This is a genomic window from Isoalcanivorax indicus (assembly GCF_003259185.1).
Taxonomy (GTDB): Bacteria; Pseudomonadota; Gammaproteobacteria; order Pseudomonadales; family Alcanivoracaceae; genus Isoalcanivorax; species Isoalcanivorax indicus.
Map to the genome: position 1 here is coordinate 1,360,935 of NZ_QGMP01000001.1, position 57,671 is coordinate 1,418,605.

The 57,671-nt window shown below is 62.8% G+C and carries 40 protein-coding genes and 3 tRNA genes (2 of these 43 cut by a window edge); 31 read left to right on the top strand and 12 right to left on the bottom strand.

The genetic code is table 11. From position 1 onward, the window contains the following. Nucleotides 1-934: the 5' portion of an agmatine deiminase family protein gene (locus tag DKW65_RS06285; protein ID WP_111656448.1), read on the bottom strand. The gene continues 89 nt to the left of window position 1, outside the view; the window shows 934 of its 1,023 coding nt (coding positions 1-934); its start codon is at nucleotides 932-934; its stop codon lies off the left edge, out of view. A 63-nt stretch (nucleotides 935-997) separates the two neighbouring features. Beyond that, nucleotides 998-1,717: a hypothetical protein gene (locus tag DKW65_RS06290; protein ID WP_111656449.1), complete on the bottom strand. Its 720-nt coding sequence runs from the start codon at nucleotides 1,715-1,717 to the stop codon at nucleotides 998-1,000. Nucleotides 1,718-1,930: 213 nt separating this feature from the next. Between DKW65_RS06290 and DKW65_RS06295 the strand changes: the two genes are divergently transcribed. Next, on the top strand, nucleotides 1,931-3,166 hold the full coding sequence (locus DKW65_RS06295) for a lipoprotein-releasing ABC transporter permease subunit (protein ID WP_111657551.1): 1,236 nt from the start codon (nucleotides 1,931-1,933) through the stop codon (nucleotides 3,164-3,166). Further along, the gene (gene lolD / locus DKW65_RS06300) at nucleotides 3,159-3,851 is read left to right on the top strand and encodes a lipoprotein-releasing ABC transporter ATP-binding protein LolD (RefSeq protein ID WP_111656450.1); all 693 of its coding nucleotides are present in this window, start codon (nucleotides 3,159-3,161) and stop codon (nucleotides 3,849-3,851) included. The genes DKW65_RS06295 and lolD overlap by 8 nt, the downstream gene beginning before the upstream one ends. Here lolD and DKW65_RS06305 read toward each other — a convergent pair. Continuing rightward, a complete protein-coding gene (locus DKW65_RS06305) occupies nucleotides 3,848-4,369 on the bottom strand; it encodes a DUF2062 domain-containing protein (protein ID WP_111656451.1) in 522 nt (173 codons plus the stop codon). The genes lolD and DKW65_RS06305 overlap by 4 nt on opposite strands. 126 nt (nucleotides 4,370-4,495) lie before the next feature. Between DKW65_RS06305 and DKW65_RS06310 the strand changes: the two genes are divergently transcribed. Genes DKW65_RS06310 through murB form a run of 8 tightly spaced genes read left to right on the top strand, consistent with a single transcriptional unit; the run spans nucleotide 4,496 to nucleotide 13,002 of the window. Next, nucleotides 4,496-6,778, top strand: a complete 2,283-nt coding sequence (locus DKW65_RS06310; RefSeq protein WP_111656452.1) for a DNA internalization-related competence protein ComEC/Rec2 — start codon at nucleotides 4,496-4,498, stop codon at nucleotides 6,776-6,778. A gap of 44 nt (nucleotides 6,779-6,822) precedes the next feature. After that, nucleotides 6,823-7,509 (top strand): MotA/TolQ/ExbB proton channel family protein, encoded by a 687-nt coding sequence (locus tag DKW65_RS06315; RefSeq protein ID WP_111657552.1) that lies wholly within the window; start codon nucleotides 6,823-6,825, stop codon nucleotides 7,507-7,509. Continuing rightward, on the top strand, nucleotides 7,506-7,931 hold the full coding sequence (locus DKW65_RS06320; protein ID WP_111656453.1) for an ExbD/TolR family protein: 426 nt from the start codon (nucleotides 7,506-7,508) through the stop codon (nucleotides 7,929-7,931). The genes DKW65_RS06315 and DKW65_RS06320 overlap by 4 nt, the downstream gene beginning before the upstream one ends. Further along, complete coding sequence (gene msbA / locus DKW65_RS06325; protein ID WP_111656454.1) at nucleotides 7,928-9,700, top strand: lipid A export permease/ATP-binding protein MsbA; 1,773 nt, start codon at nucleotides 7,928-7,930, stop codon at nucleotides 9,698-9,700. The genes DKW65_RS06320 and msbA overlap by 4 nt, the downstream gene beginning before the upstream one ends. A gap of 5 nt (nucleotides 9,701-9,705) precedes the next feature. Further along, nucleotides 9,706-10,698 carry a tetraacyldisaccharide 4'-kinase gene (gene lpxK / locus DKW65_RS06330; protein ID WP_111656455.1) on the top strand — a complete coding sequence of 331 codons (993 nt, stop codon included), beginning with the start codon at nucleotides 9,706-9,708 and terminating at the stop codon, nucleotides 10,696-10,698. Beyond that, nucleotides 10,695-11,468: a 3-deoxy-manno-octulosonate cytidylyltransferase gene (gene kdsB / locus DKW65_RS06335; RefSeq protein WP_111656456.1), complete on the top strand. Its 774-nt coding sequence runs from the start codon at nucleotides 10,695-10,697 to the stop codon at nucleotides 11,466-11,468. The genes lpxK and kdsB overlap by 4 nt, the downstream gene beginning before the upstream one ends. Beyond that, complete coding sequence (locus DKW65_RS06340; protein WP_111656457.1) at nucleotides 11,465-11,935, top strand: low molecular weight protein-tyrosine-phosphatase; 471 nt, start codon at nucleotides 11,465-11,467, stop codon at nucleotides 11,933-11,935. Before kdsB ends, DKW65_RS06340 begins: the two co-directional genes overlap by 4 nt. Beyond that, a complete protein-coding gene (gene murB, locus DKW65_RS06345) occupies nucleotides 11,935-13,002 on the top strand; it encodes a UDP-N-acetylmuramate dehydrogenase (protein ID WP_111656458.1) in 1,068 nt (355 codons plus the stop codon). Before DKW65_RS06340 ends, murB begins: the two co-directional genes overlap by 1 nt. On the opposite strand, the gene DKW65_RS06350 is transcribed toward murB, so the two are convergent. Then, the gene (locus DKW65_RS06350; protein ID WP_111656459.1) at nucleotides 12,985-13,578 is read right to left on the bottom strand and encodes an outer membrane beta-barrel protein; all 594 of its coding nucleotides are present in this window, start codon (nucleotides 13,576-13,578) and stop codon (nucleotides 12,985-12,987) included. The genes murB and DKW65_RS06350 overlap by 18 nt on opposite strands. 74 nt (nucleotides 13,579-13,652) lie before the next feature. Next, complete coding sequence (locus tag DKW65_RS06355; protein WP_111656460.1) at nucleotides 13,653-14,585, bottom strand: DMT family transporter; 933 nt, start codon at nucleotides 14,583-14,585, stop codon at nucleotides 13,653-13,655. A gap of 166 nt (nucleotides 14,586-14,751) precedes the next feature. Here DKW65_RS06355 and DKW65_RS06360 point away from each other — a divergent pair, with 166 nt between their 5' ends. After that, complete coding sequence (locus DKW65_RS06360; RefSeq protein ID WP_111656461.1) at nucleotides 14,752-15,954, top strand: FAD-dependent oxidoreductase; 1,203 nt, start codon at nucleotides 14,752-14,754, stop codon at nucleotides 15,952-15,954. Nucleotides 15,955-16,043: 89 nt separating this feature from the next. Then, the gene (locus tag DKW65_RS06365; RefSeq protein WP_111656462.1) at nucleotides 16,044-17,519 is read left to right on the top strand and encodes a hypothetical protein; all 1,476 of its coding nucleotides are present in this window, start codon (nucleotides 16,044-16,046) and stop codon (nucleotides 17,517-17,519) included. A gap of 19 nt (nucleotides 17,520-17,538) precedes the next feature. Here the strand turns inward: DKW65_RS06365 and DKW65_RS06370 are convergent, their stop codons facing one another. Then, nucleotides 17,539-18,069, bottom strand: a complete 531-nt coding sequence (locus tag DKW65_RS06370) for an isochorismatase family protein (protein ID WP_111656463.1) — start codon at nucleotides 18,067-18,069, stop codon at nucleotides 17,539-17,541. Between the two features lie 203 nt (nucleotides 18,070-18,272). Here DKW65_RS06370 and DKW65_RS06375 point away from each other — a divergent pair, with 203 nt between their 5' ends. Both DKW65_RS06375 and DKW65_RS06380 read left to right on the top strand, forming a co-directional pair. Then, nucleotides 18,273-18,614: a toxin-antitoxin system TumE family protein gene (locus DKW65_RS06375; protein ID WP_245932409.1), complete on the top strand. Its 342-nt coding sequence runs from the start codon at nucleotides 18,273-18,275 to the stop codon at nucleotides 18,612-18,614. A gap of 2 nt (nucleotides 18,615-18,616) precedes the next feature. Then, nucleotides 18,617-18,967, top strand: a complete 351-nt coding sequence (locus DKW65_RS06380; RefSeq protein ID WP_111656465.1) for an HVO_A0114 family putative DNA-binding protein — start codon at nucleotides 18,617-18,619, stop codon at nucleotides 18,965-18,967. Between the two features lie 56 nt (nucleotides 18,968-19,023). On the opposite strand, the gene acnB is transcribed toward DKW65_RS06380, so the two are convergent. After that, a complete protein-coding gene (gene acnB / locus DKW65_RS06385) occupies nucleotides 19,024-21,630 on the bottom strand; it encodes a bifunctional aconitate hydratase 2/2-methylisocitrate dehydratase (protein WP_111656466.1) in 2,607 nt (868 codons plus the stop codon). Between the two features lie 125 nt (nucleotides 21,631-21,755). Then, nucleotides 21,756-22,655, bottom strand: a complete 900-nt coding sequence (locus DKW65_RS06390; protein WP_111656467.1) for a lysophospholipid acyltransferase family protein — start codon at nucleotides 22,653-22,655, stop codon at nucleotides 21,756-21,758. 79 nt (nucleotides 22,656-22,734) lie between these two features. Here DKW65_RS06390 and DKW65_RS06395 point away from each other — a divergent pair, with 79 nt between their 5' ends. Beyond that, nucleotides 22,735-23,352: a MiaE family protein gene (locus tag DKW65_RS06395; RefSeq protein WP_111657553.1), complete on the top strand. Its 618-nt coding sequence runs from the start codon at nucleotides 22,735-22,737 to the stop codon at nucleotides 23,350-23,352. A 188-nt stretch (nucleotides 23,353-23,540) separates the two neighbouring features. Next, on the top strand, nucleotides 23,541-26,069 hold the full coding sequence (locus DKW65_RS06400) for a hypothetical protein (RefSeq protein ID WP_111656468.1): 2,529 nt from the start codon (nucleotides 23,541-23,543) through the stop codon (nucleotides 26,067-26,069). A 57-nt stretch (nucleotides 26,070-26,126) separates the two neighbouring features. Here DKW65_RS06400 and DKW65_RS06405 read toward each other — a convergent pair whose 3' ends face one another. Genes DKW65_RS06405 through DKW65_RS06415 form a run of 3 tightly spaced genes read right to left on the bottom strand, consistent with a single transcriptional unit; the run spans nucleotide 26,127 to nucleotide 28,027 of the window. Then, nucleotides 26,127-26,864, bottom strand: a complete 738-nt coding sequence (locus DKW65_RS06405) for a UDP-2,3-diacylglucosamine diphosphatase (RefSeq protein WP_111656469.1) — start codon at nucleotides 26,862-26,864, stop codon at nucleotides 26,127-26,129. Then, nucleotides 26,861-27,505: a peptidylprolyl isomerase gene (locus DKW65_RS06410; RefSeq protein ID WP_111656470.1), complete on the bottom strand. Its 645-nt coding sequence runs from the start codon at nucleotides 27,503-27,505 to the stop codon at nucleotides 26,861-26,863. Before DKW65_RS06410 ends, DKW65_RS06405 begins: the two co-directional genes overlap by 4 nt. Before the next feature lie 24 nt (nucleotides 27,506-27,529). Then, the gene (locus tag DKW65_RS06415) at nucleotides 27,530-28,027 is read right to left on the bottom strand and encodes a peptidylprolyl isomerase (RefSeq protein ID WP_111656471.1); all 498 of its coding nucleotides are present in this window, start codon (nucleotides 28,025-28,027) and stop codon (nucleotides 27,530-27,532) included. 98 nt (nucleotides 28,028-28,125) lie between these two features. Between DKW65_RS06415 and DKW65_RS06420 the strand changes: the two genes are divergently transcribed. After that, nucleotides 28,126-29,805: a glutamine--tRNA ligase/YqeY domain fusion protein gene (locus DKW65_RS06420; RefSeq protein WP_111656472.1), complete on the top strand. Its 1,680-nt coding sequence runs from the start codon at nucleotides 28,126-28,128 to the stop codon at nucleotides 29,803-29,805. A 56-nt stretch (nucleotides 29,806-29,861) separates the two neighbouring features. Here DKW65_RS06420 and folD read toward each other — a convergent pair whose 3' ends face one another. Beyond that, nucleotides 29,862-30,707, bottom strand: coding sequence for a bifunctional methylenetetrahydrofolate dehydrogenase/methenyltetrahydrofolate cyclohydrolase FolD (gene folD / locus DKW65_RS06425; protein ID WP_111656473.1), 846 nt, complete (start codon nucleotides 30,705-30,707; stop codon nucleotides 29,862-29,864). Between the two features lie 226 nt (nucleotides 30,708-30,933). On the opposite strand from folD, the gene DKW65_RS06430 reads away from it, so the two are divergent. From DKW65_RS06430 to DKW65_RS06495, 14 genes are all read left to right on the top strand, one after another. Next, nucleotides 30,934-31,010: transfer RNA gene (locus DKW65_RS06430), tRNA-Pro, on the top strand. Between the two features lie 6 nt (nucleotides 31,011-31,016). Next, a tRNA-Arg gene (locus DKW65_RS06435) sits at nucleotides 31,017-31,093 on the top strand. 68 nt (nucleotides 31,094-31,161) lie between these two features. Next, a tRNA-His gene (locus DKW65_RS06440) sits at nucleotides 31,162-31,237 on the top strand. 227 nt (nucleotides 31,238-31,464) lie between these two features. Then, nucleotides 31,465-31,980: a hypothetical protein gene (locus DKW65_RS06445; RefSeq protein WP_111656474.1), complete on the top strand. Its 516-nt coding sequence runs from the start codon at nucleotides 31,465-31,467 to the stop codon at nucleotides 31,978-31,980. A 3-nt stretch (nucleotides 31,981-31,983) separates the two neighbouring features. After that, nucleotides 31,984-33,891, top strand: coding sequence for a tetratricopeptide repeat protein (locus tag DKW65_RS06450; RefSeq protein WP_111656475.1), 1,908 nt, complete (start codon nucleotides 31,984-31,986; stop codon nucleotides 33,889-33,891). After that, nucleotides 33,888-37,025: a tetratricopeptide repeat protein gene (locus tag DKW65_RS06455; protein WP_111656476.1), complete on the top strand. Its 3,138-nt coding sequence runs from the start codon at nucleotides 33,888-33,890 to the stop codon at nucleotides 37,023-37,025. The genes DKW65_RS06450 and DKW65_RS06455 overlap by 4 nt, the downstream gene beginning before the upstream one ends. Further along, complete coding sequence (locus tag DKW65_RS06460; protein ID WP_111656477.1) at nucleotides 37,022-37,606, top strand: tetratricopeptide repeat protein; 585 nt, start codon at nucleotides 37,022-37,024, stop codon at nucleotides 37,604-37,606. Before DKW65_RS06455 ends, DKW65_RS06460 begins: the two co-directional genes overlap by 4 nt. Next, nucleotides 37,603-37,890: a hypothetical protein gene (locus tag DKW65_RS06465; protein ID WP_111656478.1), complete on the top strand. Its 288-nt coding sequence runs from the start codon at nucleotides 37,603-37,605 to the stop codon at nucleotides 37,888-37,890. The genes DKW65_RS06460 and DKW65_RS06465 overlap by 4 nt, the downstream gene beginning before the upstream one ends. 3 nt (nucleotides 37,891-37,893) lie before the next feature. Continuing rightward, nucleotides 37,894-38,637, top strand: a complete 744-nt coding sequence (locus DKW65_RS06470; RefSeq protein ID WP_111656479.1) for a MotA/TolQ/ExbB proton channel family protein — start codon at nucleotides 37,894-37,896, stop codon at nucleotides 38,635-38,637. A gap of 10 nt (nucleotides 38,638-38,647) precedes the next feature. Beyond that, a complete protein-coding gene (locus tag DKW65_RS06475) occupies nucleotides 38,648-39,151 on the top strand; it encodes an ExbD/TolR family protein (RefSeq protein ID WP_111656480.1) in 504 nt (167 codons plus the stop codon). Then, the gene (locus tag DKW65_RS06480; RefSeq protein ID WP_111656481.1) at nucleotides 39,148-39,630 is read left to right on the top strand and encodes an ExbD/TolR family protein; all 483 of its coding nucleotides are present in this window, start codon (nucleotides 39,148-39,150) and stop codon (nucleotides 39,628-39,630) included. Before DKW65_RS06475 ends, DKW65_RS06480 begins: the two co-directional genes overlap by 4 nt. Next, nucleotides 39,627-41,030, top strand: a complete 1,404-nt coding sequence (locus DKW65_RS06485; protein WP_111656482.1) for an AgmX/PglI C-terminal domain-containing protein — start codon at nucleotides 39,627-39,629, stop codon at nucleotides 41,028-41,030. The genes DKW65_RS06480 and DKW65_RS06485 overlap by 4 nt, the downstream gene beginning before the upstream one ends. A gap of 149 nt (nucleotides 41,031-41,179) precedes the next feature. Beyond that, nucleotides 41,180-54,628 (top strand): DUF7927 domain-containing protein, encoded by a 13,449-nt coding sequence (locus tag DKW65_RS06490; protein WP_162925740.1) that lies wholly within the window; start codon nucleotides 41,180-41,182, stop codon nucleotides 54,626-54,628. Next, on the top strand, nucleotides 54,625-57,671 hold the 5' portion of the coding sequence (locus DKW65_RS06495) for an OmpA family protein (protein WP_111656484.1). 2,056 nt of this gene lie beyond the right edge of the window; the window shows 3,047 of its 5,103 coding nt (coding positions 1-3,047); the start codon lies at nucleotides 54,625-54,627; its stop codon lies beyond the right edge, outside the window. Before DKW65_RS06490 ends, DKW65_RS06495 begins: the two co-directional genes overlap by 4 nt.

A 57,671-nucleotide genomic window follows, 5' to 3' on the forward strand; every position in this document is an offset into this window, starting at 1 on the left:
AATCAATGCCGATGACTTCGTGGGCCGGGAAGGCGCCTTGCAGGCGTTCCAGGGCCTCGGCATCGGTCTCGCAGGCGTAGGTCGGCATCAGCACGGCGCCGTTGATGATCAGGAAGTTGGCATAGGTGGCGGGCAGTCGCTCGCCATCTTCATATTGCGCCGTGGCCATGGGTAATGGCACCAGGGTCAGGCCGTGGCGCTCGGCCAGGGTTTCCAGTTCAGCCTGCATCGCCTGGAGGGCCGGGTAATGGCTGTCCTCGCTGTCAGTGCATTGCACGTAGGCGATGGTCCGGGGATTGCAGAAACGGGCGAGGGTGTCGACATGGGCGTCGGTGTCGTCGCCTTCCAGGTGCCCTTCGCTGAGCCACCAGATGTCCTGCACGCCCAGCGCTTCCTTCAGGCGGGCGCTGAGGGTGGCGTCGTCCAGGCTCGGGTTGCGATTGGGGTTGAGCAGGCAGTGGCGGGTGGTCAGCAGTACGCCGTTGCCGTCGGTGTCGATGGAGCCGCCCTCCAGCACCAGATCCACAGCCTCGCGCGGCACTGACCAGTCCAGACGCCGGTTGACGGCGTCATCGTCGGCGGCGGCGAACTTGCCGCCCCAGCCGTTGAAGGTGAAATCGAGCAGGCGGGTGCTGCCGTCGCGGGTGACGGCAATGGGCCCGAAATCCCGGGCCCAGGTGTCGTTGTAGGGCAGGGCGCGCAGATGCAGACGTGTCAGGTCGGCGCCGGCCTCGCTGAGGCGCTGGCGGATCTGTTCGCCATGGGCATCGTCGTGGCACAGCACCAGCACGTGCTCGCGGGCCAGGATGGCCCGGGCGATCTCGGTATAGGTGGATTCAGCGGCTGTCAGCAGCCTGGCCCAGTCCGTGCTCGGGTGGGGCCAGGCCAGCATTACACCCCATTGGGGGTGCCATTCGGGAAGCAGGTGTGTCATGCGAGTCTCGCGCCGGGGTCAGGTCAATCGTCCGGCGCAAGGATAAAGCAAGGGCCGCCCCGTCTACCACTGAATGAAGAAGCCGCCGCCGTCACCGGCGCCCTGGTCATCGCGCTCGGCGGGTTCGGGTGCGTCTTGCGCTGCGGGTGGCTCAGGCTCGGGTTCGGGCTGCGGCGCGGGTTGCTGCGGCGCGGGCTCCGGTGCGGTCTGCGGTTGTGCCTGAGGCGTTGCCGCAGGGTCGTCCACGACGATGCGGCCGGTGTTCGGGTCGAAGCGGAATCGCGGCTCGTCGTCCTGCGGCGCTGCCGTGTCAGGTTCGGGAGCGGCCGGGGCGGGTTCGGTAGTCGCGGGTTCGGGCGCGCTCGCAGGGGCTTCCGCTGCGGGCGGGGGGCTGGCAGGTTCCTGCTTCACCTGGCCGTCGCCATCAAGCTCGCGCATCTGACCGGTGGCGGGATCAAACTGGAACTTCGGGCGCGCGGACGGAGTCTGCTGATCACGATCGATTTCTTCGATAGGGGGCAGTTCATCCACGGTCTGCGGGCCTGAGACCACCGCCGGCACGCGCGGGGCGTGATGCGAGACGGCATGCAGGGTGTAGTTGTTCTCGAAATACACCGTGAAATCGTCGTACACCCAGCGACTGATGGGGGGCTGGCCGACAGCGGGCCGGCGAGTGTTGGGCGGCCCGAAGGCGCGCTCCACCTGTGTCTGGGTCATGCCACGCTCGGGCATGGCCTGGGCCAGCGCGCTGCCCCAGGGCAGGCACAGAAGAAGTGCTGCCACGATACTGCCTGTTGTTGTTCGCATCCCGGTTCCCCCGTCGGAGGTGCAAAAGCCTGTTATATTGGAATTGCTGTGATATTGGAATTGAAAGTCTTGTGATATTAGAAAGTTAGATGTGCTTATTCAACCACTTTGGCGGAAGCACTCGCGTGCCGCCGTTCACAAAGCGGCAAACCCGTGACTCACCAGGGCAATGATGCTTAAATGCGCGCCATGTTCAAACCCGTATCCCTGTTCGTAGGCCTGCGTTATACCGGTGCCCGGGCCCGCAACAGCTTCATCTCCGTGATCACCCTGATCTCCGCGCTGGGCCTGATGCTTGGCGTGGCGGTGCTGATTACCGTGCTGTCCGTCATGAACGGCTTCGAGCGCGAGCTGCAGACCCGCATTCTGGGGATGGTCACCCATGTGTCCCTCTATGGCCGTGAGCCGGTCCAGGATTGGCAAGCGCTGGCTGCCGAGGTCGAACGCCATCCCCTGGTGGAGGCCGCAGCGCCCTTCGTCGAGTTGCAGGGCATGCTCAGCCATGGTGGTCAGGTGGCCGGGCTGATGGTCAATGGCATCGAGCCGGAGCCGGAGCGCAAGGTCTCCATCGTCGGCGAGCATATCTGGGCCGGTGATCTGGACAGCCTGGAAGCGGGCAGCTTCAACATGGTGCTTGGCTATGGGCTGGCGCGCAAACTGGGCGTCGATATCGGCGATCGGGTGGTGCTGGTATTGCCCGAGGCCAGTCTTTCGCCGGCGGGTGTGACGCCGCGTTTCCGGCGCTTCGAGGTCACCGGCATCTTCCGGGTGCGGGCGGAAGTGGATTCCCTGCTGGCCTATGTCCACGTGGACGATGCGGCGCGTCTGGCGCGCCAGGGCGGCACGGTGGAGGGCGTCCGGCTGCGGATCAGGGACCTGTTTGCGGCCCAGCGTGTCGCCTGGGAACTGCAGCAAGGCATGGGCCGGGCCTACTACACCAGCGACTGGACGCGCAGCCACGGCAACCTGTTCCAGGCGATCCGCATGGAAAAGACCATGATGACGCTGCTGCTGTCCTTCATCGTCGCGGTGGCGGCTTTCAATATTGTCTCCAGTCAGGTGATGCTGGTGACCGAGAAACGCGCCAATATCGCCGTGCTGCGCACGCTCGGTGCCTCGCCTGGCACCATCATGCGCATCTTCATGGTCCAGGGTACGCTGATCGGTTTTGCCGGGACCGCCGCCGGGGTGGGGCTGGGAGTGCTGATGTCCACCTATGTGCCGGATGTCGGCGCCTGGATAGAGCGCACCTTCAATGCCACCATGTTCGACGCCTATTTCGTCAATTATCTGCCCTCTGAGCTGCAATGGGGGGATGTGGGTGTGATTGCGTCCATCGCCATGCTGATCAGCTTCTCGGCGACGCTTTATCCTTCCTGGCGCGCCAGCCGCGTCGAACCGGCGGAGGCCCTGCGTTATGAGTAATCCCGCCGATATCGTGTTGGACGCCCAGGGTCTGGTGAAGCGCTACGTTGAGGGGCCGGTGACGCTGGAAGTGCTCAGCGGCATCAACTTGCGCATGCATGCCGGGGAAACGCTCGCGGTGGTCGGTTCGTCCGGTTGCGGCAAGTCGACGCTGCTGAACCTGCTGGGTGGGCTCGACTCACCCAGTGAAGGCGAGGTCAGTGTGGCGGGCCAGCCGCTGGCCTCCATGACGGAAAAACAGCGCGGGCTGCTGCGCAACCGGCATATGGGTTTTATCTACCAGTTCCATCATTTGCTGCCAGAATTCACCGCGCTGGAAAACGTGGCCATGCCGCTGCTGATCAGTGACGCTTCCGCCGCACAGGCGCAGACGCGCGCGCAGGAAATGCTTGAGGCGGTGGGGCTGGGGGAGCGGCTGACGCACAAACCATCGATGCTGAGCGGCGGTGAACGCCAACGGGTTGCCATTGCCCGGGCGCTGGTGACCCGGCCGAGCATTGTGTTTGCAGACGAGCCGACCGGCAATCTGGACGAACGCACGGCAACCCAGGTGCAAGACCTGATGCTGGATCTGAACCGGCGTTATGGCGTTGCCCTGTTGATCGTGACCCATGATCCGGCGTTCGCCATACGCTGCGCGCAGCGCCGTGAACTCCACGACGGGCAGCTTGCCGCCCCCGCCTAATGGTCCCCGTTTGCGTCCTGGGTCTTGGCCTGGCCGCGTCGCCGCCAGCTGCGCAGCACGGCCAGGCGCCACAACAGCCGTACCACGGCAAAGGCGATCGCGCCGAACACCAGACCGCAGAGTAACGACCCCAGCCACAGTGGAATCAGCTGCTCCACGAACCAGGCCACGGTGACCTGTTCCGGCATGGTGCGCGGCATCCCCAGCATCCAGGCACCCACCCGGTAGGTGAAATAGAACATCGGCACATAGGTCAGCGGATTGCTGATCCAGACGAGCACGATGGACATGGGCAGGTTGCATTTGAAGCGCAGCGCGAGGATCGCTGCCATCACCATCTGCAGCGGAATCGGCATGAAGGCGCAAAAGATGCCGATAAATGCCGCCCCCGACAGTGAACGACGGTTCAGATGCCACAGGTTCGGGTCGGCGAACAGGTGCCCCATGCCACCCAGCGAGCGGATTTCACGCAGGCGTTCGGCGGTGGGCAGATATTTGCGAAACAGCTTTCTCGGCATTGCACTCGCGCAGTTGGCGGCTCGGGCGCGCGTATTATGCCCGCTGTAATCCCTGACTGACAGTCATCTCCGCGATCACCCGTTACACTGGGCTCTCCTGTTAACCGATTGCATGGATGCAGCCGGATGAATGCCTTTGTACTGGCCGCGTTTTTCGCGCTGTTTACGGGCTGGGGCCCGGGATGGGGCGCTGGGCCGAGCCTGTTCCTGCTTGGGCTGGCATGCTGTGCCGGGCGCTTTGCCCGGCCCCGGTTGAGCCTGCTGTGCGGCCTGCTGGCCGGACTCGGGTGGGGCGCCGCGGCCGTCGACAGTGGCCTGTCGGGCTGGCTGCCACCAGCGCTCGCCGGGATGCCTCTGCAGGTCAGTGGTGTGGTGGCGGATCTGCCCGAACATGACGGATACGGCTATGCCGGGCAGGGGCGTGTCCGGTTTCGTCTCAGCGAGGTGCGGCTGCTGGATGAGCAGGTCGAGCACTGGCCTGATCCCGGCGACCTGTTACTGACGTGGCATGCCCCCGGTGCGCTCATGGCGGGCGATCGCCTGTGGCTGACCGTGCGCCTGCGGCCACCACGGGGGCAAGTGAATCAGGGCAGCCTGGATCGGGCGCGGCTGGACCTGGCCCGGGGCATCGGTGCGCGCGGCAGTGTGCAGGCGGTACATGCCCGGGTGTATCGACCACAGTCGCTGGCGGCCCGGCGAGCCCGTCTGAGCGCGCGTCTGGCCGAGCGGTTGCAGAACTGGCCTCAGGCGCAGCGGCTGTTGCCAGCACTGGTGACGGCAGACCGGCGCGCCATGACGGCGGATGACTGGGGGCTGTTGCAGCGCACGGGCACGGCTCATCTGATGGCGATTTCCGGGCTGCATATCACCCTGGTGGCCTGGCTGGTATGGCGTCTGTCGCGCTGGCTGCTGACCCCGCTGTTGCTGAGGTCCGGGTCGGCGGCCACGGGGGCCAGCCCGGCGCGCTGGGCGGTATGGCCCGCGATGCTGGCGGCGCTGGCCTACGCGCTGCTGGCAGGCCTGGGGCTGCCTGCGCAACGGGCGCTGCTGATGAGCCTGGTGCTGTTGCTGGCCATGACGGCGCGGCAGCAACCCGGCGCCGGGCAGGCGCTGCGGCTGGCGTTACTGGTCTTGTTGCTGGGGGCGCCGCTGACGGTGCTGGATAACGGCTTCTGGCTCTCCTTTGGTGCCGTGGCCCTGTTGATCTACGGCCTGCCGGGTGCCCGGCGTATGGGGCGCTGGCTGCTGCTGGTGCGGGCCCAGCTGCTGTTGTCCCTGGGGCTGGGCGCCTTTGCCGGTTGGTTGTTCGGTGTCTGGGGCCTGGCGTCGCCCTGGGCCAATCTGCTGCTGGTGCCCCTGTTTTCCCTGGTGATCATTCCGCTGCTGCTGGCCGGTGCCCTGGTGCCCGGCGCGCAGGGCCTGCTGACGCCCGCCGCCTGGCTGCTGGAGCGAAGCTGGCTGGGGCTGCAGTGGCTGGACCGGCTCAACCCGTCGTTGCCGCTGCCGGGCGGTCTGTTGCCGGTGTTACTGCTGCTGGCCGCTGCGGTGGTGCTGCTGGCGCCGCGCGCGCCCTGGCCGCGCTGGTGGTTGTTGCCGCTGTGTCTGCCGTGGCTGTGGCCTGCCAGCCATGCGCCCCCGGAGGGCGGCTTTGATGTTGTGGTGATGGACGTGGGGCAGGGGCAGGCCGTGGCGGTGCGTACGCGCCGGGGGCTGCTGTTGTACGACCTCGGCCCGGCCTGGCCGGGCGGCGATGCCGGGCGCACGGTGATCGAGCCCTGGCTGGCTCGTCAGCGGTTACCGCTACGCCAGGTCTTCATCAGTCATGGCGACCTGGACCATGCGGGGGGGCTGGGCAGTCTGATGCCCCGATTGGCCGGGGTGCCGTTGTACAGCGGTGAGTCGCATCGACTGCCGGGCACGGTGCCGTGCTGGCGTGGCCAGCACTGGCGTCAGGACGGCGTGGACATCGAGGTGCTGTGGCCGTCGCCGGAGATCCCCCTGAGGCATCCGAACAATGCCAGCTGCGTGCTGCATATTCGCGGCCGCTATGGCAGTGCCTTGCTTACCGGCGATATCTACAAACCGGTGGAATACTGGCTGCTGGACAACCACGATCTGCGTGCGGACCTGCTGCTGGTGCCACACCATGGCAGTGCGACCAGCTCCAGCCACGCTCTGCTGCGCGGCGTGGCGCCACGGGCGGCGCTGGCCAGTGCGGGGCATGACAATCGTTTCGGGCACCCCGCAGCGGCGGTCAGGGCGCGTTATGCGCGTTACGGCATCCCGCTGTGGGTCAGTTCTGAGACCGGCATGATTGTCTTTCCCCTGCGTGGCTCCCATAATCCGGCGCCATTGCTGCTGCGCCAACGCCTGCCTGTGGCGTGGCGGCCGGATACGGCGCAATGGTAATCTCGTGGCCGTTGCGCTTCTGTTCAGTTTTCAAGGGGAATGCCGTGCAGGAAATCATATTGGCCGGGGGCTGGATGATGCTCCCGATCCTGGTGTGTTCTGCGGTCGCACTGGCGATTGTGGTGGAGCGATTCTGGACCTTGCGCCCGGCGCGCCTGGCACCGCCGACGCTGCTGGCGCAGGTGCGCACCAGCTGGGGCAAGGGGGCCGTGGACCCCGGTTACCTGAAGGCGCTGCGTGAAAATTCTCCGCTGGGCCGTATTCTGGCGGTGGGGTTGAATAACGCCGAAGCCGGGCGCGACATCATGAAGGAGCGCATCGAGGAAGCGGCCAGTCAGGAAATCCATGACATGGAACGCTTTCTCAATACGCTGGGCACCATCGCGGCGATCACGCCGCTGCTTGGCCTGCTGGGCACGGTGATCGGCATGATCGACGTCTTCTCGGCCATCATGCTCCATGGCACCGGCGATACGGCGCGACTGGCGGGGGGGATTTCTCAGGCACTTATCACCACTGCCGCCGGTCTGAGTGTGGCGATCCCGGCCATCTTCTTTCATCGCTTCTTCGTGCGCCGGGTGGACGAAATCACCATTGGCATGGAGCAGACTGCGGTGACCCTGCTGGACTGGATTCACGGTGAGGGCGAACTGCCTGCCCCGGCTGCCCCGGCCGCCGCGCCGAAAAAGGCAGTACCGCGTCGCAAACCCGCAGGTGGAGCGGCATCGTGAAGTTCCGTCGCCAGCGTCAGGACGAAGTGGCCGTGAACCTGACGCCACTGATTGATGTGGTGTTCCTGCTGCTGATCTTTTTTATGGTATCGACCACCTTCACCCGAGAAACCCGGCTGGCAGTGACCTTGCCGGAGGCCTCGGGCATGCCGCAAGCGGAAATGCCCGAGCGGGTCGAGGTGGTGATCGGTCCGGGCGGGGACTATCTTGTCAACGGCGAGCAGTTGGTGCGTAACGATGCGGATACGCTGCGTTCCGTGCTGATGCGGCTGTCTGTGGACACGGCGCGGACGCCAGTCATGATCACGGCCGATGCCAATACCAGTCATCAATCGGTGGTCCGGGTGATGGATGTGGCGGGCCAGCTTGGCTTCGTCAATGTCAGCATTACCACCCGCGAGCCAGCCGGGGAGTCACCATGAGCAATACGGGCCAGAGCGGCCAGACCGGGGACGCTATCCACCCGGACAGCAACTGGGTCATCTACAAACGATTGCTGACCTATACACGTCGCCACTGGGTGGTGTTGTCGGGCAGTATTTTTGGCTACATCATTTACGCCTCCATGCAGCCGGCCATCGCCGAAATGCTGCGCATTCTCGCCGAGACCATCGAGAACCCGACGCCGACCATGGTGATGGTGATCTGTGTGGCGCCGATCACGATTGCTTCCATCCAGGGGTTCGGCCATTTTCTGGGCAACTACTGTATTGCCTGGGTCAGTCAGCGCATTGTTTATGACATGCGCAATGAAACCTTCCAGCATGTACTGCGTTTGCCCACCCGGGAATACCAGCAGAATGCCTCCGGGCGCATCATGTCCAAGGTTATCTATGACGCCCAGCAGGTGACGGCCGCCGGGGCCGATGCCGTGACGGTGATATTCCGCGAGGGCTTCACCGTGATCGGCCTGTTGATCTATCTGTTGTACAACAACTGGCAGCTGACGCTGATCCTGTTCACTGTGGGCCCGGTGATCGGCATTGTGGTCAATTACATGAGCCGTCGCTTCCGCATGATCAGTCGTAACATGCAGGGCAGTATGGGCAATATTACCCAGTACCTGGGCGAGGCCATCGAGGGCAATCAGCCGGTGAAGATCTTCTCCGGCCAGGAGCAGGAAGAAGCGCGCTTCGAAAAAGTCAGCCGCCGCTTCCGCCAGCAGAACGTCAAGATGGAAGCCAGCAAAGCGGTCAGCACGATCTCCGTGCAGCTGGTCATTTCTGCGGGTGTTGGTGTCATCACCTACCTGTACATCCAGCTGATGGGGGCGAACATCAGCATCGGTGAGTTTCTGGCCTTTATTGGCGCGGTTGGCCTGATCCAGAAGCCGATGAAAAAGCTGACCGATGTGAATGCCAAGATCCAGCGCGGCGTGACGGGTGCCGCCTCCATCTTCGAGTTGATGGATCGCCCGGCGGAACCCGACCCGGGTCAACGGCCGCTGGCACGTTCACGTGGCAATATCGAATTCCGTAACGTGACCTTCGGCTACTCGGCGGATTCGCCGGTGGTGCGCAATCTGTCCTTTTCCGCCGAGGCGGGCCAGACCATCGCGCTGGTCGGGCGCTCGGGGGCCGGCAAGAGCACCATCGCGGCGCTGGTGCCGCGCTTCTACGATCCGCTTGAGGGCACCATTCTGCTGGACGGCGTGCCCGTGACGGACTACAAGCTGACCGACCTGCGTCGGCAGATCGCGATGGTCACGCAGAAAGTCGTGCTGTTCAACGACACGGTGCGCAACAACATTGCCTATGGCGAGCTGCGCAACGCCACGGAAGAACAGATCATCCAGGCCGCCAAAGACGCCTATGCCTGGGACTTCATCAGCCGCCTTTCCAACGGCCTGGATACCGAAGTCGGGCAGGACGGCACCCAGCTGTCCGGTGGTCAACGGCAACGCCTGGCGATTGCCCGTGCGTTACTCAAGGATGCGCCGATCCTGATTCTGGATGAAGCCACCTCGGCGCTGGACAACGAATCCGAGCATTACATCCAGCAGGCACTGGAGCGGGTCATGAAAGGCCGCACCACGCTGGTGATTGCGCACCGGCTTTCCACCATCGAGGGGGCTGACCGCATTATCGTGCTGGATCACGGCAACATGATCGAAAGTGGCAGCCACGCCGAATTGCTGGCCAAGGGCGGTGTCTACGCGCAGATGCACCAGATGAACTTCGAGGAGCTCTGAACACCGTGTCGCTGGCGGAGCGCGTTTCCCGAGCCTGGTATCGCGACAGTGCCTGGCTGACGCCGCTGCGCCCGCTGGGGGCGCTGACTGCCCGGGTGGCCAGACGCCGCCTGGGCCGCTTGCGCAAGGGTCCTGATGCGGCGCCGGTGCCGGTGCTGGTGGTGGGCAACATCACCGTGGGCGGTACCGGCAAGACACCGCTGGTGATTGCCTTGTGTCGGGCCGCTGCTGCGCGGGGCATCAAGGTCGTGGTGATTTCCCGTGGCTACGGCGCCAGACCGCCGTCCCTGCCGTGGACGGTGACGCCGCAGCAGTCCGCCGCCGAGGCCGGAGACGAACCCCTGCTGATCAGCCATGCCACCGATGTGCCGGTGATCATCGACCCGCAGCGCGTGCGTGCGCTGACCGCCGCCCTGGACTTGCAGCCTGACCTGGTCATCAGCGATGACGGGCTGCAGCACTATGCGCTGGCCCGCACGGCGGAAATCGCTGTGGTGGATGCCCGGCGCGGGCTCGGCAACGGTCGCTGCCTGCCGGCCGGGCCGCTGCGGGAGCCCGCAAGTCGCCTGGACAGGGTGGACTGGGTGGTGATCAACGGCGACGGGCCGTTCCGCCATGCGGGGGGCGTGCCCATGCAACTGGACGCCCCCTGGCTGGAAAATGCCGCCTCGCAGGAGCGGGTGCCGCTGGCGGCGTTCGTCGCCCGTTACCCGCAGGTGCATGCCCTGGCAGGCATCGGCGATCCCGAGCGCTTTTTCGGCATGCTGCGCGGCAGCGGCTTTGTTGTGCAGCCGCATCCGTTTCCGGATCATCATGCCTTTGTGGCGGATGACCTGGCCTTGCCCGGCGACGCCCCGGTGATCATGACCGAAAAGGATCTGGTCAAGTGCCGGGATTTCGTGTCGCCCCGTTGCTGGGTGCTGCCGGTGACAGCGACACTGCCGCCCGGGTTCATCGACCGGGTACTGGCCCAACTGGTGCAGGATACTGAGATATGAGTTTTACCGTTGTGATTCCTGCCCGCTTCGGCGCCAGCCGACTGCCGGGCAAACCCCTGGCAGACATCGGCGGCAAGCCGATGGTGGTCCATGTGCTGGAACGTTGCCAGCAAAGCGCCGCGCAGGCCGTCTGGGTGGCCACTGATGATGCACGCGTGGCGGACGCCGTGCGCGACCACGGTGGCCAGGTGCTGATGACCCGCACTGACCATCCTTCCGGCACGGATCGTTTGCAGGAAGTCGCCGCTCAACTCGGCCTGGTTGACAGTGACATCATCGTGAACGTGCAGGGCGACGAGCCCCTGATTCCGCCGGCGGTGATCGATCAGGTCGCCGCCAACCTGGCGGCGCACGAGGGGTTCGGCATTGCCACCCTGTGCGAGCCGATTGGCGACCGGGGCAGCCTGTTCAACCCGAATCACGTCAAGGTGGTGTTCGACAGTAACGGTCGGGCACTGTACTTCAGCCGTGCGCCGCTGCCCTGGCATCGCGACGGTTTCGCCGACACTGACACGCATTTGCCGCTGCCCGAGGGACACTGGTGGCGGCATATCGGTATCTACGGGTACCGGGTCAACCTGCTGAACCGGTATGTCGGCTGGGCCCCCGCCCCGCTGGAGCAGGCCGAAGCGCTGGAACAGCTTCGCGCCATGTATCACGGTGTGCCGATTCACGTGGAGCCCGCCTGCGCGCCGGTGCCCGGTGGTGTGGACACCGATGCCGACCTGCAACGCATGCGTACCCTGATCAATGCTGGCGAGGTGTCATGAGCGTATCGGTACTGTTTGTCTGTCTGGGTAATATCTGCCGTTCACCGACGGCAGAAGCGGTGTTTCGCGGGCGTGTTCAGGCCGCTGGCCTGGAAGACCGTATCCGCATCGACAGCGCCGGTACTGGCGACTGGCATATCGGCAAGGCGCCAGATACGCGCATGCAGCGCGCCGCCGCCCGCCGTGGCTATGACCTGGCGCCGCTGCGCGCCCGTCAGGTGACGGCGGCAGATCTGAGCGCGTTCGATTATGTGCTGGCCATGGATAACGCCAACCTCAACGACCTGCGCGCCCTCGGCGATGCCAGCGGCCATCTGGGCCTGTTCATGGATTTCCATCCGCAACCGCCAGTGCGGGAAGTGCCAGACCCCTACTATGGTGGCGAAGCCGGTTTCGACGAGGTGCTGGACCTGGTGGAAACCACCAGTGACGCTCTGCTGGACGCGCTGCGCGCGCGCCTGGGCTGATGACGGACAACGCCGTCCCCCTGCATCACAACGCCGACCTGCGGTCGCGCAATACCCTGCGTTTGTCTGCCCGGGCCGAGTGGCTGGCCCTGCCGCAGGACAGCGCCGCTCTGGCGGCACTGCTGCGCGATCCGCGCTGGCGCGGCCAGCCACGCACGGTGATCGGCGAAGGCAGCAATCTGGTGCTGGCGGCGGATATCCCCGGCCTGGTGATCTGCCCGCAGTTGCGCGGCCGGCAACGACTGACCGAGCAGGACGATCAGGTGTTGGTGGAGGTCGGCGCCGGTGAGCACTGGGATGACGTGGTGGCCTGGAGTCTGGGGCAGGGCTGGCAAGGGTTGGAAAACCTGTCGTTGATTCCCGGTGCCTGCGGTGCCGCCCCGTTCCAGAATATCGGCGCCTACGGCGTGGAACTCAGCGACGTGCTGGAGGCTGTCGAGGCCCTGTCGCTGGAGGACGGCAGCGCCCGCACCTTTACCCGTGATGAATGCGGCTTCGCCTACCGCGACAGCCGCTTCAAGTCCGCCGAGCGCGGCCAGTGGCTGATTACCCGTCTGCGTTTGCGCCTGAATCGCACCCCGCGCCTGCAACTGGGCTACGCCGATCTGGCGGCACAGTTTTCCGCTTTACCCGAGACGCTGCAGACCCCTGCCGGTGTGCGCGACCTGATATGCCAGATTCGCCGCGCCAAGCTGCCAGACCCGGCCACGCTGCCCAATGCGGGCAGCTTCTTCAAGAACCCCTGTGTCAGCACGGCGCAGCACGCGGACTTGCTGGCACGCTTCCCCGACCTGGTGGCATTTCCACAGGCAGACGGGCAGATGAAGCTGGCCGCGGGCTGGTTGATCGAGCAGGCGGGCTGGAAGGGTCGCCGCGTGGGCGATCTGGGCATGCACGCGCAGCAGGCGCTGGTGCTGGTGAATCACGGCGCCGCCGACGGCACCGTCACCGGAGCTGACGTGCTCGCCTTTGCCGCCCAGGTGCGCGACAGCGTGCAGGCCCGTTTCGGGGTCACCCTGGAACAGGAACCCGTGATCCTGCCCGCTCACTCAGAACGCGGTGCGTAAACCCAGCGACAGCGAGTGGATACGGCCCCGGCCACCGTCCGTGTAGCGTACATACTCCATATTCAGCGCCAACGCATCGCTCAGCAGGATATCCGCACCCCCGCCGAAGGAGGTGCCATGCAGGTCTTCACGACGGCGCTCACGCACGCTGCCAATCAACAGCGGCTGGTCGCGCGTGATGCGCTGCTGGGCATGGGTGTAGCCCCCCAGCAGGTAGGGGCGGCCCATGCCCTGATTGACCGGCATGGACAGTTTGACGAAGGCCCCGGCCAGCCATTCGGTTTCCACTTTCTCACGCAGGCCATCGCGCATGCGCCGGTCGGACGAGATACCGGCACCCAGACGGCCCTCCAGGCCCAGGTACTCGTTGAACTCCACGCCCGTGCGCACATGCATGACGTAGGGACGCAGGTCCTTGTTGTCGCCGGGCAACTCGTAGCGCAGCGCCGCCGCATTGACACCCATATAGGGACCGACCGCCTGCACGGGCGTGCTCAGCAGGGCGCTCAGCAGCAGGGCAGGGGCGAGTTTCAGCGCCGTGTTGACGTTCAGATGAAGGGACAGACGGCTCGACATGGCAGCAGACTCCTCGCTATGCAGATACCCCAAGGATAGCGGAGCGTCAGTAAACACTCTGTGAGAAGAATGTTTCAGAGCCAGGTCTTGAGCAATTTACGCACCGCGCCCCAACGGTTGACCAGCAGCGCCGTGAAGATCAGCGCACAGCCGCCGAGTTGCTGCAGGCTCATGGTTTCCCCGAACCAGCCTGCCGCAAACAGCGCTACCCAGACCGGCTCGATCACCAGAATCACCACGCCATGGCTGTGATTCGACAGACTCTGCGCCCAGGTCTGCACAAAGAAGCGCGCTGCCGTGCCGATCACCGCACTGGCCACCACCCAGCCCGCCAGCTCCAGACTGAAGGACTGGAAGGTCGGCGCCCAGGGTTCCAGCAACCATGACAGCACACTGGTAAAGACCCCCACGGTCAACAGCACCATGGCGGTCAACGCGATCACCGGCACTTTTTCCCGCTGCTGCACCGCGCCATCGCGGGTGGTCAGCGTCTGGGTATTGGCCGCCTGGGTATTCATGCTGAAATACAGCGCAAAGATCGCCGCCGCCAGCACGAAATAGAACTGCCCCGCCTCGGGCCGGAAGCCGTGCTCCAGCGACAGCAAGGCCAGCCCCGCCACAGCCACGGGCAGCGCCAGCCAGGTGCTTGCCGGTGGCGTTTCGCGGAATACCAGCTTGCCGATCACCGGTACCAGCACCACCGCCAGACTGGTGAGGAACGCGCCTTCGCCCACATGCGTGCCGCGATGCAGGCCCGTGACCCAGAAACTCATGGCGATACCGAACACCAGCCCAACCATCACGGCGCGCTTGCACTGATCCGCCGTCAGCGTGCGCATCAGTCGCCAGCCCACGAGCGCCAGCAGGCCGCCCGCCATCAGAAAGCGGATGCCCATAAACAACAAGGGCGGCATCTGCATCACCGCTTCCTTGGAAAATATCCAGCTGACGGCGGCCAGCAACGTGACCAGGACCATCAACAGGTCGGCCTTGGTGGTGTTCGACATGAATCAGCTCGCGGGCAAAAGGTGGGCGCGGCAAAAAAGGCAGGCAGCGCAAAGCGCCAGTATAGCACCGGCCTCGCACGCCCGTACTGGCATCGCGTTACACCAGTGGCTAAAGTGATCAGCGATTCACGGATGAGCGACAAGGCAATCTGGGGGACGGGGTAGCATGCAACGGCAACATATCGCGGTGATCGGCGCGGGCACCGCTGGCCTGGCGGCCGCTATTTTCCTGGCCCGGCAAGGGCACCACATCACCCTGATCGAACAGGCCCCGGCACTGGCCCCCGTGGGCGCAGGTATCCTGCTGCAGCCCTCCGGCCTGGCTGTGCTCGATCTGCTTGGCCTGCGTGACAAGGCGCTGCATTACGGCGCCCGCGTGGACGCTCTGATCGGCGATACCGTGAGTGGCCGCACCATCATGCACACCCGCTACGCGGACCTGCGACGACCCGAGGCGACCCACGGCGTGGGCATTCATCGTGCCAGCCTGTGCCATATCCTCGATCAGGCCCTGGCGCCCCTGCCGCACAAACGCCTGATGAACACCCGCGTGGACACGCTGGCGGAGCAGGGCACAGGCGTGCAACTGACCCTGACCTGCGACGGCGCCACCGACACACTGGAAGCGGATGCCGTGCTGGTGGCCAATGGCAGCAACAGCCTACTGCGCCCACCCGCCCTGGTGCGTTACGACCGCCAATACCCCTGGGGCGCCCTGTGGACCATGCAGCCCCGCCCGGACACCCTGACCGAGCCTGCACTGCTGCAACGCTACGACGGCTGCCACACCATGGCCGGCATCCTGCCCACCGGTGTGACCCCGGCGCAGCCGGATGTACCGCTGGTGAGTGTCTTCTGGAGTCTGCCCGTGGCCGAGATGCCCGCCTGGCGCCACGGCGATGTGGACCTGAGCGCCTGGCGCCAGCGCGCCGAGACCGCCTGGCCCGATCTGGCGCCGCTACTGGCGCCCCTGTGCAACAGCCGCCAGTTGATTCCCGCCACCTACCGCGACGTGATCATGCGCCGCTGGGCCCAGGGCCGCATCGGCGTGATCGGCGACGCCGCCCACGCCATGAGCCCGCAACTGGGCCAGGGCGCCAACATGGCCCTGGCCGACGCCCTGGCCCTGGCACAGGCCCTGAGCGACGCCCGCGACTGGCCCGACGCCTGGACCACTTACCACCGCCTGCGCAGCGGCCCGATCCGCTTCTACCAACGCATGAGCCGCGCCCTGACCCCGGTATTCCAGTCCCACAGCCGCAGCCTGGCGGCGGCGAGAGATATGGCCTTTCCTTTGATGTACAGCATTTCCTGGCTGCGTAAACAGATGGCTTTAACGGTGGCTGGGCTGAAAACAGGGTTGTTTTGAGCGGGAGTTTTTCGCTTCGAATTATGAAAAATAACGAATAACCTGCTAGGGTCTTGTTTCTAAGGAGAATAACTAAGAGGGAATATGCTATGACTCTCCCCAGTATGCTCAAGTCTGGAGAAGTCGCTCGTCTGTTGCCTGTTGTCAGCGATAGCAGCAAAGAATCCAGGGCGGCTTCAATTCTTATGGCAACGCTATCTTCTGTTAAACCCTATTGCGAAAGTATGCTCGGGTCTTTGGGGTTGCGTGTAGGCAAGCGCGCAAATTTGGTAGGCTACGCCGAGGTGGTTTTCAACAAGGGCCTGGATGTGAAATCCAGACCGGATGGTCTCTTGGTGCTGGATACGGGGGGCGGGAAAACATGGACGGCCCTTGTTGAGGCGAAGATCGGGAAGACCGATCTTGAGCCGGAACAGATTGAGCGTTACCTGGCGCTGGCTAAAGCGAACGGCATTGATGCAGTGATTACCTTGTCTAACCAATTCGCGACCATTCCCTCTCATTCTCCCGTCAAGATATCAAAGGCTGCTCAAAAAGGGGGTGTTGCCCTCTATCATTGGTCCTGGGTGTACGCATGGACGCAGGCAAAGCTGCTTATGACTGAATCAGTTTTCGAGAATTCAGCTCAGCGATTCATTCTTGGCGAAATGGTGAGGTACTTCGGTCATGCGAGCATCGGTGTTTCGAGGTTCGACCGGATGAACTCGGACTGGAAGGATCTCGTGGCAAAGGTTCAGGCTGGTGCCGTCATACCCAAGACAGATCCTTCTGTAGAGGCGTCTGTTTCCTCCTGGCACCAGGAAGTTCGTGATATATGTCTTCTGATGAGTCGCAAGCTCAACACAAGTGTCCATGCATATCTTTCGCGTGCTCACAAAGAAAATCCCGACCTCAGAATGAAGGAGGATTGTGAGGCTCTGGTCAAGAGCAACAAGCTCTATGCGCGCCTGGACGTGCCGGATGCTGCGGCGCCCTTGGAGGTGGTTGCAGATCTGTTGCGCCGAAGTGTATGTGTGTATATGGCAGTAGCTGCCCCCAAGGACAAGAAGAAGACATCTGCACGTGTGAACTGGCTCATAAGACAGCTTTCTAACTCGAATGTCGAGAACGTTTATGTTCGTGCTAACTGGCCTGGCAGAGCTCCGGCTACGCAGGCTCTGCTAAAGAATCTTCGAGATGACCCATCGCTCATTGAAGCTGACAACAAGACCCTTTCTCCTGTCGGCTTTGAGGTGATGCTTATTCATGACATGGCGGGTAAGTTCAGCGGTGCCAAGACATTCATCGAACAGCTTGAGGATGCAGTGCCCCGTTTTTACAAGGATGTTGGCCAGCACCTTCGTGCGTATGTGCCTCCGCCTCCAAAGTTGAAGCCGCGTCAATCAGGCGGCGAAGATACGCTTGTGGTCGACCTAGAAAGTGAATCCATTGATCCGGTACAAGATGACACCTCATCGTTTGAGGCGCCGCTGAATCAGGTGGGAACAGATGCAGCTTCCAGTGCAGAGACTGCTCTCCCTGTCAATAACATCCCTGAAGAAATATTTCCGCCCGATGAGCGATGACTATCAAGCAGTACAGGTGCTACTTTAGTAGTGCCTGTACTGCCTTGAATTGCGGATGCAGGCTGTCCCGCATCCACTCAAACAACACCATCTCCGACGTCACCACATCCGCCCCGGCCTCACGCAACCGCGCCAGCGCCACCTCCCGATCCTCCGCAAACCGCGACCCACAGGCATCCGCCACCACCCGCACCCGATAACCCGCCTCCAGCAGATTCATGGCGGTCTGCAACAGACACACATGGGTTTCGCATCCGGCCAGCACCAGCTCATGCCGCCCCTGAACCAGCACGCCCTCAATATCCCGGGCCGCTGTGCCAAACGTGGTCTTGGTCAGCGTCTGATCACACAGGCGAGCGATCTCCGCCACGTTATGCCCGATCTTCTCCGGCCGCTGTTCGGTACCGATCACCGGCACGTCCAGCAATTGCGCCGCCTTACCCAGCCGCTCAGCGCGGGCAAGCACCTGTGAGGCGTTGTCGATGGCGGGCATCAGACGTTCCTGGTAGTCGATCAGTATCAACGTGCTGGTGTCGGCGTTGGCAAGCATGTTTGGCGCTCGTGTGGTGGCGATGCCTTTGACTGTAGCACCCGGCGATGACCTGTGCGCTGCGACGAACGTAGGGGGCGGTTGACCCTCTCGGTGCGGCGTGATCTGATCGCGGGAGCGTGAGTGGCACAAGGATGCTGGCGCTTTTATGTCTGGATGGTTTATCATCAGGTGATATAGTGCATAAGGAACGTGACACGGGTATGGATACCCTGCTTGAGCTCCATGGGTCGATATTTGATCAGATGGGTGGTTACTGGATAAAGATCGAGGCCTGGCAGGTGGAGGCCAGCCAAGAGATTCCGCACGGAATCCGGTATTCACTGACCCTCCATGAGCCCTACGGCAAGCGCATTCTCGGGTATGACAATGCCCATGCGGTGAAGATGCCCGGCAAATTCAAGTACGCTGGCCGCATCATGCCTTATGATCACAAGCATCGGCATGCGTCCGATAAGGGTGTGCCTTACACGTTCAGGGATGCGCAGCAGTTGCTGACTGATTTCTTCGACGAGGTAGATCGCGTGTTATCGGAGGTAAGGTAACGATGGCTACTCTGGTGATTGGTATCATGCCCCAGGCGCAGATTCGTCAGCGTGCACTGGCGATAGCGCGTGGAGATTACAAGCCGAAGGCCGGTGAGCCGAGAATATGGTTTACCTCCATGAAGTCGCTGGCAGAAGTGCTCAGCGATGATAACCGTGCTTTGCTGCGTGTGATGAAAGAGACGAAACCGCAATCCATCTCTGCGCTGGCTGCGGCGACGGGGCGTACGCCGGGTAACCTCTCCCGAACCCTGAAGACGATGTCCAACTATGGCATCGTGGATTTGAAGCGAGAGAACAATCACGTCCGGCCAGTCGCCAAAGCGACAACATTCCGCATTATCGCGGCCTGAAATAAAAAGCCCGGCTTTCGCCGGGCTTTTTATGACTACTTCAGTGCAATACCAACTCAGCTGGCCTGCGCCACCGGAATCTTCACCCCGTCAGCCACCTTCTGGTACTCGGCGATCTGATCGAAGTTCAGGTAACGGTAGATTTCAGCGGACATGGAATCGATGGTGGCGGCGTATTCCATGTATTCCGCCGTGGTCGGCAGCTTGCCCAGTACCGCAGCCACCGAAGCCAGTTCGGCAGAGGCCAGATAAACATTGGCGCCCTGGCCCAGACGGTTCGGGAAGTTACGGGTAGAGGTCGAGACCACAGTGCTGTTCGGTGCCACGCGGGCCTGGTTACCCATGCACAGCGAGCAGCCCGGCATCTCGGTACGCGCACCGGCGCGGCCGTAGATGTTGTAGTAGCCCTCGTCGGACAGCTGGTGCTGGTCCATCTTGGTCGGCGGGGCGATCCACAGGCGCGTGGTCAGCGAGCCGCTGGGGATTTGCTCCAGCAGTTTGCCGGCGGCGCGGAAGTGGCCGATGTTGGTCATGCAAGAACCGATGAAGACCTCGTCGATCTTGTCGCCAGCCACGTCGGACAGGGTCTTGGCATCGTCCGGGTCGTTCGGGCAGCACAGGATCGGTTCCTTGATCTGGTCCATATCGATCTCGATCACCTGAGCGTATTCCGCGTCCTTGTCGGCGCGCATCAGGCTCGGGTTGGCCAGCCAGTCCTGCATCTTGTTGATGCGGCGCTCGATGGTGCGGGCGTCGCCGTAACCGTTGGCGATCATCCACTTGAGCAGGGTGATGTTGGACTTCAGGTACTCGGTCACGCTGTCTTCGGACAGGGTGATGGTGCAACCGGCGGCGGACCGTTCGGCGGAGGCGTCAGACAGTTCGAACGCCTGTTCCACGGTCAGGTCTTCCAGGCCTTCGATTTCGAGAATGCGGCCGTTGAAGACGTTCTTCTTGCCTTTTTTCTCGACGGTCAGCAGGCCTTCCTGGATCGCCTGGTAGGGGATCGCATGCACCAGGTCACGCAGGGTGATGCCCGGCTGGCGTTTGCCCTTGAAACGCACCAGTACGGATTCCGGCATGTCCAGCGGCATGACGCCGGTGGCGGCGGCAAAGGCCACCAGACCGGAGCCGGCCGGGAAGGAGATGCCCAGCGGGAAGCGGGTGTGGGAGTCACCACCGGTGCCGACGGTGTCCGGCAGCAACATGCGGTTCAGCCAGCTGTGGATGATGCCGTCGCCCGGGCGCAGGGACACGCCGCCACGGTTCATAATGAAGTCGGGCAGGGTGTGGTGGGTTTCCACGTCGACCGGCTTCGGGTAAGCGGCGGTATGGCAGAAGGACTGCATGGTCAGGTCGGCCTGGAAGCCCAGGCAGGCCAGATCTTTCAGCTCGTCGCGGGTCATCGGGCCGGTGGTGTCCTGGGAGCCGACGGTGGACATCTTCGGTTCGCAGTACATGCCCGGGCGCACGCCCGGCAGGCCGCAGGCCTTGCCGACCATTTTCTGGGCCAGGGTGAAGCCCTTGCCGGTGTCGACGGGCTGTTGCGGCTTCTTGAACAGGTCGGTTTCGCCCAGGCCGAGGGATTCACGGGCCTTGCCGGTGAGGCCGCGGCCGATGATCAGGTTGATACGGCCGCCAGCGCGCACTTCGTCCAGAATCACCGGGGATTTCAGTTCGAAGGTGCTCAGCACCTCGTCGGTGCCGGCTTTGGTGATCTTGCCTTCGTACGGGTAGATGTCGATGGCATCGCCCATGTTCAGGTTGGACACGTCGGCTTCGAAGGGCAGGGCGCCGGAGTCTTCCATGGTGTTGAAGAAGATCGGTGCGATCTTGCTGCCGATGCAGACACCGCCCGCGCGCTTGTTGGGCACGAAGGGAATGTCGTCACCGAAGTGCCAGAGTACGGAGTTGGTCGCCGATTTACGGCTGGAGCCGGTACCCACCACGTCGCCCACGTAGGCCACCGGGTGGCCTTTGGCTTTCAGTGCTTCCATCTGCTTGAGCGGGCCGATTTCACCCTGTTTTTCCGGGGTGATGCCGTCACGCTCGTTCTTCAGCATGGCATTGGCGTGTACCGGGATGTCCGGGCGGCTCCAGGCGTCCTGGGCCGGGGACAGGTCATCGGTGTTGGTTTCGCCGGTGACCTTGAAGACGGTGACGGTGATCTTGTCGGCCAGAGCCGGTTTGCTGGTGAACCATTCGGCGTTGGCCCAGCTTTCCAGTACGGCTTTGGCGTGTGCGTTACCGGCCTTGGCTTTTTCTTCCACGTCGTGGAAGGCATCAAAGACCAGCAGGGTATGCTTGAGGGCTTCAGCGGCGATTTCTGCGGTTTCGGCGTCGTCCAGCTGGTGAATCAGCGGCTCGACGTTGTAGCCGCCCTGCATGGTGCCCAGCAGCTTGGTGGCGTGCTTGCGGTCGATCAGCGGGGAGCTGGCTTCGCCTTTGGCCAGGGCGGCCAGGAAGGCGGCCTTGACGTAAGCGGCCTGGTCAACGCCCGGCGGAATGCGGTTCGTGAACAGGTCCAGAATGAAGTCTTCTTCGCCCTTGGGCGGGTTCTTCAGCAGCTCTACCAGGTCGGCAACTTGCTGCTCGTTGAGCGGCTTCGGCGGTACGCCTTCGGCGGCGCGCTCTTCCACATGTTTGCGATAGGCTTCAAGCACAGCGCAATCCCTCATCTCGTCGTGGTTTGGATTTCTTTTGGAAATCAAACGCTTGGGGTGTATTTGGGGGTTGGTACGGCGCGCGGAGTATAGCGGTTTTAGCGGCTGATCGGAAGGGGGGCGCCCTAGTACGGGTTCTTGTGGCCCGTCGTGGCGCGGCGAAAACGCTTGTAGCTCCACAGATACTGCGCCGGGGCCTCGCGCACCATGTCTTCCACAGAGCGGTTCAGTGCGGTCAGGGCGGTGTCCAGATCCGGATCGTGGATGGCGGGGTCGGGGTCACGGAAGATCAGCCGGTAGCCATGGGGTTGGCGCAGGGCGGTGCACACGAATACCCGGGCGCCGGTCTGGGCGATCAGTTTGACGCTGAGGGTGCCGGTGTAAGCGGGGACGCCAAAGAAGGGTACAAAACGGCCACTGCCTTCGTCAGCCACCTGGTCGGGCAGGATGCCGGTCATGGCCGAGCCCTGGCGCAGGGTGCGTACCAGCCGGGCGACGCCGCGTGCGGTAGCCGGGTACATGGTGCTGTTGAAGTGCTCGCGGCTGCGCAGGACCAGATCATCCAGCTGCGGCAGTTCCGAAGGGGCAAACATGGCGTGCACGGAGAAGTGGTTGCCGATCCAGTAATTCACCACTTCCCAGCAGCCCAGGTGGGGCACCAGCAGCACCAAGGGCTGACCGCTGGCCAGCGCCTCGCGCAATGGGCCGTCGCCCTCCACGGACTGCACGCGGGCGAGGATGGCGTCCGGGTGGTGCCAGACATAGCCGATCTCGACCGCCGCGCGGGCATCTTCCACCAGTGACTGGCGCACCAGGCGGCGCTGCGCCGAGGCCGGCAGGGTGGGGAAGCAGAGGCGGATGTTGGTCTTGGTAATATGCCGGTGGCGGCCGGGCAGGCTGGCCGCCAGGTGGCCGAGCAGGCCGCCGAGCAGGCGGTTCAGGCGCCAGGGGAGCAGGCTTGCCAGGCGCAGGCCACCGGTGGCCAGGGCGCCTTTCAGGCGTTGTATGCGGTCGGCGTCGGACATGACCCGGCTTCCGTTATTGTGCGTCATCGTCAGGGGGTCGCTATACTACCGCGCCTTGATGCCGCTGTGGTCCCCCGACATGCATGATATTTCCGCCATCCGTGAATTCCTGCCCTGTGCTACACCCGATGCCTGGGTCCAGTGGGCGCTGGAGCACCCGGATATCCTGCTGATCGATCATGCCCATTGCGAGAAGAAGGCTGCCGCCACGGCCCTGAACATGATGTTTCGCTATATGGACCGGGCCGAGCTGCTGGACCCGCTGACCCAACTGGCGCGGGAGGAGTTGCTGCACTTCCAGCAGGTGCTGGGGATGATGCGCAAGCGCGGCATTACCTACAGGGCGCTGTCCTCGGCCCGCTATGCCCAGGGGTTGCGTGAGGTGGCTCGCAGCCACGAGCCGGCCCGTCTGGTGGATATGCTGGTCATCGGTGCGGTGATCGAGGCGCGCTCCTGTGAGCGCTTTGCCGCCCTGGCGCCGCATGTGGATGAGGAACTGGGCCGGTACTACCGCTTTCTTCTTAAGAGTGAGTCGCGACATTTCGAGGATTACCTGCGTCTGGCGCAGCGGTACGCCGCTGAGGACATCAGCGGGCGGGTGGCGGCGTTCGTGGCCCGTGAGGCGGAGCTGATTACCTCTCCCGACACTGAATTCCGGTTTCACTCGGGCATTCCTTCACGCGCCTGTGCCGCCTGAGCACCTCTTCACGCCCCGTCAGCCGGGACATTCGGCCTGATCCGCCCCTCGCCCCGGAGGGGTGGATCTTTACTTGTGGCGCCTTGCGGGCTGGGCTATTCTCGGGTGAGCAGTGCGACTACAACTTTATTACGACTGCCCCATAAGAAATAACAGGACAACAACACGATACTCCCGGGAGAGTACCAATGAGAAAGATAACCAAGGCCCTGCTGCCTGTGCTGCCCCTGGCGGTGGCGCTGAGTGGTTGCGGCAGTGACTCGAAGGTGCGGTTCGAGCCTCAGGCGCCTCAGGATGCCAAAGTCATATTCAATATCCAGCAAGGTGCTGCCGGCCTGCCGTTCCCCGCGGATCTGTTTCTGCAGGGCACTACGGATGGCTCGATCAACCTGCCGGGCAAGCTGAATACCGGCAATGCGCTCACGCCGCCTGCGGCCGCGCTGGCGGATCCCCAGACCGCGCTCAATACCATGGACGGGTTTGGTACTACGGCGCCGATCATTCTGCGCTTTACCCGCACCATCAACCCGGGCTCTGCCAACGGCGGCATCCGTATTTTCAAGGCGGATACCTCGGTGAACAACCCCGGCAACCCGCCAGCAGCGGGTGGCCCGATCCTGCGCGGTGCGTTGGCCAGCTCGCGCACCGTGGTCGCCCTGGGTGACGAGTTGCAGTTCGGCGTGGATTTCATTGCCATACCGCTGCAAACCAATCTTTTTGTGGTGCCGCTGAAGCCGTTCGAGCATATGGCGACCCACATTATTACGGTGACTGACGACCTGCTGTCTGCGCAGGGTGAGTCCATTGGTGCTGATGACCAGTATCAAGTGGCCAAGCTGCCTTCGGCGCTGATTACCGATGCTGAAGGTGAAACCTGCGTTCCTTCCACTGGCGCAGGCTGTGTTGTGTCGGCCACAGGCGAGGCCGTGGGTCTGAGCCTGGCCCAGGCGCTGCAACTGGAGCCGCTGCGTCAGCAGGTCAACCAGCATGAATCGCTGATCGCAGGTGCATCTGATCTGGAGCGGGGCGACATCTCCCTGACGTTCGGCTACACCACGCAGAATATTGGTGGTGCGCTGCAGAACGCCCGGCAGCAGGTGCTGAACGCCGGCGACGAGCCGCAACTGACTTTGCAACCTTTCCCGGCTCCGCTGCTGGCGAACTCCAACATTTTCGTGGGCACCCTGGGTAACCTGCTGCAGTTTGTTGACCCCGCCGCGCCGAACGCCTCGGTATGGCAGGCGCTCGAAGCCGCCTGGGCAAACACGGGTGATGCCACGATTGATGCTGTCTGTGCCGGTGGCCTGGGTGCAGACGGTGAGGGCAAACGTAATCTGGTGAGCTGTAACGCCTTTACGCCGGAAGTGGTCACGGCCGCGCACAGCATCCCGGTGCTGATGACCGTGCCGAACACCGCGACCATCGCGGGCGTACCCGGTTGCCAGGCGGCTGCCGACGGTGATGGCATCCCCGTGGTGATCTTCCAGCACGGTATTACCTCCAACCGTTCTGCTCTGCTGGCTGCTGGTGACGCTTTGTCCGGTGCCTGCCGCGTAGGTATCGCGATTGACCTGCCGAAGCACGGTATTGCTCCGGCTGGCGATCTGGCGCCGCTCTCTCAGGGTGCCGGTGAGCGTCTGGTTCAGGTCAGTGCGCCGTCCGGTTGCCAGGATGCCGGGGCTGTGTCCCTGGGCGAAGGCGAAGACTTCGTTTGCCCGTCCGGCGATCGTTTTATCAATCTGGAAAATCTGGCCAACACGCGTGACAGCATGCGTCAGGCGGTGATTGATCTGCAGTCGCTGTTTGTCGCACTGACCGAAGGCAATATCGCGGGCAGCAGCCTGCCGGCGATCAATGGCAGCAGCGTTCAGTTTACCGGTGTATCCCTGGGTGGGATTGTCGGCCTGCCATTCCTGGCCATCGAGCCGGGTGTGGGCGATGCAGTCATCAACGTAGCCGGTGGTGGCCTGTCGCGTCTGCTGGACGGTTCGCCGACTTTCGAGCCGGTGGTGACGGCGGGTCTGGCGCAAAATGGTGTGAACAAGCCGGGCGGCGATTATGAAGGCTTCCTGCTGATTGCGCAGACGCTGGTGGATTCTGTTGACCCGATCAACTTTACCGATCTGTCCGGCGCTGGTCGTGACATTCTGTTCCAGCAGATCAGCGGCAATCCGTCGCAAGCCAACTTCACCAACTGCCCGGGCGCAGCCACCTCTGGTGCTGATGGTTGCCCGGATATGGTCGTGCCGAGCAACGTGTACATGTCCTCGCCGCTGGCCGCTGCCTGGGGCATGCTGTCCGGCACAGGCCAGTTTGGTGCGCTGCCGGGCCAGGCTATCCTGACCACGCCGACCGCACTGTCGGGCACTGATCCGCTGGTGCAAGGCACGGGCTTCCTGGCTGTGGCGACGGCGTTCCAGCAATGGGTAGAGGCCGGAAATGACCCGGCTGCCTTCCCGTTCGCGCTCGATACCCGCACGGCGCTGCCGGGCACCGACCAGTTCTTCGGTCTGGATCTGCCGACCATTGGCACCGCAGGTGGCAGTGGCTCAGGCGTTGTCCGCTTCGTGACCGGTGAGCACGGTTCGCTGCTGCGTCCGGGGCCGGAGAATGTGAACCTGGCCGTCACCACGCTGATGCAACAGCAACTGGCGAGCTTCCTGGCGACCGGCAACATTCCGGCTGACTCGAATAATCCGCCGATCGTGCTCGACTGAGGTCAGGCACAATAAAAAAACCCGCCGAAAGGCGGGTTTTTTTATGCTGCTGCGGAATTACTGCTCATCGACCCGCAAGCTTTCCAGCCGTAAACCGCGTTCACTGTCAGCGACGATCTGCCAGACCAGATGACCCCAGTCCCCCAGGACCCAGCGTTTGCCGTGGCCGTCACTCAGGCCAATATCGTGGACGGCAGGGCGATGAGTGTGGCCATGGATCAGATCCCTGACGCCAGCTTCTTCCATCACGCGCACCACTTCCGAAGGCGTGACGTCCATGATGTTGCCCGCCTTGTTGGCGTTCTCCTGGGCGCTTTTCATGCGCATCATCTGGGCAATCATGCGCCGCTGTTCCAGTGGTTTGGCCAGCATGTCGGCTTGCCATTGCGGATCACGGGCCTGGGCGCGGAAGGCCATGTATTTTTCATCGCCGGTACACAGGCTGTCGCCGTGCATCAGCAGCACCGGGCGGCCGTACAGATCGACCACCACGCCTTCGTCCAGCAGGGTGCCGCCGCAGGCACGGGCGAAGTCGGCGCCGAGCAGGAAGTCGCGGTTACCATGCATGAAGAAGAGGGCGCTACCGGCGTCGCTGAAGGCGCGGAAGGCGGCGATGGCATCCAGATGAAAGGCGCTGTCGTCATCGTCACCAATCCAGGTTTCGAACAGGTCGCCGAGTACATAGAGAGCGTCGCAGTGGCCCGCATGGCGGGCCAGGAGCGCTTTCAGGGCGTGCAGATGGTCTGGTCTGGATTCGTCGAGATGCAGGTCCGAGATCAGCAGGGTGTAACTCATGGCGCCGGCGTGTCCTCCGAGGGCTTGTCCTGTACCTGCTCACCCTGTACGCGATAGACGCGTTTCATGATCACGCGTTCGCGCGGCACGTCACTGGAGGGCATGCCGCCCAGCATGGCGCCGCCGGTGCGCACGGCACTGATGTTGTCTACCACGTCCATGCCCTCGATCACTTCGCCAAAGACCGCATAGCCCCAGCCGCGCGGGTTGGGCGCGGTATGGTCCAGGGCCACATTGTTGACGGTGTTGATGAAGAACTGGCTGGTGGCGGAATGCGGGTCGCCGGTGCGGGCCAGCGCCAGGGTGCCGCGCCGGTTGCGCAGGCCGTTATCGGCCTCGTTGCGGATTGGCGCCGCGGTTTCCTTGCGGGCGTGCTCGTGGGTAAAGCCGCCGCCCTGGATCATGAAGCCGGGAATGACACGGTGGAAGACGGTGTTGTCGTACCAGCCATGGTCCACGTACTGGAGGAAGTTGGCCACTGACAACGGGGCCTTGTCCGGAAACAGGGCCACGACGATGTTGCCGTGGTTGGTTTCCAGCACCACGCGGGGTGGCGTGGCGCTTTCCGGGCCGTCTGTCGGGCGATCTGCCAGGCTGTTCAGGGGCAGCAGGGCAATCAGGGCAATCAACAGACCACGCATGGCGACATTCCTCGTATGTGATGCTTATTCTTCGATGATCTCGGCGCTTTCGATCAGCACGGTGTCGGTGGGGACGTCCTGGTGGAAACCCTTGTTGCCGGTGTCCACGGACTTGATGCGGTTGACCACATCCATGCCTTCGACGACTTCACCGAACACGGCATAGCCCCAGCCATCCTGCGAGCGTGCCTTGTCCAGGAAGTGGTTGTCACCCACATTGATAAAGAACTGGGCGGTGGCAGAATGCGGATCGGAAGTGCGGGCCATGGCCACGGTGCCGGTTTCGTTGGAAAGACCGTTGGCGGCTTCGTTCTGGATCGGTGCGCGGGTCGGCTTCTGCTCCATCTTTTCAGTGAAGCCACCGCCCTGGATCATGAAGTTGCTGATCACCCGATGAAAGATGGTGCCATTGTAGAAGCCGTCTTTCACATACTGGACGAAGTTGGCAACGGTTTCCGGTGCCTTCTCGGCATCCAGGGCAATGACGATCTTGCCATAGGTGGTGGTAAGTGCGGCTTTCATCGGGAGGTCCTCCGAGCTTTGACTGACAGGGGTCGCACTGTACACTAGCGGCCCCGGTGACCGGAACCTTTTCCTTGCCTCAGGAACCCTGTAAACGCATGAGTGAACGCAGCGAGACGCCGACCCATTTCATCCGTCAGATCATCGACCGGGATCTGGCTGAAGGCAAGCATGGCGGCCGGGTGGTGACCCGTTTCCCCCCGGAACCCAATGGCTATCTGCATATTGGCCATGCCAAATCCATCTGCCTCAACTTCGGCGTTGCCGAGCAGTACGGCGGTGCCTGTAACCTGCGTTTCGACGACACCAATCCCGAGAAGGAATCGGACGAGTATGTGAACTCGATCCGTAATGATGTCGAATGGCTGGGCGGGCGCTGGGATGGCCAGGTGCGGTTTGCCTCGGACTACTTTGATACCATCCATGAGTGTGCGCTGGCGCTGATCCGCGCCGGGCATGCCTACGTGGACAGCCAGAGTCCGGAGCAGATCGCTGCCAATCGGGGCAATTTCACCACGCCGGGCACGGACAGCCCCTACCGCGACCGCGGTGTGGACGAGAACCTGGCGCTGTTCGCCGACATGCGTGCGGGCACGCTGGATGAGGGCCAGGCGGTGCTGCGTGCCCGCATCGATATGGCCTCACCGAACATGAACCTGCGTGATCCGGTGTTGTACCGGATTCGCAGGGCGCGTCACCACCATACCGGTGACACCTGGTGCATCTATCCGATGTACGACTTCACCCATCCGATCTCGGATGCGATCGAGGGGATCACGCACAGTCTGTGTACCCTGGAGTTCGAGGCGCACCGACCGCTGTACGACTGGGTGCTGGACACGTTGACCGGGCTGGTGGACTTCCCCAGCCGGCCCCGTCAGTACGAATTCGCCCGTCTGAACCTGAATTACACCCTGACCAGCAAGCGCAAGCTCAAGCAGCTGGTGGACGAGGGGCATGTGTCCGGCTGGGATGATCCGCGCATGCCGACGATCTCCGGTCTGCGTCGTCGTGGCTATACCCCGGCGTCCATCTGGCGTTTCTGCGACATGGTGGGCGTGGCCCGGGCCGACTCTGTGGTGGATGTGGCCATGCTGGAAGCGGCCATCCGCGATGACCTGAACCAGCATGCACCCCGGGCCATGTGCGTGCTGCGGCCCCTGAAGCTGGTGATCGAAAACTGGCCCGCCGGGCAGGTCGAGCAGTTGGAAGCCCCGATGCACCCGCAGAACGAGGCCATGGGCACACGCCAGATCCCGATGTCCGGTGAGGTCTTTATCGACCGCGAGGACTTCCTGGAAGAGGCGAACAAGAAGTTCAAGCGCCTGGTGCTCGGGGATCGCGTGCGGCTGCGCTACGGCTACGTGGTGCGCGCCACGGATGTCATCAGGGATGCGCAGGGTGAGATCGTCGAGGTGCGCTGCACCTATGACCCTGACACGCTGGGCAAGAATCCGGAGAACGATGAAGGGCAGGGCAAGCTGCGCGGTGTGATTCACTGGGTGTCGGCGGCGCAGGGCGTGCCCTGTGAAGTGCGTCTGTATGATCGCCTGTTTACCAGTGCCAGCCCGGAGCGTGAGGAAGACGGCGTGGCCAGTTGCCTGAATCCGGCGTCCCTGACGGTGCTGGAGGGCGCCATGGCGGAGCCGTCGCTGGCCGTGGCGCCGGTCGAGAGCCGCTTCCAGTTCGAGCGGGAAGGGTACTTCTGTGTCGACCGGGACAGCCGCCCCGACCGGCCGGTGTTCAACCTGACGGTGGGGCTGCGCGAGTCGTTCTGAGGAGTGCTGGGCTGAGCACAGCGAACCGGACTGGCGCACCAGCCCGGCGGCCTGTGTCAGGCCAGTGCTTTCTCGCCAGCTTCCAGGGTCTGGTAGATCAGCGTGTTGATGGTCATGGGCCCCACGCCACCCGGTACCGGGGTCCAGGCGCTGACGCGGTCTTTCAAGGGTTCCAGCTCGATATCGCCGACGCCGCCGGGGTGATACCCGGCATCCACCACCACGGCGCCCTCCTTGATCCAGTCGGCCTTGATGAATTCGGGCTTGCCCACCGCCCCGACGACCACGTCGGCGCGGCGGATATGCTCGGCCAGGTCCTGCGTGCGAGAGTGGCAAATGGTCACGGTGGCGTTGGCGCCGAGCATCATCATGGCCATGGGCTTGCCCAGGATCGGGCTGCGGCCCACGACCACCGCATGCTTGCCGGCCAGTTCGACACCGTAATGCTCCAGCAGGCGCATGATGCCCTTCGGCGTGGCGCAGCCGTAGGCGGCTTCGCCCATGCTCATGCGGCCGAAGCCCAGGCACGTGACGCCGTCCACGTCCTTCTCCAGGGCGATGGCATCAAAACAGGCACGCTCGTCGATCTGGGCGGGCACCGGGTGCTGCAGCAGGATGCCATGCACGTCCGGGTTGGCGTTCAGTTCGGCAATCTGGTCCAGCAGCTGCGCTGTGGTGGTGCTCTCCGGCAGCTCAATGGCCCGGGAGGCCATGCCGACGCGCTGGCAGGCGTTGCCCTTCATGCGCACATAGGTGGCCGAGGCCGGGTCAGCACCCACCAGCAGGGTGGCCAGAATCGGTGTGCGACCGTTGGCACGGGTGCGTAGTGCCTCGACACGCTCGCGCATATCGGCTTCGAATTTTGCCGCCAGGGCCTTGCCGTCAAGAACCAGCGCAGTCATGGATGTCAGCTCTCCAGAGTCGGGGTGTGCGGGGTGGTCAGGGCGCGCATTCTCGCATGGATGGACAGGGGAGGCCACGCGCAGATCGCGGGCTTGCGGTGCAGTCTGTCGGGGCATGCTGTATATTATCTGCGCGATCAGGCGAAGGTCGGGGGAAAACAAGGGTTTATCCGTTGACGCTCCCGAGGGCTATGCGTATTATGCCGCCTCGCTCGAGTCGCACCGTCGGGGTGTAGCGCAGCCTGGTAGCGCGCCTGCTTTGGGAGCAGGATGTCGGGGGTTCAAATCCCTCCTCCCCGACCACATGATGCGCCTGTAGCTCAATTGGATAGAGCAACGGCCTTCTAAGCCGTAGGTTGCAGGTTCGAGCCCTGCCAGGCGTGCCAATTTCCGAGGAAGTGGTACGGCGCAGGACATCGAGACAGTTTCACAGTGTCGATTCACAGTGTTAATGGTGGCTGTAGCTCAGTTGGTAGAGCCCTGGATTGTGACTCCAGTGGTCGTGGGTTCAAGTCCCATCAGCCACCCCATCTACCGCACAGAAACGGCGCCCTGGTAACAGGGCGCCGTTTCTGTTTGGGCGCCTGTTTTATATACAGATCGCTTTAAAGTTGCCCGGCAGGTCGTTGTTGCATATAGGCAAATGCGAAATTCTTCCTGTGCGCAATGAGTACTGGTCGGAAGAAACTCCTACCCCTCCTGTGATTTGATGCACCAAAAGAAGCGCTTGGTGCGCCATAAATCCCGTGGGGGGAGTATGAACGATCTGTTGAAGGCCTCATTGCTGGCCATTGCACTGTGTGTATCGGTGCTGCCGGGCCTGGTTGTCGGGGGTGATATGACCCGCGACCGCATCAAGGGCCTGGATGAGCAGGTACAGGACATCAAACAGGATGTGCTGGCCATCTCGACCGAACTGCTGCAACTGGAAGAAACCCTGATCTTCCCCTCCAGCACCCAGGTTTCCCTGTTTGTTTCTCTGGCAGAAGGCAGCCGTATCCAGCTGGATGCGATGGATGTCCGGCTCAACGGCCAGGACGTGACCCACCATGTGTACACCCACCGGGAAGTCGAGGCACTGCGTCGGGGTGGGGTGCAGCGTATCTACACCGGCAACCTGCGCAGCGGCGAGCAGGAACTGGAAGTGACCGTGCGTGGGCCTGACGGCCTTCACGAGCGAGCCAGCCACCGCTTCAGCAAGGGTGCCGGGCCGGCCCTGGTCGAAGTCGTTCTCTCGGGCGGTAGCGCCCCCGTCCACTTTATAGACCGCTGATTCATGCCGAGCCGCTACCTGCTTCTGCTTCTGGCGATGGGTGCCGTGACCACCGTGCAGGGCGCCGAGACGCGCCTTGCTGGCGGCGATCGGGACCTGTTCCTGGGCGAAGCGTTCTACCACGCCGGGCAGGAACACTTCTTCGATGCCATATCGCGGCTCGATGCCGAGTTGCTGCAATACCAGCGGGTGGACGAGCGCGACCGCGATCCGCTGCATATCCACGCGGGGCTGGCGCATTTCTCGGTCGGGGATTTCGAGCTGTCCTACCGGATGCACAACAAGGCAGGGCGGGCCATCGCGGCGGTGCTGGAAGGCAACGTGCGCCAGTCGGTGCGCAATGAAGCGGCCTATCGTCTGGCGCGCATCTATTACGAGAAGGGCGACCACGACAACGCCCTGAGCACGATCGAGCGCATTGATGGTGCGCTGCCCGAGCGGGTGCGCGACGACGAGCGTTTGCTGCGGGCCCAGATCTACATCGTCAACGGGCGCCATGCCGAGGCCGTCGACGTGTTGCGGCGCCTGGAGCGGGTCCCCGGGTACGAAGGCTTTGCCGGTTACAACATGGGCGTGGCATTGATTCAGCAGGGCGACGAACGCCGGGGGCTGGCGCAGCTGGATCGCGCCGGGCAAATTCGGGTGCGCGGCAATGATGCCGCTGCGCTGGCGATTCGCGACAAGGCCAATCTGGTGCTCGGTTTTCACCTGTTGCAGGGCGAGCGACCGGAAGACGCGGCGCAGTATCTGAACCGCGTGCGCCTCGAGGGGCCTTTCTCGAACCGGGCATTGCTTGGTTCCGGCTGGTCCGGTGTGGCGCAGGAGCGCTTTGATCGCGCCCTGGTGCCCTGGAGCATCCTGTACAAGCGCAATCCCACGGACAAGGCCGTGCAGGAAAGCCTGCTTGGTGTGCCGTATGCCTACGCCAACCTGGAGATGCACGGGCGCGCGGCGCTGCTTTACGGCGAAGCCCTGGAGGCATTCGATCGCGAGCTGGAGCGTCTGCATGCCTCGATTCACAGCATTCGTGAGGGGCACTTCTTTCGCGCCATGGTGCGCGAGGAAATTCGTCTGGACAGCAACTGGCTGGTACGCCTGCGCGAGCTGCCGGAGAGCCCGGAAACCTGGTATCTGATGGAGTTGATGGCGTCCAACGACTTCCAGACGTTGCTGAAGAATTACCTGGACCTGGAAGACATGCGTCAGCGTCAGGCGGCCTGGTTGACGGACCTGGATGCCTATGAAGACATGATTGCCCTGCGGCGCGGCTATTATGCGCCGCTGCTGCCGGGCATTGACGAACGCTTTCGGGTGCTTGATTCGATGATCCGGCTGCGTATGGAGCAGCGCCAGAGCCTGAATGACCGCTTGCAGCGGCTGTTGGTGGCGCCGGATCCGGGCATGCTGATGACCGCCGAAGAGCGTTTGCTGTTGCAGCAGCTGGATCGCATGGAGGCCGAATACGCGCAGGACCACAGCGCAGTGGGTGATGAGGCAAGACGGCGGCTGGCGCGTTTGCGGGGCCGCGTGCTGTGGGATATCGAAACCGGCTATCAGCAGCGTTTGACGGAAGCATTCGACAATCTGCGCGAGCTGGATCAGCACGTGCGGCGTCTGGATGAGATTTATGCCGCGTACGTGCGCACGCGCCAGGCCGCCACGCAGAGTTATCAGGGTTACGACGATCGCATCCGTCTGGCGCGTTCGCGTATCCGCCAGGACCAGGATCGCGTTGCGCAGTTGATGAAGGGCATGGAACACATGCTCGAGCGCATGGCGATCACGGAACTGGAAGCACGCCGTGACCGGCTGGAGCAGTATCGGGTACGGGCACGCTTTGCCATGGCGGAAAGCTACGACCGGGCCGTGAAAGCGCAGCAGCAGGCGCTGATCGGTGAGGGGGCGCCATGATGGTGATGCCCCGGAGACTGCGCTCGCTGGTCAGGCTGTGGCCCCTGGTCCTGATCCTGGGGCTCAGCGGCTGTGCGTCCATGTCCGAGCGCGGCACCCTGGCACAATTGCAGCGCGTATCCCTGGATCTGGAAGACGCCCGCATCGAAGGTGGCATCGAGCGGGCGATGCAAAGCTATCAGCGTTTTCTTGAAGAAACGCCGGAGTCGGCCATGACCCCGGAGGCATTGCGCCGCCTTGCGGATCTGAAGCTCGAGCGCGAGTACGGGGTGCTGGAAGTGCCATCGCCCGCCGAGCGACCAGCTGTGTCGCGCGGTACGACATCCGCGCCGGCGGCACTGGCGCGCCCGGCCCAGGCTGAGCGGGTGGCTGGCCGGCAGATGTCTGACGACGAATCCTCTGAGGCCCAGGAATCCCTGGCTGATTTCGAGTCGCGCGCCACGCAGATGGACATGACGGCGCAGGCGAGTTCGTTCGAACACGAAGATGAACTGGCCAATCGGGGCGCTGAAGAGGCGATTGCCCTGTATCAGCAGCTGCTGGAGCAGTATCCCTATTACGAGCGTAACGACCAGGTGCTGTACCAGATGACCCGGGCCTACGATGAGCTGGGGCGCACGGAAGAGGCCGTGGCCGTGATGGATCGCATTGTGGCTCAGTACCCACGCTCCCGGGTGATTGATGAAGTGCAGTTCCGGCGGGGTGAGTTTTTCTTTACCCGGAACCGTTTTCTGGACGCGGAAGACGCTTACCAGGCGGTGGTACGGCAGGGTTCGACCTCGTTCTATTACGAGATGGCCCGTTACAAGCTGGGCTGGACCTTCTACAAACAGGACATGCTCGAAGAGGGGCTGGATCAGTTTGTCGCCCTGCTGGACTACAAATTGCAGACCGGCTACGACTTCGATAATCCGGGCAGTACGGTGGAGCAGCAGCGTCTGGATGACACGCACCGCGTCATCAGCCTGAGCTTCTCGGCCCTGGGTGGCCCCGAGACGATCGTGGAGTACTTCGAGCAGCGTGGGGCACGTCGTTACGAAGTGGATATCTATCGCAATCTGGGTGAGCACTACCTGGAAACACGACGCTACTCCGACGCGGCGTCGGCCTACAAGACGTTCGTCGATCTGAATCCCTTCCATCGCCTGTCACCGCATTTCGACATGCGCGTGATCGAGATCTACAAGCAGGGTGGCTTCCCGATCCTGGTGATCGAAGCCAACAAGGATTTTGCCAACAGCTATGGGCTGAAGTCCGAGTACTGGACCCATTTCGATGTCGAGGCCTTCCCCGATGTGCTGGCGCTGCTGAAGGACAACCTCCAGGAACTGGCCAATTACTATCATGCGCTGTATCAGAACCCGCAGTTCTCCAGCGACAGGGCGGAAAACTTCCGCGAAGCCCAGCACTGGTATCGCGAGTTCCTCACGTCTTTCCCGCGTGAGGATGAGTCACCTGTCATGAACTACCAGTTTGCGGACCTGCTGCTGGAAAATCGCTCCTACGGTGAGGCCGCGCGTGAGTATGAACGCACCGCTTATGACTATCCGCAGCATGAGCAGGCCGCTGCCGCCGGTTACGCCGCGGTATACGCACACCGTCAGCACCTTCAGGACCTTCAGGAAGAAGAGTCCATCAAACGCGACGTGATCCGCAGCTCCCTGCGTTTTGCCGAGACCTTCCCGACGCATGACAGCGCATCGCTGGTGATGGGCGCGGCGCTGGAAGACATCTTTGCCATGAACGATCACGCCTTTGCGGTGACGACCGGCCACAAGATGCTGGACATGTTCCCGGAAGCGCCGGCAGAAGAACGTCGGGCTGCCTGGCTGGTCGTCGCGCACTCGTCCTATGAACTGGCTCGCTATCCGGAAGCAGAGACGGCCTACCTGAGCGTGTTGGCCTTGACCGACGACGGTGATGACAGCCGAGCCGAGTTGGTGGAGAACCTCGCTGCCTCGATCTACCGCCAGGGTGATCTGGCCAGTGAAGCGGGAGAGCATCGTCAGGCGGCTGACCACTACCTGCGCCTCGGGCACGCCGCGCCGAACTCGCGTTTGCGTCCGGCCGCCGAATACGACGCCGCCCAGGCATTGATGGCGCTGGAAGCCTGGGACGATGCCATCGAGGTGCTGACCGCCTTCCGTCGTCACTACCCGCAGCATCGCCTGCAACCGGATATCACCAAGAATCTGGCCCATGTGTATGGCGAGGCAGGGCAGCTGTCCCTGGCGGCCCGCGAGTATGAGCGCATCGAGCGCGAGAGCGATAATGAGGACATTCGTCGAGAGGCCCTGAAGGTGGCGGCAGATCTCTACGAGCAGGTTGATGAGGACGACGAAGCGATCCGTGTCTACCGTCGCTTCATCAGCCACTTCCCGCAGCCATTGGGTCCGGTGGTGGAGATGCATCACAAGGTGGCGTTGTTGTTGCAGGCGCGCGGTGACACCAATGCCCAGCATGCCGAGCTGCGACAGATCGTGGCGCTGGACAATCGCGCGGGCGAGCAGCGGGATAACCGTATGCGTTACCTCGCGGGGCATGCCGCGCTGACCCTGGCTGAGCCGGGCTTCAAGGATTATGTCGCGATTCGTCTGACGCAGCCCTTCGAGCGCACGCTGGTGCAGAAGCGCAACACCATGCGCGAGCTCAGCCAGACGTTTACCGCGCTGGTGAATTATGAGGTGGGTGAGGTTACTGCTGCGGCCACCTGGTATGTCGCCGAAATCTACTACGAGTTCAGCCGGGCATTGATGGACTCCGAGCGGCCTGCGGGCATGGATGAGCTGGAAATGGAGCAGTATGAAGAGTTGCTCGACGAGCAGGCCTACCCGTTCGAGGAGCGCGCCATTGGTATTCATCAGCAGAACATTGCATTGATTGATCGCGGCATCTTCAACCGTTGGGTGGATCGCAGCGTCACTCGTCTGGCTGATATTGTGCCGGGGCGCTATGCACGCTTCGAGGAGAGCAGCGGCTTCATTGCTGGCATTCGCAATGTCAGCTACGAGAGTCTGACACACCCGAGTCTGCCGGAACCGGAACAGGAGCCCGAGGAAGAACCTGCGGCTGTTGAGCAGATTTCTGCCGACGAAGATGCTCAGGAGATCGAGCTGGCGGGAGGTGCCCGATGATGCGCGCGTGGCTTTCCAGGCAATGCCTGTGCTGGGGCATGGCGTTGTGTCTGCTCGGAATCTCCGGCTGCGCGGCGCTGTCTCCCGGTGGTCGATCCGGCAGCCTGTCCGATCGTGACGTGGAGACCTTCCAGCGCGCCATGGCCCTGCTGCAGGCCGAGGATTACCACGCGGGCATCGCGCTGCTCACTGGCATCACGGACAACACGCGCGCCAGTGCCATCCCCTTCATCAATCTGGCCATGGCCTACAGCCGCATTGACGAGCTGGACAAGGCGGAAGAGAGCCTGAAGGTGGCGCTGGAGATCGAGCCGCGCAACCCCGTGGCTCACAACGAATATGGCTTGCTGCTGCGCCGGCAAGGTCGTTTCGAGGAAGCGCGCCAGGTGTACCAGAACATCCTTCAGCGATACCCGGACTTTGCGCTGGCGCGCAAGAATCTGGGTGTCCTGTGCGACATCTATCTGCGTGATTACGAATGTGCGCTCAAGGCCTATCAGGCCTACAGCGCGGTGGCACCCGATGATGAGGAAGTACGTATCTGGATCGCTGATCTCGAGTGGCGTGTGGAGGGAACATGACGCGACGTTATCTGATGCTTTGGTCTTGCCTGTTGCTGGCCGTGTCACCGGTTCAGGGCAGTGATGCTGACGGCGACATCAAGGAAATTTCAGGCATGTCGGTGATGGGCAACGAAGATGCCCCGAAATCACTGTATATCGTGCCCTGGAAGAGTTCTGAAATTGGTATGGAAACCGATTTTACCTCCAGTCTGCTGAATGAAGACATGGTGCCGGTGGACAGGCCCGTTTTCATGCGCGAACTGGAGTTCTATCACGTAAGTATTGAGCATAGAGGGTATTGACGCATGAACACGATAATAAAGTTTTTCCAGGATGGCGGTCTCTGGATGTACCCGATCCTGGCCGTGGGGTTGGTGGGGCTGGCGTTCGCGGCGGAGCGCTTTATCAAGCTGTACCTGCTCGAGCGCGCCAATCGCCGGGCCTGGGATGCCTTGCAGCCCGTGCTCGCCAAGGGGGATTTCGACAAGGCACGGAAGATGGTGTCGCAGGACAATTCGGCCGTGGCCCAAATGCTGACCATGGGCCTGGAAGTGCAGGGCACCGTACGTCGCCGTGATGACATCGAGGTGGCCATGGAAGAGGCCATGCTGGAGATTACCCCACAGCTGGAAGCGCGCACTGTTTATATCTCGATGTGCGCCAATATCTCCACGCTGCTGGGTCTGCTGGGCACCATTATCGGTCTGATCTCTGCCTTCGAAGCCGTCGCCAATGCCAACCCGGCAGAGAAATCGGCGCTGCTGTCCAGCTCTATCGCCATGGCCATGAACACCACCGCTTTCGGTCTGATTTCCGCCATTCCGCTGCTGGTCTGCTTCAGCATGATCAGTTCACGCACCGCCGCCATTGTAGGCAGCCTGGAAATGGTATCGGTCAAGACACTGAAGCTGATCAGCACCTTTGCCAAGCGCAACTATCAGCAGACGGATGTCGCTGCCGATACGACCGTACGTGATGCTGCCACGGATGCCAGTTCCGATGCCGGTGATGACACCGATGGATTCGAGCCCGCCCCGGCGACCAACTGAGCACTGAGCTATGGCCAGAAAAGCACGCAAGAAAGCAGCAGAAACCATGGAGCTGGATGTTACCTCCTTCATGAACCTGATGGTGGTGCTGATCCCGTTTCTGCTGGCCACGGCGGTGTTCTCCCAGGTGAGTATCCAGGAACTGAACCTGCCGACGCCGGGCGCAGGGGGCGCTATCGCGGATACGCCGCCGGTGGTGATCGAAGTGGTGGTGCGCAAAGAAGCACTGGAGATCGGCGACGGCAAGACCATTCGCTATCGCCTGCCGGTGGAAGACGGTGAATATGATTTCCAGGAGCTGTCACGCACCTTGCTGGACATGAAGCTGGCGAATCCTGACAAGGAAGACATCACCGTACTGCTGGAGCCGGACATCCGCTACAACGACATGATTGCCACGATGGATGCGGTGCGACTGTATCGCGCGCCGGCCACCGAGGGCGATGACAACGGCCAGACCGGGCATGCAGACCAGTTGCTGTTTCCCGATATCGCCATAGGGGACGCGCCATGAAGAATACACGACGCTTGCGCCGGCTTGCGCGCGTGGGGCAGCGGCCCGCCGCATCACTGAGCCTGACCTCATTGATGGACATCTTCACCATCCTGCTGCTGTACCTGCTGGTGAACCAGTCGGACAACCCGGTACTGGATCCGCCCAGGGAAATCGTACTGCCCAACTCGATTGTCGAGACCAAGCCGCGGGAGACCGTGGTAGTGGCAGTGAGCCCTGATGAGGTGCTGATTCGGGGTGAGCACGTGATGTCGATGCAGGCATTGCTGGAGAGCGAAGGCAGCATTATCGAAGCCATTCGCGACCGCATGCAGTCCATTGGTGAAGGAGCATTGGGGCTGGGGGATGACGATCTTGACGGGACCGAGGTGACCATCCTCGCCGATCAGGATGTGCACTACAGCACCATGAAACGCATCATGGCCTCCTGTACTGCGGCGGGATACAACCGGATATCACTCGCGGTAAATCAGATATGACTTCCATATTGGCAGAGCGACAGCAGGCGCTGAGTGAGCAGATCGAGCGTGAAGAGTACACGCTCCGGGCGCTGCATTCAGACCTGCAAGACGTTGATGCCGCGCTGACCGAGCTGAAGCCGCAGCGCGAGCAGATCAAACTGTTGGGCGTGGTCTGTGATTCGCTGGATCAACTGAAAGCCATGGGTAGCGCGTCGCTGTTCTGGGGTGACGAGGTTACTGACGAAGAGCACGACCGCAATATTGCCCGGACACGGGAACGGGTAGAAGCGTTTGGCGGCAAAGTGGTGTCACTGGACAGCCGACGCAGCGCCTTGCTGACGGACATCGAGCAACGTCGCGGCAACCTCAGTGAGCTGCACTGGCACTTTGATGCCGTGACCGAGGAAATGGAAAACGCGCGCTTTGACTATGTGCTGGAGCGCGAGCCCGACGATGAGAAACTGTTCCGCGTCGGCGTCATGCCCTGGTCAAAGCCCGAAGACGATCAGCGCAGGCTGCGCAAGGCGCTGCTGGTGTCGCTGATGTTCATGCTGGTGATCGGCGGGGTGCCGCAGATCTGGGAAGTGCCCCAGCGTGACCCGAACGAGAAAGTGGAAATTCCCGAGCGACTGGCCCGGATGGTCCGGGAGCGGGCACCGCCCAAGCCGGTGGAAACGCCGGTGGAACGACCACAGGAACAGCGCCAGGAAGAAGCGAAACCCGAGGAGCAGCAAGTGGCGCGGGAGCGTCCCGAGCCGCGGCCTGAAGAAGTTCGCCAGGCCCGCGAGCGCGCCCAGAACCGGGGTGTGCTGGCGCACAGCAGCCTGTTTGCCGATATGGAAGACGACGCCATGTTGTCGAACCTGGGCGCCAATGCCCGCATCTCCGGTGACATGAGGGAAGGCGGTGCGCAGAGCAGCGGTGCGGAAGGTTCGCGGGCGCTGATCACGGCTTCTACACGAGGCAGTGGTGGTGCGGCGGCGCTGGCTGATGTCAGCCGGGGTGGCGTGGGGACGGGCAGCGGTGTTGCGATTGGCGACCGGGGCGTTTCCACGGGGCGTGTGCAAAGCGATGTGGCGGCCATTCAGCAGGAAGCGCGACCGCTCAGCGACGGGGTGGGGCCAAGTCGGACCGACGAGGAAATCCAGATCGTCTTCGACCGCCACAAGTCGGCACTGTACCGGCTCTACAACCGGGAACTGCGTAACAACCCGACCTTGCGCGGCAACATCATGCTGGAGCTGACGATCCAGCCGGACGGCTCCGTATCGGCCTGTCGGGTGGTGTCCTCGGACCTGGCTTCCGACACATTGGCTGAGAGCATTGTTGATCGGGTGAGCCGTTTCAATTTCGGGCCGAAGGAAGGAGTGTCGGCGGTCACCATCCGTTACCCCATCGATTTCCTGCCCGCAGGGTGAGGCAAGTCACGCTTTTTCTTGCGCGGGGCGAAGTGGTTGCGAGGGGCTTCACGGTATTGGTTTTTTTAATGTAAGAAGATAGGCCTACTTTGGGGGTGCGCCGATTATCGTATCGGCGCGTTAACCATAAGAAAAAAAGAGTTTTCAATTTGACGACGAGCACTGTCCGGATTCTTGCTGGCCTGGGGGGACTGCTGCTTCTACTGTTTTCAGTGGAAGCACGAGCAGCTTACGCCAATGTGTGTGTGGCCAACGCGCAGAATCCGCCGACCAATCTGGTGAATGTCCAGACCTCCAGCTTTTGCGAGCTGTGTGGCTTTGGTTATGTGGACGTGCAGATCACTAACCCCTATCGCGCGGGCACCAATGCCCCGGACGGCAACCTGCCGTACGAAACCCGGACGACCCAGCAGTGCAGCGGACCGCCCTGGAACCAGACCTGTGTGGATGTGGTGGAAAGCCGCCGCAATCCGGATTACGGATCGCAGAATCCGGCCCTGAATTTCAATAACGCCAACAGCCTGACCCTCACATTGACCAATGGCCTCGAGCGCTACACCGGGGTGGCAGCGCAGAACCTGGCTGGCGGTACGGCCTCTGGCACCAACGTGGTCACGGTCAGTGGTATGGGCAATCTTGCGCCGGGGCAGACGCGCACGGTGCGCATTCCGGTACATCGTCGCCCGGATAACACGCCGGAAAGCCTGTACAACACCACGCCTCAGGCCACGGCGACCATCAACTACACCATGGCCGATGGCTGTAACGACAATCCCGGTCGGCGCCGCAACTGGCGCGGTGACCAGTGGTATTCGGGCAGCCTGACGGGACAGTTCGATTTCTGGGAGACCTATAACCGCCCGGCCAGTCAGCACACGGGCAACGTGAATATCCGTCAGCCCCAGTTGGCGCTTAACAAACAGGGCTGGAACTACACGGCCGGGCAGCGCCTGGGCACGCGCAGTGGCACCGTGTACGGCCACAACGATGATGACATCGTCTGGCGCCTGAATATCGCCAATACCGGCAATGCGCCGTTGCAGGATCTGCGCATTGATGACGTGCTCAGTCGTGCCGATGTCATGAATGCGCACTATGCTTGCCCCAATGCGACTGCGGCCAATAATATTGCAGCCAACAACGGCATCCTGCCCGGGGGCTCGCCTTGTGTTCCGACGGATGCGCTGACCGGCCTGGTGCTGGCCGACTGGAATGTGGCCCCGCCATTCGGCCAGGGCACCAACATTCCGATGCCCTACGCCGCTACCGTCGACGCCGTGACACCCGGCACTTCGACCGGGGCGATCGATATTGCCGCGGGTGCCAACATCAACATCTATATTGTCGGCAAGCTGCAAGGGAACGCCTCATGCAGTAGCGGCGACCCCATGCGCAACCGCCTGAACGATGTGCAGTTCGGTTGCGCCGTGCAGTCGCCGCCGGGCGGCATCCTGCAGTCTGCTGGCCTGAATGCCGACGGCTTCATTCGCACCTGGTACGGGCAGGGGCATGTGGGTCCCGGTTCGCTGGATGCACTACAAGTCACCCGCAACCTCACTGGCATTGATGGCAGCAGCACGGTCGGCGCGCGTGGCCTGATGACTGTCACGCTATCGAACCAGAGCGGCGGCACTGTCTGGTTCGACGGAGACCTGGATTACCATCTTCGCGATGTCCTGCCCGAGGGCTATGTCGTTGACCCCAGCTATGTGCCGAGGATTGATAATCCGAACAATGGATCCCTTTATGGTCCCTACGCGGGCCGTGTGGATACCCTCACCTGGATCAACGCGCAAGGCGCGATTCCCGGGGAGGTCAGCGACAGCACCAGTTATCTGAACAACACTGCGCCGGAGTTCAGGCTGTCCAGCAGCACCAGCTACACCGAATCCAATCCGGATGGTGCCTACAACACCGGCCGCGTCTATCGCGACCTGATGCGTCATGGCGACGTGGTGGTGATCCGCTTTGCGATCATTCTCAAGGACCCGCAGTACTACGATCTGGCGGCGGACCTGGATGTGATCGAGGAAAATCCGGGCGTGATGCTGGAGCCGCCGCGCACCGACGTGCCCACCGACCCCCCGGCATTGCCGTCAACGCTGAATCACACGTTGAGTGTGCAGGCGCGCACCCTGTGTGCCAGCCAGAGTGTGAACTACACGCTGCAGGGCAACGGCACCAGTAACAGCCCGAGCCATAACACCGCAGGCAGCGCCATTGCCTTCGAGGCCGAAGACCTGGATGTCAGTATTGACCAGGCGACCTTTATCCTGACCAATGATCGCAGCCAGCACACACCGCTGTCGGTGACGGTGGAAAACAATGGTGGTGTGGCAGCGCGGGATTTCAGTGCCTTCATCACCTTCGGTGCCACCATGAATGTGGTGACGGCGACGCCGCCTCCCGGCTACCAGTGTGATGCGGTGCCGATCACCGGTGCGGGCGTGCCCCAGCCGCAACCTTATCGGGTGTGGGTGGTCAACCCGCCGCCGGACGCGCCTGGTAACCTGCACATGCCGCTGCCGGGCAATGGCACGGTGTACCGTTGTTATCCCAATCAGGGCAATCCCCTGAACCGTAATCTGGCTCCCGGCGCCAGCGTTCAATTCAACTTTACCGTCAACAAGACCGAGGACCCGGCCGGTATCCTCGCTGACGACCTGACCTTCCGCGCCGACGTGGTGGGCGAAATATTCAGCGTGGCAAACCTGACTCTGCCAGCGACGAACATCAACCGGGTAAATACGGGTGGCGGCACCAACAATATTCGTGTGACCGGCGTGGAGGTGAGCAATACGCCCACCGCCATCACCAACGCCCATAACCTCTGGTTCCCGGCCCCCGGCACACCCGGCAATACCCGTACGGACGGCGAAGTCGATCGCGGCAACAACTATTCGCTGGACGCGCACTGGTCACGGGGCATCGGCTTCAACCTGAAAAAAGACCCGGTGACAGCCGGTGATACCGACTCCGGCGGTTTCGGCGGCATGCCGACCCTGGGTCACTGCAACGAAAACACGGATAACGTCAGCTACGCCGCCGCCAACGATTATCCCGGTCAGGCGCGCCCGGCTGAACATGTGCAGATCGGCGAAGAATGCACCGTGCGAATCCAGACCGGTGGCTGGTTCGGTTTCGAGTCGCGCGGTTTCAACTTTATCGGCGTGCGGGACATCCAGGTGCTGGATGAGGTGCCTGCCGGGCAGAACTATATTTCCAGCACGACACCACTGATCACGCCGCAGATCGCCGGGGCCACTCAGGTGCCCAATGACCCGGGCGCGGTAGCGCTGGGCGACGGCCTTTTCGGTTGGCGCTTCACTGGTAATCAAGCCGGCACCGATGGTTTACCGGACTACATCAGCAGCATTGATGAGTGGTTCACCATCAACACCACCACGCGGGTGCTGAACGACGCGTTGAACGACCGCGCCGGGCCGAACCTGCATGCCGCCAACAGCCCGAACGTGCTCAATTCCAGCTTCCAGGCGACCTTCTTCAATAACAACACGGGCCAGCACGAAACCTATCTGTTCGGTTACGGTGAAGTGGGACAGATCAGCCCGATCCAGAACCAGAATCCGCCCGGCAGCTCGACGGTGGGCTATCCCAACGAGCCGATTCGCCGTGTTGATCTGGTGGTGACGGAACCGTTGATCGAAGTGACCATGCAGGTCTGTGACGAAACACGGCATGGCATGGGTGAGGCCTGCTCGGAATTTGTCGACGAGATTCCCGACGCCGCCACCTCCAACAGCTATGTCTATCGCTTGACGGTGAGCAACCGCGCCGCTGACGACGGCCAGCCGCGCGCGCCAGCGTACGACCTGACCGTGACCAGCATTCTTGATGACTTGCTGCAAGTGATGCCGCTGGAGAGTGACGGCCTGGATAACGACGGCGATGGCCGTGTGGACGGTGCTGACAGCGGTGGTGAGGGTGAGATCATCGGCAATGTCATGTTCGATGGCAACGAGACCCAGGTAATTTTCCGCCATCAGGAAGGGGTGGATGGCACCGGCCTGCGTCGGCTTGAAGCGGGTCAAAGCCTGTCACTCTACTATCGCGTCAATCCGGATGACCGTATTGCGCCGGGCCAGAGCCGGGCCACCCGCTTCAGCGTCACCTACGATTCGCTGGAGGGCAGCACCAACGAGCACGGCAACCAGACGGTCGTCACGCCGGGCACGGGAGAGCGGGGCGGTGCGAGGGTTTATGAAAGCGATGACGCCGACACGCTGATCACCTTTATTGAGCCGGAAGCGCGGCCCAAGGAAATCATTGCCCTGTCTGACACCACACTGGTGGCGGCGGGCATGCAGGACGTCAAGATCGGTGAAGAAATCCAGTATCGCCTGACGGCCGAATTGCCGGTGACCTTGCTGCGCGATCTGACCGTGACGGACATGCTGCCTGCGGGCCTGCAATGCGCCGAAGCGCCCGTGGTAGATCTGAGCACAGCGCCCTGGGATGTTGCGGGCTTCAAACGCCCGGATCTGTCACCGGTGCCGCCCGTAACGCCTCTGTGTGATGGCAGTCAGGTGCGCTGGGAGTTCGGCGATGTGACGCTCACCGACCCGTCACCTGGCAGCAGCCGCTTTACGTTCCCGTTGAGCTTTATTGCGCGCGTGGACAACAGCGCAGGCAATCAGGACGGCACCGTGCTGACCAACGGCAGCCCGGCCACTGTGGCCACCCTCACCTGGGTGGACAGCCAGGATGTGACCCAGACCCGGAGTTACGGCGAAGTGTCCGCCACGGTGACCGAGCCCGACGTCTCGCTAAGCAAAGCCTGGGACGCGCCGGACGGTCTCGATGCCGGCGACGACATTACCATTACGCTGACTGCCACCAACAACGGCAGCGCGGCCGCCTACAACCTGCGTCTGTGGGACAACCTGGACGGAAGCGGCATGACCTTCCTGCCGGGCAGTGTTGGCGGTACCGATCCACCGGACCTGGTGGATACCTCGACCTTTGGCGCCAATCAGCCGGTCTTCGTCTGGGCGCCGGAAAACCCCTTGTTGCCCGGGGAAACCCGCACCATGACCTTCCAGGTGCGTGTGGACGACACGGTGCAGCCGCTGCAAATCCTCGATAACCTGGCCGACGCAGTCTGGACGTCCTTGCCTGGGCAGACGACCGCGCTGAACAGCGGCGGCCAGATCGGTGCCGATGGCGCTGCGGATGGCCAACGGATTGGCGTGCTGCCCCATGCTGGCGACGCTATCAACGATTACGAAACCAGCAGTAACCCGGTCGACGCCACCGTGGCCGGGCTCGCGGTCGCAAAGACCGATCTGTCGCCAGACGTACTCCCCGAAATTGGCGCCCACAAGCAGTTCGAGATCGTTATCGATCTGCCCGAAGGCACCACGGAGAACCTGCGGGTTGAGGATCTGCTGGCCAGCGGCTCCACCAGTTATGTGCTGACCCGTGACGCGAACTTTGAGGTCAGCTATGACTTCGAGGGTATCGTCAGCATCAACGGCGCCGCGCCCGGTGAGGCGGCGTTTATCGCCGCGCCGGTGGATGGTGCCAGTGGCACAGCCGTCTGGGATCTGGGTACCGTCCTGACCGAAAGCGAAAATGACCTGCCGGTGGCGGGGCCGCTGAATCCGCGCATCCGCATCACCTATTTCGCCCGTATCAACAATGATGTCGATACCAGCGTGGGCGATACCCTGCAAAACCAGGTCAGCGTCAGCCACCGTCATGGTGACGACGCCAGCACTGTGGTGCTGGGTGACACGACCGCGCCGATCACCGCCATCGAGTCGGCGTTGGTGGCGGACAAGACGCTCACCAACCTCAGCGGCGGCCAACTGATTGCCGGGTCCGAGCTGGAATATACCGTCACCCTGAGCAACCAGGGCAATGCCACGGCCTATGATCTGAATATCGTCGATACGTTGCCCACCGGGCTCGAATTCGAGGACAGCTTCACGCCCACGGCGACCATCGGTGGCGTGGCGGTCAGCGGTTTTGTCGCGACCCCGGATCAGGATGGCACGGGTCGCCTTGTCTGGGGACGCGAGAACAACGACGGCTCGCTGGACCTGCCCGCGGGGCAGACCCTGGTGCTGACCTATCGAGTGATCGTGACCCAGACCGGCGGGCCTTTCACCAACACGGTCACGGCGGACTGGACTTCGCTACAGGGCGACAGCGGTTACCAGCGGACCGGCGACGGCTGCCCGGTGGTGACGGCGCCGGATATCTACTGTGTGAGCGCGCAGAGCACCAGCGACGAAGCCACCGACAATACCGACTTCAGCAAACTGTATGTCAGCGACAGCTGGACCAGTGATGGCAGCAACGCCACGGATCGGCGTCTGCGCGTAGGCGATACGCTGGTGTACCGCCTGGCGGTGACCCTCAACGAAGGCAGCACGCGCAACGTGCGCTTGCTGGACACCTTGCCGGACGGCATGGCGTTCGTGGAGCTGGTGCAGGTCAACGGTGTCACCACCGAGCCGTTTATCGCCAGCGCGCCCTTCAGCCATGACCCTGTCAGTGTCAGCGTAGCCGGGCAGGACATCACCATCACCCTGGGTGATGTCATCAACGCGGTCGACAACGACCCGAGCAATGATGTGTTCGTCGTGGACTACCGCGCCGCAGTCGTTACCGACGTATTGCCGCACCAGAGCAGCCTGGATCTGACCAACCAGGCGCGCTTGCTGCACGATGCCTTCAACGGCGACCCCATGCCGCCGTTGCCGGGCAGCGATCAGATCAATGTCAGTCAGCCGCTGCTCAGCGCGCTGGAAAAAACCGAGCGCAATGGCCTGGTCAGTCCTTATGACGTGGTCAGTCTGGCCACGGACATCATGGCGTTCCGCCTGCAGACGCAGAATGAAGGCGATGCGCCGGCCTACAGCGTACAGATCGTTGATGATCTGCCCTCGCAGCTGGATGAAACCACGCTGACGCCACCACAGGTGACGGTGGCGGGTACCGTGCTGGGCGCCGCCGATTACGTCTATACACCGCCCGCGGCCCGCGGCGGCAGTTTCACCCTGCAACTGAATGTGCCGGTGATGCCGGGCGACAGCGTGACAGTGGATTACGACATCGGTTTCCACACCGACGTACCGCCGAACCAGCAGTGGCATAACAGCGCCATGCTGTATGAGTACTGGTCGCTACCCGATGCCGACGGGCAGCGCTATGCCCCGGACGACGAGGCACGCTTCACCATGCAGAACCCGGTGACCCTGGCCGGGCTGGACAAGGTCCTGGTGGCGCCTGCCGACAAGATCACCATCGGTGAAGAGGTGACCTATCTCATCACCGTGCCGGGCGAGGTGCTCAGTGCTGCACTGGATGATGTGCAGGTGCTGGACGTGCTGGACGACGCACTGGAGTTTGTTTCTGCCAGCGTGGCCGGTGGCCTGCAACTCATTGACAACGGCAGCGGCGGACAGCAGGTCGATCTGACCATTACACAGATTCCTGCGGGTCAGCAGGCTGAGATCACGCTGCGGGCTCGCGTGCGTAACACCGCCGAGACGCAGGCCGGTGACACCTTCACCAACAGCGCTTCTTATGTGTACGGCGGCGATACCCTCAGCAGCCTGCCGACCGACCCGCTGACCCTTGCCGAACCGCAGTTGAGTCTGGCGAAAAATGCCACGCCGCCAGCGACCCTGAGCGCGGGCGCGGTGGTCGAGTACAGCCTGCAGCTGACAGCAGAGGCCGGACCGGACGCGTCGGATGCCCATGACCTGGTGCTGGTGGACACACTGGATATCGGGCTGCGCTACGTGCCCGGCAGTGCCACGCCCGGCGAGCCGGTCGTCAGCATTGATCCGGACACCGGTCGTGAAGTGTTGACCTGGACTTTCGCCACCCTGGCTGAAGGGGACAATCTGACGGTCAGCTATGACACCACGATCCAGGACAGCGTGGCGCCGGGTCAGACACTCAACAATACTGCGACGCTGCGCTGGACCAGCTTGCCGGGTGACGACGCCGGGCAGCGGGACGGCAGTGAAACCCCGCCGTGGAATGATTATGTGGCGACGGCGGACGCCGAGGTCACGGTGGATGACAACACGGGCTTCAGCAAGGTCCGTCTCAGCGATACCTGGAACAGCGCCGATGACACCGTACGTGTAGGCGACCGGGTACGGTTTGCCCTGCGGCTGGCGTTGCAGGAAGGGACCTATCCGAATGTGCGGGTCACCGACATCCTGCCCACCGGCCTGATTTTCGAAGAGGTGATCAGCGCCGATTTCTTCGGCACACCGGGCAGCGTGAGCGCCGACATCAGCGGCGCGCAGATCACGTTTGATCTGGGCGATGTCACGCGTCCGGCAGGCAGTGGCGATACGCTGGAGATCATTTATGAAGCACGCGTTCAGAACGAGAGCGTGCTCAGCCACCAGCCCACGCAGCAGACCCTGAGCAACAGCGCCACGCTTGAGTATGGTTTGCCGTCAGGTCCCGCCACACCGCTTACGGCGGAGGCTGCGCTGGAAGTACTGCAGCCCTTGCTGGCCATTACATCGGTGACGGCGGACGACACAGAAATCAGTGCCGGACAAAGCGTGACCCTGACGGTAGATATCATCAATACAGGTGATGCTCCGGCTTATGATCTGCAGATACAGGACCTGCTGCCAGCGGGGCTGCGCGAGCAAGGCGTCAATACGGTCAGCATCAGTCTGCTCAGCGGTGCCGTCTTGCCGCTGCAAGCGCCCGGCTACGATCCGGCCACCGGCGTTGTGCTGTGGAATCTGGATGGCGTCGCCGATGCCTGGACAATCCCGGTGGGCGATACCCTGCGGCTGGTGTACGAAGTCACCGGGGATGCCGGCCTGGGCGCTGGCCTGACGCTGGAAAACAGCGTAACGCTGCCGTTCTATTATTCTTTTGATAATGACGCCGTGCCGAGCGGCGGCCAGGCAGATGAGCGTCAGGAGTACAGCTTCCCTGAAGCATCCAGCGCAACATTGAGCACGCCCTTGCCCGTGGCGCTGGACAAGGACATCACCCAGGACACCGCCGCCATTGGCGAACCGTTTGCCTACCGCATTACCGTGCCCGCGCAACCCTCCAGCACCGCCCTGTACGACGTGCGCATTCTGGACGACCTGAGCCTGTCCGAAGCGGACCTGCGTTTTGTGTCGGTGAACCGTGTGGGCGCCGGTAGCTGGACGCCGGTCAATGTGGGCAATGACACCCAGCTGGTGATCGCGGGCGAGGGTGATGGCATCACCATCCCCGCCGGGGAACAGATTACCGTGGAGGTGGTGGTTGCGTTGCAGGATACCGCCACCAATGTGGCCGGGCTGGTGTTCCGCAATCGGGCGGATTATCGCTACAACGCGCTGCAGGGCGACGACAGCACGGGTGCAGACGGCGGTGAAGGCATTTCGCCAGAGATGACCATCGTTGAGCCGGACACGCTGGTGGTGAACAAGACCGGGCCGGACAACCTGTATCCGGGCCAGCAGGGCAGCTTCGTACTGACGCTGGAAAACACCAGCGAGGCCACGGCCTGGGATATCACCCTGATTGATCTGTTGCCCGATCTGGCGCAAGGCGGTCTGTGCGCGCAAACGCCGCAGATCACCGCGATGGAGGTGGCCGGCACGGCGCTCACGGCCGGCACCGATTATCAGGTCAGCTATGCCGATTGCCAGCTGACCCTCAATGCCCTGACGCCCGCCGCCGCCGTGGCGCCGGGTCAGGTGATGACGCTGACCTACAGCGTCTGGCTGGACAACGACACGGCCGGTGGCCAGACCCTGACCAACGTGGCCGGGGCGACACGCTGGTACAGTCAGCCCGCCAGCCAGGACAACCGCCGCGTGTATGAGCGCGAGGTGACCGACGGCAGCGTGGGCGTGGACGATCATGAAGACGCCCACAGCCTGATCAGTGAAGGCGCCGAACTGCAGATCGAAAAGCGGGTGGTCAACGTCACCAGCGGCCAGGATCCGGGCACTGATGCGCGCCCGGGTGACACACTGCGCTATGACATCGTGGTGACCAATGTCAGCGCTGTGCCGGTATCCAGTTTCGATATTCTCGATGACCTCGGCGCGCTCAATGCTGACCCGGTTTTTGTCAGTGGCAGCCTCAACCGGATCAGCACGCTGCCGGATGGCGCCAGCGACGTCAGCGATGCCAGTGGCGGCACCTTCGGCAGTGGCCTGCTGGATATTCGTGACCTGACGCTCGCGGCGCAGGGCGAGAACGGCGACAGCGTGACCGTCAGTGTGCAGGTGCAATTGGCCCCGGTGATTGCCAACGGCACCGAAGTGCTGAACCAGGCCGCCGTAAGCAGTTTCGGCGTGCCGCTGGGCCTCAGTGATGATCCGAACGTGTCCGGCGAGCAACAGCCCACCGTGACGCTGATCAGTGCGGCGCCGCAGTGGCGGGTGGAAAAGGTCTCGACCTACCTCGACGGCGATCCCGACGTCCTGATGGCGGGCGAAACCCTGCGCTACACCCTGACGGTGCAAAACATCGGCAGTGAGCATGCGCACTCCGTTCGCCTGCGCGACCCGCTGCCAGCCTTCACCGGCTACGTGGCGGGCAGTACCACGCTCAACGGCCAGAGTATTGCCGATGTTGGCGGTGCCTCGCCGTTGCAGAATGGCATGCTCATTCATGCGCCGGGCAACCCCGTGCCCGGGGTGATGGAGGCGGGCACCGCCGACAATATCGCCGTGATCACTTTTGTGGTGCAGGTGAACGACGACACGCTGGACGGTACCGTCATCAGCAACCAGGGCTTTGTGACCGGCGAAGGCGAGGGCAGCGGTCCCTTCGAGGAAGCTCCCTCCGATGATCCGGGCACTTCTGCGCCGAACGACCCGACCCGCGATATTGTGGGCAACCTGCCGTTCCTGACGGCCATCAAGACGGTGGCCATCGAAGAAGATTTCGGCACCCCCGGTGTGGTCGATCCGGGTGATGTGCTGCGCTACACCATCGTGGTGATCAACAGCGGTGCACAACCGGCCACGGACCTGCGCTTTATCGACGGCATTCCAGAGCACACGACCTATGTGGCGGGCAGCAGCACCCTGAACGGGGCGCCGGTAGCCGACGTCGGGGCTACCTCGCCCTGGGTCGCCGGAGCGCCGATTCAGGGCGACGGCGCGCCTGCGGCGACGCTTCCCGGGCAGGACACGGCGGTGATCACCTTCGCGGTGCGCGTGGATGACGGTACGGCCGAAGGCACGGTGATCAGTAACCAGGGGCAGGTGACCAGTGCGGAGCTGCCCACCGAGCTCACCGATGCCGATGGCGATCGCAGCAACGGGTATCAGCCTACGGAAGTGGTCGTGGGCTCCGGCCAGCAACTGCTGATGACCAAGAGCGTGCAGGTCGTGGGTGGCGGTGCGGTGGAAGCGGGCCAGGAGCTGGAATACACCGTCACGGTGCGCAATACCGGGCTGCAGCCGATCGGCCAACTGGTGATCACCGATGACCTGAATGCGCTGGTGGGGCTGGCCGATTACGTGGCCGGTTCGGCGACCCTCAACGGCAGCAGTGTGGGTGTCGATGTCACGGGCAACGTCATCACCATTGATTACGGGGCGACCTTTGGCGAACTGCCGCCCAATGCGGTGGCCACCTTGCGCTTCCGCGTGCGCGTGGCCGACGACGCGGCCATCGGTGAGCGCATCACCAATACCGCTGAAGCCACATGGAATACGCCGAGCCAGCAAACTGAAGCGTCGGTGTCGGTGGACGTGGGCGGCATTCCCGGCACGGCCACCCTGAACGGCAACGTCTGGCACGACGTCAACTTTGACCGCGTGCGCGACAGCGGCGAAATGCTGCTGGCCGACTGGGTAGTGGAAGTGTATCGCGCCGGCAACCGGATCGGCGCCACCAGCACTGACAACAACGGGGCGTATCGTCTGGCCGGGCTGGCACCGGGTGTGACCGACGCTGACCGCTATGAATTGCGTTTCCGCGCGCCAGGGGCAGGGCCGGACACCGCCATGCTGGGGCTGGCCGATTCGCCGTTCAGCAACAGTCTGCAGCGCATCAGCGAGATTGAAGCGGGTTCCGGCAGCAATCTGCAGGCCCTGAATCTGCCGATTCATCCCAATGGTGTGATTTACGATGCCATTACCCGGCAGCCGGTGCCGAATACCACGCTGACGCTGGTGAACAGCGCGGGCATGGCTGTGCCCGAGAGCTGCCTGGACGACCCGGCGCAGCAGGGCCAGGTCACCACGCGCAATGGCTTCTACAAGTTTGATCTCAACTTCAGTGAGCCAGGCTGTGCGGCCGGGGATTATGTGATCCAGGTGACGCCGCCCGGTGGCGATGAGTATGTTGCCGGTGTCTCGCAGATCATCACGCCGCTCACTACCGCCGACACCGCCGCCTACGATGTGTCGCTGTGCAGTGACGATGCCGTACCGGCGACCAGCGCCTGTGAAGTCCAGGCCTCGGCCTTGCAGCCGCCGCAGTCGGTGGCCGCGAACAACCCGCTGACCGGCTATCACCTGCATCTGACCTTCAGCCCGGGGGCCATCCCGGAGCACAGCCAGATCTTCAACAACCATATTCCGGTGGACCCGGTGATGGACGATGCCGTCAGCATCAGCAAGGTGGCCTCCATCGTGAACGTCAGCCGTGGCCAGTTCGTGCCGTACGTCATCCGCATACGCAACAGTTTCGGCACCGATCTGAACAATGTCGCCATTCTCGATACCTTCCCGGCGGGCTTCCGCTATGTGGCGGACTCGGCGCGCCTCAACGGGGAACCCGTGGCGCCGGTGCAGAATGGTCGGCAACTGCTCTGGAGTGATCTGGATCTGGCCGCTGATGCCGAGCACACCCTGACCATGCTGTTCATTGTCGGCTCCGGCGTCAGTGAGGGGGAATACACCAACCGCGCCCAGGTGCTGCAGCAGCTGGTGCCGCGTTCGCTGCCGGAAGGCTTCAATGCGATTTCCGGCGAAGCCAGCGCCACGGTGCGTGTGGTACCGGACCCGGATTTCGATTGCACCGACGTGATTGGCCGGGTGTTCGATGATGCCAACCTGAACGGCTATCAGGATGAAGGTGAAGTGGGCCTGGCCGGCGTCCGCCTGGTCACTGCCCGTGGTCTGCATGTCACCACCGACAGCCATGGTCGCTTCCACATCACCTGCGCTGCGGTGCCGAACGAGAATCGTGGCAGCAATTTCATTCTCAAGGTGGACGACCGCACCTTGCCCAGCGGGTATCGCCTGACCACCGAGAACCCGCTTGTGCAGCGTGCCACCCGAGGCAAGATGATCCGCTTCAACTTTGGCGCGACCCTGCATCGCGTGGTGGGCCTGGATCTGGCCAACGACGTCTTCGAACCGGGCACCACGAGGCTGCGCCCGCAATGGCAATCGCGGCTGCCGCTCCTGATGCGCGAGCTGGAAGCGGGGCCCTCGGTGCTGCGCCTGGCGTATATGGCGGAAACCGAGAACCGCCGCCTGGTCGAGCGCCGCCTGCGCGCCATCAAGCGCCTGATCGGTGACGAATGGGCCGAGCGTGAGAACCCCTACGAACTGACCATCGAGACTGAAGTGTTCTGGCGAACCGGCGCGCCCCCGGCGAGGAGCAGACAGCAATGATGATGCGACGTAATGGGCGTGCGTCCATGCTGGCGCTGACGGTGTTGCTGACGGCTCCGGCGTTTGGCGATGTGCTGCGGGAAGAGGCCGGGCAGCAGGGCAATCCCTGGTTGCGGGACACCATGCCGCTGGGTGAAGCCACTGAACGTGAGCTGCCGCTTTATCGGGACAAGCAACTGTGGATGCAAGACGACAGCATCTATCGGGAACGTCTGGGTGACCGCATCGAGACGCAACAGATAGAGGAGGAGGTGTCGCGCACGGTCAAGTTGCAGGGCGTGGTGCCGCCGATCCGATACCAGTCCGGCGGAGCGGAAATTTCTGCCGAGTACGTCACCATGCTGCGCGATGTGCTGGAGCAGATGCGCGGCAAACGCAATGTGCGGCTTCATTTTGTGGGGCATTCGGACAATATTCCGTTATCCGGCCAGCTGCGTGATCGCTTCCAGGACAATACCGGTCTGTCTCGTGAGCGGGCCGGCGCGGCGGCCGAGTATTTCCAGGTCATGCTGGGGCTGCCGCCGGAATCGATTTCCTACGAAGGCCTGGGCGAAAGCCAGCCACTGGCCAGCAATGCCAGTGAGGCGGGCCGGGCGCTGAATCGCCGGGTGGAAGTGGAGGTCTGGTACGACGAAGTGGACGAGGTCATCGTCGAGCGCGACGTCGTGATCACTGAGCAACTCAATCGCCTGAAAATCTGTCGTGCAGAAACGGTATGCCGACTGACCTATCAGGAAGGCCATGCGCGTCGGGCGCGGGTCAGGAATCTGGTGCCGCCATTGCATGTCGGCGAGGAGTCCATCGAGATTCCCGCGGCTTTCCGCCATCATGTCCTGCAAGCGCTGCAAAACCTGGAAGACAAGCCGAACGTGGTGGTGCGTCTGGTGGGCTACACCGACGATGCGCCGCTGACTGGCCGTGATGCACGCATTTACGGTGATCACCTGAGCCTGTCCCGGGCTCGTGCCCGGCGTGTCATGCTGGCCTTGCAGGAAAGCCTGGCGCTGCCGTCCTCCATGCTGGAAAGCGATGGTCGCGGGCTGAGTAACCCGGTGGCCTCCAATGACGATGCCGCCGGGCGAGCTCTGAATCGGCGTATCGAGGTGGAGTTCTGGTACGACGACATGCTGCAGTCGTTGCCTGATGAGCCGCAGATCTGTCCGGAAGATGCCGGCGCGGAAACGGTCACGCGGGTTTATGCGCCGCCGTCCGGGCCGATTGCCCCGATCCGTTATGACAACACGCAACCTCAGATCAGCGATGAATGGGTGGCGCGACTCGACCAGATTCTGGACGAGGTGCGCGACAAGACCAACGTGCGCTTGCGGTTTATCGGCTACACCGATAACCGGCGTATGGACCGCCGCGTGGCGATGGTCTACGAGGATGACATCGGCCTGTCCACGGCGCGCGCACGGATCGTGCGTGACCGGGTCAGCGAGCGATTGGGTCTGGACGCCGCACGTGCCGAACATGAAGGTCGGGGTTATGTGCAGAGTGACGACGTGGTCAACACCGGCTTTGTGGAATCGGATGTCTCCCGCGTGGTGGTGCAGGTGGTCTATGACGAACTGGCGCTGCTGGATGACTACGAAGGCGTCGATATCCAGCGCCTGACCCGTGAGGTGGATATCGCCAATCCCTATGCGCTCAACCTGATGCGCATCACCGTGGATGGCAAACCCATCGATGACCCGAACAAGCGCTCTGCGGATGTGCAGCGCTGTACCGACGTGGCGCTGGAGCAGGCGGATATCCGCTTCCGTTTCGATAATCTGGAACTGAAGCCGCGCCTGAACGTGACGGCCTGGCCCAACACCGTCCGTTACCAGCAGGATCCGGACAGCGACAGGCTGGATCATCTGGTGCAGTTCCGCCTGTACACCAACTACGCCGCCTTTATCGACCGTGCCGAAGTGCGCCTGTTTGAAGACGGGCAATCGCTGCGTGATACGCCGTTGGCGGTCATACCGCTGGACGCAGGGCAGGGCGAGTGGGAGGCCGACTTTGCCGAGCATCGTGCGCCGGGCCGCGCCCTGCAATACCTGGTGCGGGTCTACGACCGTCAGGGGCGCTACGATGAGACCGGCACCCAGACGCTGTGGGTGGTGGATGAGGTGGACGACATTGAGGATGCCGGGCGTGAGCTGCTGGTAGGCTACGGCCATAACCGGTTGATGGTGTCCAATATCCCGCTTGCCGGTGGCACTATCCGGGTGGAGGGCCGCCAGGTGCCCGATCAGCGCCAGGTGTTTGTCGCTGGTCGCCCCGTGCCCTTGTCGGAAGACGGCGAGTTCGTGGCCGAAGAGTTCCTGCCTGCCGGGCAGCACACGGTTGAAGTGGCGGTGATCGATCACGAGGGGAACGGTGAGCTTTACCTGCGCGATCTGGCACTGAATCGCAGTGACTGGTTCTATGTGGCCATTGCGGACCTGACCGCGTCCCTGAGTGATACCCGCGGCCCGGCCCGGCTGGTGACCCAGGATGATCGCTATGACAGTGACTTCAATGTCGACGGGCGACTGGCCTATTTCGTGCGCGGCAAGTTCGGTGAAGGCTGGCAACTGACCAGCAGTGCCGACACCCTGGAAGGCCCGGTGGAGGATCTGTTCAGCAACTTCCTGAACAAATCACCCGACGCCATGTTCCGCCGTATCGATCCGGACTACCACTTCCCGACCTATGGCGACGACAGCACCGTGGAAGACGCCGCGCCGACACTGGGCAAGTTCTATCTGAAATTGCAGAAGCACAACAACTACGGCCTGTGGGGGAATTTCCGCGCCAGTTATCTGGACAATTCCCTGGCGCATATCGACCGTGCCCTGTACGGCGGTAACGTCCACTGGCAATCCGATGACGTCACCAGCTTCGGCGAGCAGCGCATCATGGTGGATGGCTTCGTCGCTGACCCGGGCACTGTCGCCGGGCGTGACGAATTCCGCGGCACCGGGGGCTCCCTGTATTACCTGCGTCAGATGGATGTGCTGGAAGGTTCCGAGCGGGTGCGCATCGAAGTGCGTGACAAGGTGTCGGGCATGGT

Coding starts and splice junctions, on each gene's coding strand:
- DKW65_RS06295 (WP_111657551.1), top strand. CDS start 1,931: ATGTTCAAACCCGTATCCCTGTTCGTAGGCCTGCGTTATACCGGTGCC.
- lolD (WP_111656450.1), top strand. CDS start 3,159: ATGAGTAATCCCGCCGATATCGTGTTGGACGCCCAGGGTCTGGTGAAG.
- DKW65_RS06305 (WP_111656451.1), bottom strand. CDS start 4,369: ATGCCGAGAAAGCTGTTTCGCAAATATCTGCCCACCGCCGAACGCCTG.
- DKW65_RS06310 (WP_111656452.1), top strand. CDS start 4,496: ATGAATGCCTTTGTACTGGCCGCGTTTTTCGCGCTGTTTACGGGCTGG.
- msbA (WP_111656454.1), top strand. CDS start 7,928: ATGAGCAATACGGGCCAGAGCGGCCAGACCGGGGACGCTATCCACCCG.
- kdsB (WP_111656456.1), top strand. CDS start 10,695: ATGAGTTTTACCGTTGTGATTCCTGCCCGCTTCGGCGCCAGCCGACTG.
- DKW65_RS06340 (WP_111656457.1), top strand. CDS start 11,465: ATGAGCGTATCGGTACTGTTTGTCTGTCTGGGTAATATCTGCCGTTCA.
- murB (WP_111656458.1), top strand. CDS start 11,935: ATGACGGACAACGCCGTCCCCCTGCATCACAACGCCGACCTGCGGTCG.
- DKW65_RS06350 (WP_111656459.1), bottom strand. CDS start 13,578: ATGTCGAGCCGTCTGTCCCTTCATCTGAACGTCAACACGGCGCTGAAA.
- DKW65_RS06355 (WP_111656460.1), bottom strand. CDS start 14,585: ATGTCGAACACCACCAAGGCCGACCTGTTGATGGTCCTGGTCACGTTG.
- DKW65_RS06360 (WP_111656461.1), top strand. CDS start 14,752: ATGCAACGGCAACATATCGCGGTGATCGGCGCGGGCACCGCTGGCCTG.
- DKW65_RS06365 (WP_111656462.1), top strand. CDS start 16,044: ATGACTCTCCCCAGTATGCTCAAGTCTGGAGAAGTCGCTCGTCTGTTG.
- DKW65_RS06370 (WP_111656463.1), bottom strand. CDS start 18,069: ATGCTTGCCAACGCCGACACCAGCACGTTGATACTGATCGACTACCAG.
- DKW65_RS06375 (WP_245932409.1), top strand. CDS start 18,273: ATGGATACCCTGCTTGAGCTCCATGGGTCGATATTTGATCAGATGGGT.
- DKW65_RS06380 (WP_111656465.1), top strand. CDS start 18,617: ATGGCTACTCTGGTGATTGGTATCATGCCCCAGGCGCAGATTCGTCAG.
- DKW65_RS06390 (WP_111656467.1), bottom strand. CDS start 22,655: ATGTCCGACGCCGACCGCATACAACGCCTGAAAGGCGCCCTGGCCACC.
- DKW65_RS06395 (WP_111657553.1), top strand. CDS start 22,735: ATGCATGATATTTCCGCCATCCGTGAATTCCTGCCCTGTGCTACACCC.
- DKW65_RS06400 (WP_111656468.1), top strand. CDS start 23,541: ATGAGAAAGATAACCAAGGCCCTGCTGCCTGTGCTGCCCCTGGCGGTG.
- DKW65_RS06405 (WP_111656469.1), bottom strand. CDS start 26,864: ATGAGTTACACCCTGCTGATCTCGGACCTGCATCTCGACGAATCCAGA.
- DKW65_RS06410 (WP_111656470.1), bottom strand. CDS start 27,505: ATGCGTGGTCTGTTGATTGCCCTGATTGCCCTGCTGCCCCTGAACAGC.
- DKW65_RS06415 (WP_111656471.1), bottom strand. CDS start 28,027: ATGAAAGCCGCACTTACCACCACCTATGGCAAGATCGTCATTGCCCTG.
- DKW65_RS06420 (WP_111656472.1), top strand. CDS start 28,126: ATGAGTGAACGCAGCGAGACGCCGACCCATTTCATCCGTCAGATCATC.
- folD (WP_111656473.1), bottom strand. CDS start 30,707: ATGACTGCGCTGGTTCTTGACGGCAAGGCCCTGGCGGCAAAATTCGAA.
- DKW65_RS06445 (WP_111656474.1), top strand. CDS start 31,465: ATGAACGATCTGTTGAAGGCCTCATTGCTGGCCATTGCACTGTGTGTA.
- DKW65_RS06450 (WP_111656475.1), top strand. CDS start 31,984: ATGCCGAGCCGCTACCTGCTTCTGCTTCTGGCGATGGGTGCCGTGACC.
- DKW65_RS06455 (WP_111656476.1), top strand. CDS start 33,888: ATGATGGTGATGCCCCGGAGACTGCGCTCGCTGGTCAGGCTGTGGCCC.
- DKW65_RS06460 (WP_111656477.1), top strand. CDS start 37,022: ATGATGCGCGCGTGGCTTTCCAGGCAATGCCTGTGCTGGGGCATGGCG.
- DKW65_RS06465 (WP_111656478.1), top strand. CDS start 37,603: ATGACGCGACGTTATCTGATGCTTTGGTCTTGCCTGTTGCTGGCCGTG.
- DKW65_RS06470 (WP_111656479.1), top strand. CDS start 37,894: ATGAACACGATAATAAAGTTTTTCCAGGATGGCGGTCTCTGGATGTAC.
- DKW65_RS06475 (WP_111656480.1), top strand. CDS start 38,648: ATGGCCAGAAAAGCACGCAAGAAAGCAGCAGAAACCATGGAGCTGGAT.
- DKW65_RS06480 (WP_111656481.1), top strand. CDS start 39,148: ATGAAGAATACACGACGCTTGCGCCGGCTTGCGCGCGTGGGGCAGCGG.
- DKW65_RS06485 (WP_111656482.1), top strand. CDS start 39,627: ATGACTTCCATATTGGCAGAGCGACAGCAGGCGCTGAGTGAGCAGATC.